This is a genomic window from Vibrio sp. Vb0598 (assembly GCF_033338935.1).
Lineage (GTDB): Bacteria > Pseudomonadota > Gammaproteobacteria > Enterobacterales > Vibrionaceae > Vibrio > Vibrio alginolyticus.
On the sequence record NZ_JAWOTP010000003.1, the window covers coordinates 1 to 57,671 of the forward strand.

The 57,671-nt window shown below is 44.8% G+C and carries 49 protein-coding genes and 1 riboswitch (1 of these 50 running past the window's edge); of the genes, 27 read left to right on the forward strand and 22 right to left on the reverse strand.

Features of this window, described 5'->3' with window-relative positions; translation table 11 throughout:
• Positions 1 to 115: 115 nt before the first annotated feature.
• Both R7Q38_RS04215 and R7Q38_RS04220 read right to left on the reverse strand, forming a co-directional pair.
• Positions 116 to 562 (reverse strand): RDD family protein, encoded by a 447-nt coding sequence (locus R7Q38_RS04215; protein WP_025768614.1) that lies wholly within the window; start codon positions 560 to 562, stop codon positions 116 to 118.
• 180 nt (positions 563 to 742) lie between these two features.
• Entirely contained in the window at positions 743 to 1,507 is a 765-nt protein-coding gene (locus tag R7Q38_RS04220) for a ferredoxin--NADP reductase (protein ID WP_005374935.1), read from the reverse strand.
• 210 nt (positions 1,508 to 1,717) lie between these two features.
• Between R7Q38_RS04220 and R7Q38_RS04225 the strand changes: the two genes are divergently transcribed.
• Complete coding sequence (locus tag R7Q38_RS04225) at positions 1,718 to 2,170, forward strand: acyl-CoA thioesterase (protein ID WP_005374933.1); 453 nt, start codon at positions 1,718 to 1,720, stop codon at positions 2,168 to 2,170.
• A 971-nt stretch (positions 2,171 to 3,141) separates the two neighbouring features.
• Here R7Q38_RS04225 and R7Q38_RS04230 read toward each other — a convergent pair.
• Positions 3,142 to 3,360 carry a VF530 family DNA-binding protein gene (locus tag R7Q38_RS04230; RefSeq protein WP_005396617.1) on the reverse strand — a complete coding sequence of 73 codons (219 nt, stop codon included), beginning with the start codon at positions 3,358 to 3,360 and terminating at the stop codon, positions 3,142 to 3,144.
• A 150-nt stretch (positions 3,361 to 3,510) separates the two neighbouring features.
• On the opposite strand from R7Q38_RS04230, the gene R7Q38_RS04235 reads away from it, so the two are divergent.
• Positions 3,511 to 4,434: a LysR family transcriptional regulator gene (locus R7Q38_RS04235; RefSeq protein ID WP_047102394.1), complete on the forward strand. Its 924-nt coding sequence runs from the start codon at positions 3,511 to 3,513 to the stop codon at positions 4,432 to 4,434.
• On the opposite strand, the gene R7Q38_RS04240 is transcribed toward R7Q38_RS04235, so the two are convergent.
• Both R7Q38_RS04240 and R7Q38_RS04245 read right to left on the reverse strand, forming a co-directional pair.
• Entirely contained in the window at positions 4,431 to 4,721 is a 291-nt protein-coding gene (locus R7Q38_RS04240) for a putative quinol monooxygenase (protein ID WP_005374925.1), read from the reverse strand. The genes R7Q38_RS04235 and R7Q38_RS04240 overlap by 4 nt on opposite strands.
• A gap of 69 nt (positions 4,722 to 4,790) precedes the next feature.
• Complete coding sequence (locus R7Q38_RS04245) at positions 4,791 to 5,444, reverse strand: oxygen-insensitive NAD(P)H-dependent nitroreductase NfsB (protein ID WP_005374924.1); 654 nt, start codon at positions 5,442 to 5,444, stop codon at positions 4,791 to 4,793.
• Positions 5,445 to 5,611: 167 nt separating this feature from the next.
• Between R7Q38_RS04245 and R7Q38_RS04250 the strand changes: the two genes are divergently transcribed.
• Both R7Q38_RS04250 and R7Q38_RS04255 read left to right on the forward strand, forming a co-directional pair.
• A complete protein-coding gene (locus R7Q38_RS04250) occupies positions 5,612 to 7,075 on the forward strand; it encodes a helix-turn-helix transcriptional regulator (RefSeq protein WP_225473736.1) in 1,464 nt (487 codons plus the stop codon).
• Positions 7,076 to 7,204: 129 nt separating this feature from the next.
• Entirely contained in the window at positions 7,205 to 9,862 is a 2,658-nt protein-coding gene (locus tag R7Q38_RS04255; RefSeq protein ID WP_318114101.1) for an alpha-amylase family glycosyl hydrolase, read from the forward strand.
• Between the two features lie 85 nt (positions 9,863 to 9,947).
• On the opposite strand, the gene R7Q38_RS04260 is transcribed toward R7Q38_RS04255, so the two are convergent.
• Positions 9,948 to 11,105 (reverse strand): D-alanyl-D-alanine carboxypeptidase family protein, encoded by a 1,158-nt coding sequence (locus tag R7Q38_RS04260; RefSeq protein WP_318114102.1) that lies wholly within the window; start codon positions 11,103 to 11,105, stop codon positions 9,948 to 9,950.
• A 210-nt stretch (positions 11,106 to 11,315) separates the two neighbouring features.
• Here R7Q38_RS04260 and R7Q38_RS04265 point away from each other — a divergent pair, with 210 nt between their 5' ends.
• Positions 11,316 to 12,611 (forward strand): alpha/beta fold hydrolase, encoded by a 1,296-nt coding sequence (locus R7Q38_RS04265; protein WP_169628757.1) that lies wholly within the window; start codon positions 11,316 to 11,318, stop codon positions 12,609 to 12,611.
• A 58-nt stretch (positions 12,612 to 12,669) separates the two neighbouring features.
• Here the strand turns inward: R7Q38_RS04265 and R7Q38_RS04270 are convergent, their stop codons facing one another.
• Positions 12,670 to 13,161, reverse strand: a complete 492-nt coding sequence (locus R7Q38_RS04270) for a GNAT family N-acetyltransferase (RefSeq protein WP_169628758.1) — start codon at positions 13,159 to 13,161, stop codon at positions 12,670 to 12,672.
• Positions 13,162 to 13,484: 323 nt separating this feature from the next.
• On the opposite strand from R7Q38_RS04270, the gene R7Q38_RS04275 reads away from it, so the two are divergent.
• On the forward strand, positions 13,485 to 14,465 hold the full coding sequence (locus R7Q38_RS04275; protein ID WP_017634441.1) for a rhodanese-related sulfurtransferase: 981 nt from the start codon (positions 13,485 to 13,487) through the stop codon (positions 14,463 to 14,465).
• A gap of 68 nt (positions 14,466 to 14,533) precedes the next feature.
• Here R7Q38_RS04275 and R7Q38_RS04280 read toward each other — a convergent pair whose 3' ends face one another.
• Positions 14,534 to 14,839 (reverse strand): DUF6482 family protein, encoded by a 306-nt coding sequence (locus tag R7Q38_RS04280; RefSeq protein WP_017634442.1) that lies wholly within the window; start codon positions 14,837 to 14,839, stop codon positions 14,534 to 14,536.
• A gap of 108 nt (positions 14,840 to 14,947) precedes the next feature.
• Here R7Q38_RS04280 and R7Q38_RS04285 point away from each other — a divergent pair, with 108 nt between their 5' ends.
• The 3 genes from R7Q38_RS04285 to gbpA all read left to right on the forward strand — a co-directional run bounded on the left by R7Q38_RS04285 (position 14,948) and on the right by gbpA (position 18,945).
• Entirely contained in the window at positions 14,948 to 16,429 is a 1,482-nt protein-coding gene (locus R7Q38_RS04285; RefSeq protein ID WP_062730899.1) for a cryptochrome/deoxyribodipyrimidine photo-lyase family protein, read from the forward strand.
• Positions 16,430 to 16,509: 80 nt separating this feature from the next.
• The gene (locus R7Q38_RS04290; RefSeq protein ID WP_318114104.1) at positions 16,510 to 17,010 is read left to right on the forward strand and encodes a fasciclin domain-containing protein; all 501 of its coding nucleotides are present in this window, start codon (positions 16,510 to 16,512) and stop codon (positions 17,008 to 17,010) included.
• Positions 17,011 to 17,282: 272 nt separating this feature from the next.
• Positions 17,283 to 17,383: riboswitch (cyclic di-GMP riboswitch) on the forward strand.
• A 98-nt stretch (positions 17,384 to 17,481) separates the two neighbouring features.
• On the forward strand, positions 17,482 to 18,945 hold the full coding sequence (gene gbpA, locus R7Q38_RS04295; protein ID WP_104980188.1) for an N-acetylglucosamine-binding protein GbpA: 1,464 nt from the start codon (positions 17,482 to 17,484) through the stop codon (positions 18,943 to 18,945).
• A gap of 53 nt (positions 18,946 to 18,998) precedes the next feature.
• On the opposite strand, the gene R7Q38_RS04300 is transcribed toward gbpA, so the two are convergent.
• Positions 18,999 to 19,871 carry a patatin family protein gene (locus R7Q38_RS04300; protein WP_017634445.1) on the reverse strand — a complete coding sequence of 291 codons (873 nt, stop codon included), beginning with the start codon at positions 19,869 to 19,871 and terminating at the stop codon, positions 18,999 to 19,001.
• A 190-nt stretch (positions 19,872 to 20,061) separates the two neighbouring features.
• Positions 20,062 to 20,703, reverse strand: coding sequence for a MarC family protein (locus R7Q38_RS04305; protein ID WP_005374889.1), 642 nt, complete (start codon positions 20,701 to 20,703; stop codon positions 20,062 to 20,064).
• A 195-nt stretch (positions 20,704 to 20,898) separates the two neighbouring features.
• On the opposite strand from R7Q38_RS04305, the gene nfsA reads away from it, so the two are divergent.
• Positions 20,899 to 21,621, forward strand: coding sequence for an oxygen-insensitive NADPH nitroreductase (gene nfsA / locus R7Q38_RS04310; RefSeq protein WP_318114106.1), 723 nt, complete (start codon positions 20,899 to 20,901; stop codon positions 21,619 to 21,621).
• 69 nt (positions 21,622 to 21,690) lie between these two features.
• On the opposite strand, the gene R7Q38_RS04315 is transcribed toward nfsA, so the two are convergent.
• The gene (locus R7Q38_RS04315) at positions 21,691 to 22,584 is read right to left on the reverse strand and encodes a hypothetical protein (RefSeq protein WP_031780904.1); all 894 of its coding nucleotides are present in this window, start codon (positions 22,582 to 22,584) and stop codon (positions 21,691 to 21,693) included.
• Positions 22,585 to 23,042: 458 nt separating this feature from the next.
• Between R7Q38_RS04315 and R7Q38_RS04320 the strand changes: the two genes are divergently transcribed.
• From R7Q38_RS04320 to R7Q38_RS04330, 3 genes are all read left to right on the forward strand, one after another.
• A complete protein-coding gene (locus tag R7Q38_RS04320; protein WP_017820139.1) occupies positions 23,043 to 24,161 on the forward strand; it encodes a polysaccharide export protein in 1,119 nt (372 codons plus the stop codon).
• A gap of 129 nt (positions 24,162 to 24,290) precedes the next feature.
• Positions 24,291 to 24,731 (forward strand): phosphotyrosine protein phosphatase, encoded by a 441-nt coding sequence (locus R7Q38_RS04325; RefSeq protein ID WP_031780905.1) that lies wholly within the window; start codon positions 24,291 to 24,293, stop codon positions 24,729 to 24,731.
• A gap of 51 nt (positions 24,732 to 24,782) precedes the next feature.
• Positions 24,783 to 26,951 (forward strand): polysaccharide biosynthesis tyrosine autokinase, encoded by a 2,169-nt coding sequence (locus R7Q38_RS04330; protein WP_005374875.1) that lies wholly within the window; start codon positions 24,783 to 24,785, stop codon positions 26,949 to 26,951.
• Positions 26,952 to 27,016: 65 nt separating this feature from the next.
• Here R7Q38_RS04330 and R7Q38_RS04335 read toward each other — a convergent pair whose 3' ends face one another.
• Both R7Q38_RS04335 and R7Q38_RS04340 read right to left on the reverse strand, forming a co-directional pair.
• A complete protein-coding gene (locus tag R7Q38_RS04335; RefSeq protein ID WP_262651719.1) occupies positions 27,017 to 27,388 on the reverse strand; it encodes a hypothetical protein in 372 nt (123 codons plus the stop codon).
• Between the two features lie 7 nt (positions 27,389 to 27,395).
• Entirely contained in the window at positions 27,396 to 27,704 is a 309-nt protein-coding gene (locus tag R7Q38_RS04340; RefSeq protein ID WP_262651676.1) for a monooxygenase, read from the reverse strand.
• A 109-nt stretch (positions 27,705 to 27,813) separates the two neighbouring features.
• Between R7Q38_RS04340 and R7Q38_RS04345 the strand changes: the two genes are divergently transcribed.
• The 5 genes from R7Q38_RS04345 to R7Q38_RS04365 all read left to right on the forward strand — a co-directional run bounded on the left by R7Q38_RS04345 (position 27,814) and on the right by R7Q38_RS04365 (position 34,014).
• Positions 27,814 to 28,704 (forward strand): LysR family transcriptional regulator, encoded by an 891-nt coding sequence (locus tag R7Q38_RS04345; protein WP_318114108.1) that lies wholly within the window; start codon positions 27,814 to 27,816, stop codon positions 28,702 to 28,704.
• Positions 28,705 to 28,984: 280 nt separating this feature from the next.
• On the forward strand, positions 28,985 to 30,250 hold the full coding sequence (locus R7Q38_RS04350) for a DUF1835 domain-containing protein (protein ID WP_239939048.1): 1,266 nt from the start codon (positions 28,985 to 28,987) through the stop codon (positions 30,248 to 30,250).
• A 389-nt stretch (positions 30,251 to 30,639) separates the two neighbouring features.
• A complete protein-coding gene (locus tag R7Q38_RS04355) occupies positions 30,640 to 31,944 on the forward strand; it encodes a dicarboxylate/amino acid:cation symporter (protein ID WP_064354964.1) in 1,305 nt (434 codons plus the stop codon).
• Positions 31,945 to 32,347: 403 nt separating this feature from the next.
• Entirely contained in the window at positions 32,348 to 32,821 is a 474-nt protein-coding gene (locus R7Q38_RS04360; RefSeq protein ID WP_232284613.1) for a DUF6795 domain-containing protein, read from the forward strand.
• On the forward strand, positions 32,821 to 34,014 hold the full coding sequence (locus R7Q38_RS04365) for a lipase family protein (RefSeq protein ID WP_064354965.1): 1,194 nt from the start codon (positions 32,821 to 32,823) through the stop codon (positions 34,012 to 34,014). The genes R7Q38_RS04360 and R7Q38_RS04365 overlap by 1 nt, the downstream gene beginning before the upstream one ends.
• Positions 34,015 to 34,023: 9 nt before the next feature.
• On the opposite strand, the gene R7Q38_RS04370 is transcribed toward R7Q38_RS04365, so the two are convergent.
• The 4 genes from R7Q38_RS04370 to R7Q38_RS04385 all read right to left on the reverse strand — a co-directional run bounded on the left by R7Q38_RS04370 (position 34,024) and on the right by R7Q38_RS04385 (position 36,948).
• Positions 34,024 to 34,398, reverse strand: a complete 375-nt coding sequence (locus R7Q38_RS04370; protein ID WP_064354966.1) for a YkvA family protein — start codon at positions 34,396 to 34,398, stop codon at positions 34,024 to 34,026.
• A 211-nt stretch (positions 34,399 to 34,609) separates the two neighbouring features.
• On the reverse strand, positions 34,610 to 35,734 hold the full coding sequence (locus tag R7Q38_RS04375) for a M20 family metallopeptidase (RefSeq protein WP_024702187.1): 1,125 nt from the start codon (positions 35,732 to 35,734) through the stop codon (positions 34,610 to 34,612).
• A 9-nt stretch (positions 35,735 to 35,743) separates the two neighbouring features.
• The gene (locus tag R7Q38_RS04380) at positions 35,744 to 36,211 is read right to left on the reverse strand and encodes a YjiG family protein (protein ID WP_053303905.1); all 468 of its coding nucleotides are present in this window, start codon (positions 36,209 to 36,211) and stop codon (positions 35,744 to 35,746) included.
• A complete protein-coding gene (locus R7Q38_RS04385) occupies positions 36,211 to 36,948 on the reverse strand; it encodes a nucleoside recognition domain-containing protein (RefSeq protein WP_005374846.1) in 738 nt (245 codons plus the stop codon). Before R7Q38_RS04385 ends, R7Q38_RS04380 begins: the two co-directional genes overlap by 1 nt.
• A gap of 448 nt (positions 36,949 to 37,396) precedes the next feature.
• Between R7Q38_RS04385 and R7Q38_RS04390 the strand changes: the two genes are divergently transcribed.
• Together R7Q38_RS04390 and R7Q38_RS04395 are read left to right on the forward strand one after the other, a co-directional pair.
• Entirely contained in the window at positions 37,397 to 37,684 is a 288-nt protein-coding gene (locus tag R7Q38_RS04390; RefSeq protein ID WP_049872671.1) for a hypothetical protein, read from the forward strand.
• Positions 37,685 to 37,780: 96 nt separating this feature from the next.
• Positions 37,781 to 38,497 (forward strand): DsbA family protein, encoded by a 717-nt coding sequence (locus tag R7Q38_RS04395; protein ID WP_005374842.1) that lies wholly within the window; start codon positions 37,781 to 37,783, stop codon positions 38,495 to 38,497.
• 69 nt (positions 38,498 to 38,566) lie between these two features.
• On the opposite strand, the gene R7Q38_RS04400 is transcribed toward R7Q38_RS04395, so the two are convergent.
• From R7Q38_RS04400 to R7Q38_RS04420, 5 genes are all read right to left on the reverse strand, one after another.
• A complete protein-coding gene (locus R7Q38_RS04400; protein WP_239938913.1) occupies positions 38,567 to 40,627 on the reverse strand; it encodes an alpha-amylase in 2,061 nt (686 codons plus the stop codon).
• A gap of 180 nt (positions 40,628 to 40,807) precedes the next feature.
• A complete protein-coding gene (gene mtgA / locus R7Q38_RS04405) occupies positions 40,808 to 41,485 on the reverse strand; it encodes a monofunctional biosynthetic peptidoglycan transglycosylase (RefSeq protein ID WP_151515271.1) in 678 nt (225 codons plus the stop codon).
• Positions 41,486 to 41,636: 151 nt separating this feature from the next.
• On the reverse strand, positions 41,637 to 43,829 hold the full coding sequence (gene glgB, locus R7Q38_RS04410) for a 1,4-alpha-glucan branching protein GlgB (protein WP_239938915.1): 2,193 nt from the start codon (positions 43,827 to 43,829) through the stop codon (positions 41,637 to 41,639).
• Between the two features lie 283 nt (positions 43,830 to 44,112).
• Positions 44,113 to 46,293, reverse strand: coding sequence for a 4-alpha-glucanotransferase (gene malQ / locus R7Q38_RS04415; protein ID WP_213964044.1), 2,181 nt, complete (start codon positions 46,291 to 46,293; stop codon positions 44,113 to 44,115).
• 117 nt (positions 46,294 to 46,410) lie between these two features.
• Positions 46,411 to 48,864: a glycogen/starch/alpha-glucan phosphorylase gene (locus R7Q38_RS04420; protein WP_005374836.1), complete on the reverse strand. Its 2,454-nt coding sequence runs from the start codon at positions 48,862 to 48,864 to the stop codon at positions 46,411 to 46,413.
• 734 nt (positions 48,865 to 49,598) lie between these two features.
• Here R7Q38_RS04420 and malT point away from each other — a divergent pair.
• From malT to sstT, 7 genes are all read left to right on the forward strand, one after another.
• Complete coding sequence (gene malT / locus R7Q38_RS04425) at positions 49,599 to 52,307, forward strand: HTH-type transcriptional regulator MalT (RefSeq protein WP_005374834.1); 2,709 nt, start codon at positions 49,599 to 49,601, stop codon at positions 52,305 to 52,307.
• A gap of 578 nt (positions 52,308 to 52,885) precedes the next feature.
• Positions 52,886 to 53,803, forward strand: a complete 918-nt coding sequence (locus tag R7Q38_RS04430; RefSeq protein ID WP_239938917.1) for a DUF368 domain-containing protein — start codon at positions 52,886 to 52,888, stop codon at positions 53,801 to 53,803.
• A 244-nt stretch (positions 53,804 to 54,047) separates the two neighbouring features.
• Complete coding sequence (locus R7Q38_RS04435; protein ID WP_025768641.1) at positions 54,048 to 54,473, forward strand: hypothetical protein; 426 nt, start codon at positions 54,048 to 54,050, stop codon at positions 54,471 to 54,473.
• Between the two features lie 9 nt (positions 54,474 to 54,482).
• Positions 54,483 to 55,097 carry an SCO family protein gene (locus tag R7Q38_RS04440; RefSeq protein WP_213907543.1) on the forward strand — a complete coding sequence of 205 codons (615 nt, stop codon included), beginning with the start codon at positions 54,483 to 54,485 and terminating at the stop codon, positions 55,095 to 55,097.
• A complete protein-coding gene (locus tag R7Q38_RS04445; RefSeq protein ID WP_017634466.1) occupies positions 55,087 to 55,395 on the forward strand; it encodes a PTS transporter subunit EIIB in 309 nt (102 codons plus the stop codon). The genes R7Q38_RS04440 and R7Q38_RS04445 overlap by 11 nt, the downstream gene beginning before the upstream one ends.
• Positions 55,396 to 55,671: 276 nt before the next feature.
• On the forward strand, positions 55,672 to 56,748 hold the full coding sequence (gene rsgA, locus R7Q38_RS04450; RefSeq protein WP_130545717.1) for a ribosome small subunit-dependent GTPase A: 1,077 nt from the start codon (positions 55,672 to 55,674) through the stop codon (positions 56,746 to 56,748).
• 356 nt (positions 56,749 to 57,104) lie between these two features.
• On the forward strand, positions 57,105 to 57,671 hold the 5' end (the start) of the coding sequence (gene sstT, locus R7Q38_RS04455; protein WP_005374821.1) for a serine/threonine transporter SstT. Its footprint extends 651 nt past the window's final position; only the first 567 of its 1,218 coding nucleotides appear in the window; the start codon lies at positions 57,105 to 57,107; the stop codon falls past the right edge of the window.

Genomic DNA, 57,671 nt, shown 5'->3' on the forward strand with positions numbered 1-57,671 from the left:
TTAGCATGAGTAGTTTTACAGGCAAAGCCGAAACGGATGATAACCACCTACTGAAGTAGGTGGTTTAGGGCTGAAAATTAAAAAGCCACTTCACGTGGCTTTTTCGATCAAAAAATTAGGAAACTTGGACAACTTTAGTATTGGCGATCAAGTCATGCAACAAACGTCGCTCCGGATGAAAGAACAACAATGCCAAATTTACCAACGGGATCCCCGGAATGAGCATCTCCAGTAAGTAGCTAATAACAAGCCTTAACCCTGCTGTAACTTTCGTTGCCTTACTATCATTTTTCATTACAACTTTAATACCAATCATGCGCATACCAATGGTTTGCCCATGACTCAATGCATTCCAGTTGATCATTAAAACCGTTGGTAAAGAAAGCAAGTAAAACGCCTGAGTTTCACGAACAAGCGTGAGGTTATCTGCTAAAGAGAGCTGAAAGTCGTTAAGAAAAGAGTTAATACTCAATGCAATTATTAACACGACCACCATCGTAAAGAGCAGGTCGATAAAACCAGCAATGATTCTCTGTTGCTTGCTCGCGATAAAAGCATACATGGACTTCAGTCACCTCAATGTAATTGGTTAAGCGAGAATGACTGAGTGTACAGACGCGCAATGGTGAGCGCAGTTTAGGTATTGCCAATATAATATTCAACTAAGAACATACTAAATCGCGGTCGTATCTCAAAAGTAATCATTACATCTTGAGCATAACCGTATCAATTTAACAAAACGCTACCAGTAACGTTCGTAAATGATATTTCCCCCGGTTTGATGGCGATACTTTTCCAAGCCTAGCTCTTGTAAGACGGGCACGGTATCTTTGATCATTTGTGGATTCCCACACATCATGACAAAGCTACGCTGAGCTGAGAATGGCGCATCAGCGGCGTTGGACAGTAAACCCGATTCGATGAGTTCAGGAATTCGGCCTTGTAATTTACCATCAACCACTTCCCTGCTGACTATCGGTATATACTTTAATCTGCCTTCATATCGTTGCTGAAGCTGTTCAATTAGGTATTTATAAACCAGATCTTTTTCGAAACGAACAGCATGAACCAGCACAATGCGCTCATTGTGAGGCGGTAGGTTTATATCATCCAGCAGCGACAAAAACGGTCCAATCCCCGTACCTGTAGATAGCAGCCACAGGTCATGAGCCTGTTTAGGAATAGAGTCATGGATTAAATCGCCATGTGCGGTGGCACCGACATAAATGCTATCACCAGATTTAAGCTTTTGGAGCCGTGGAGAAAGTTGTCCTTGAGGGTCGGCTACTATTAGAAATTCCAACCAATCGAATTGCTCGCTTGGCGCATTAACCACAGAGTAAGCACGGCTGATCGGCTTACCTTCATCATCAAGCAAAGCAAGCTTGGTGAATTGGCCAGCTTTAAAGGAAAGAGGCGCGCCAGATATTCTCAAACTGAACAGCTCACCTGTCCAATCAATGCGTTTCTCAACTCTTGCGAGGTTGAAACCTTTGAGTTCAATCATGAGACACCTCCTATCTGGTTACTCTTAGTTAAACTTACGCCTTCAACTCGATTATGTAAAGTTTCTGGTTTACATAATCAAACCACTATTTCATTTCACATTTTAAAAACAATTTTATTACATATTAAATGATTACATCTAGAATAAATGCTCAAAGTGATAAGTCGCGTCGCAATTTGTGGCAAAGCAGATGAAAAAGGAGCAATAAAAATGGACACACTGTTAAAGGACTTTCCCGTTATCACAGAGATAAAAGTCGCATGGGGTGAAATGGATGCTCTGCAACACGTTAATAACGTGGTCTATTTTCGCTACTTCGAGACCGCACGTTTAGATTACTTCAACAAAATTAACCTGCTGGTCGACCTGCAGACCTCGCAAATTGGGCCAGTACTGAGCGAGACTCAATGCCGCTACAAATTGCCTGTTACTTACCCAGACACGCTATTAGTCGGTTCTCGCGTAATCGACATGCAAGAAGATCGCATCACGATGGAGTACCAAGTGCTGAGTAAGAAGTGGGGTAAAATTGCGACCATCGCGACCGCCACTGGTGTGATGTTTGATTTTAAGAACAACGTTAAAGCTGCGATTCCAGATCACGTTCGCCAGTCGATTTTAGACTTGGAAGGAACCGTGGGTAGTACGCATCATTTGGAGTAGCAAGAAACGAGAGATTAAAGGCGAGGTTCCCGACAGCGCTTCTTCATCGCTATCGGGAATGATGCTGAGGTACCATTCCAACTTACGCAATAAGAAAACTAGAGTCATTCTAGCGAGCCATAGCGAGACTAAGAAACTACTTACCGCTTGCTGCAGACCATAAAGCCATGAATAAACTCAATACAATCTGAGAGTAGATCCTGAATCACGCTCGTTCCTCTCGGTTCAGAATAACAGTTCGAGTTTGGCTCTGAGCTCTACAAAACCATCTAAAAAAGCGATTCCAGAAGAACCTAAGTGAGTCACTCGGAATCTCGCTTTAGACGAATCAGCAGAGCGACTCTTCCAGCCTACGCGATAAGAAAAGCTACGTCATTCTAGCGAGCCATAGCGAGACTAAGAATCTACTTGCCGCTTGCTGCAGACCATAGAACCATGAATAAACTCAATGCAATCTGAGGGTAAATTCTGAATCACGCTCGTTCCTCGCGGTTCAGAATGACGAACCTCGTTTAGGTTCTGAACTCTACAACACTATCTAAGAAAACCATCCCAGACGAGCACAAGCGAGTCATCCGAAATCTCGCTAGACGTAATAGCAGAGCCACTCTTCCAGCCTACACGATAAGAAAAACTGCGTCATTCTAGCAAGCGGTAAGCGAGACTAAGAATCTACTTGCCGCTTGCTGCAGACCATAGAGCCATGAATAAACTCAATACAATCTGAGGATAAATCCTGAATCACGCTCGTTCCTCTCGGTTCAGAATAACAGTTCGAGTTTGGCTCTGACCTCTACAAAACCATCTAAAAAAGCGATTGCAGACGAGCCTATGTGATCATCCGGAATCTCGCTTTAGACGCATCAGCAGAGCGACTCTTCCAGCCTACGCGATAAGAAAAGCTGCGTCATTCTAGCGAGCCAAAGCGAGACTAAGAATCTACTTACCGCTTGCTGCTGACCATAGAGCAGTTAGCAAAACGTCTCGATATACAGCGCTTCGACTTTGTCCCGCGCCCATTGCGTTTTACGCAGGAACTTCAGCGACGATTTGATTGAAGGATCTTTCTTGAAACAGTTCACTCGAACGCGCTCATACAGGCCATTCCAACCAAAGTGTTCAACTAGTCGGGTGACGATTTTTTCTAAACTCAACCCATGCAGAGGGTTATTCGGCTGTTCGTTGCTCATGTTGTTGATCCAGTAACGATGTAAGTGGCGGGCTAATCTAACTCAAAGTGACCACTTAACCTAATGTTTTCACCTTCAAAGGCGTTTAGCTTGAATTACTTTGCTCATCTCCCCTATAGTAGCTCAAACTTCACAAACATCCTTTTCACGATGAAAGCCCTCAACGACCTCAATATTTTTGTCGAAACCGCGCGCCAAGGCAGCTTTTCAAAAGCCGCTAACAGCATGGACATGACACCTGCCGCCATTAGCGCATCGATTAAGCGTCTTGAAGGGCAAATCGGTTTCCCGCTGTTTGTGCGTTCTACCCGAAGCCTGCGTTTAACCTCAGAGGGCGAACTGTTTTTAGACAAAACCACGCAAGCGTTGGCAACATTGCAAGAGGGGTTGGATCAGATCTCAAGTGCGCGTGGCGAGTTATCTGGTCAACTGCACATTACTGCGCCCTCCGATTTTGGTCGCAATATGTTGCTCGATTGGGTGGATGAGTTCATCGATCTCTACCCAAATGTTTCCATTAAACTAGAGCTGTCCGATAGCTTGACGGATATGTACACCAAGCCTGTCGATATTGCGATTCGCTACGGCGAACCGGCCGACTCTAATCTGGTCGTGTTGGCATTGTGTGGGGCAAACGAACGGATATTATGTGCATCGCCAGAGTACGTAGCTACACATCCAGAACTCACCTCTCCTGCCGATTTAACGCAACACAATTGCTTGTGCTACATGGTCGCGGATTCGGTCTACAACAAATGGACGCTCACGCGTGGCAGCGAGAAAGAACAAATCGTGGTCAGCGGTAACTTGTTGAGCAACGATAGTGACTTGCCACACCGGTTAGCGATCAAAGGCAAAGGCATTGCGAATAAATCATTGATGGACATTAGCCGAGACTTAATCGAGGGAAGATTGGTACGAGTGTTACCAGAGTGGGATTGCGGCCCAGTGCCGCTCTACATGGTATGTGCCGATCGTCGGTTATTGACGCCAACGATTCGGACTTTCCGCGACTTTATCCAACAAAAATGCTGCCAGCAACGCGCCAACGTGCTGGCAACCTTCTGTCATTAGGCGATAAATCGAAGAGGACGAATCTGGGTATATTCAACCCAATCGTTCTCTTCCAATGTTTCAAGAAACGTCGCCATATGCGGGCTTTGCAAATGCTTATCCAAGGCCTCTTGCGACGCCCAGATTTCTTGGAACATAAATAGGCCATCAACTTTTTCGTCGAGATACAACTCGTATTGGCAACAGCCTTCTTCTTTACGAGTTGGCTCTAGTAAACCAGCAAGCAAATTCACCACCTGATCCTTACTATCTGGATAGGCTTTCACTTCTGCGACTAAGTGGATCATCGTTTTATCACTCTTTTGCGATTTATATATTGATTACGGGGTGCTACGTCACCTGTAAGTAAGCTCGAATTAGATCTCGGTGAATACGGTTTCTGCGTCCCAGCGAGACTTTGGCGTTTTCGCGTTGAAGTCATCTTCCGCGTGGTAGCCAAGCGGCACGATCACAACACTGGTATAACCTTTTTCACGCAAGCCAAATTCTTCATCCAGCACTTTTGGATCAAACCCTTCAATTGGTACTGCATCGATTTCTAGCGTCGAAGCACCCAACAGCAACGTACCCACGTTGAGGTAAACTTGTTTCTCCATCCAATGGTTTGCATCTTTCAAATCAAAACGGTGCATGTTCACAAAGTAGCTACGGCCACCGCGCACAGCCGCTTTCGCTTCTTCAGTTGGGAATCGACCATCTTTTTCTTCTTGCACCATTAGCGCTTCAATGTAGTCGTTATCAATGCCTGTTTTTGCACAAAACACCAATACGTGAGAAGCGTTGAGAATCTTCGCCGCGTTAAACGCGTAATTCTCTTGCGCCGCTTTAGCGATGCGCTGCTTGCCTTCTTCTGTGCTTGCCAGAATGAAATGCCAAGGTTGAGAGTTCACACTCGATGGACTAAAACGAATCAGCTCTTTAACTGCGTCGATTTTTTCTTGAGGTAGCTTGCGCGTTGGGTCAAACACTTTCGTTGAGTAACGAGATTTTGCAGCTTGTACGATATCCATGAGGTTCTCCAATTAATGAATTTAAGCTGTGTAACAGCATAACCTCATGAGATAAAGGGAAAAACCGATTTCGATTAAAAACATTTTCAAAATAAATTTGAAAATAAAACGATAAGAAAGGCTTTGAGCGTTCTCACTGAACTTCTTCATCTTTTCAGCAATAATGCATGTTTGCTCGCAACCAAACTCAACTCATGCTGCCTCAAGATAACATTATTACATCCTTTCTGTGCAAAAAGCTCGGTCACAATCACCTTCGAATTGCTGGCGAATATTGGCACATTGAGAAGTTGGTGGCCTTGCAATGTATGATGTTGAAAGAAGCGCCTAACCTCCAAGAAGGGCTGCTTTGGTGGAGTAAAAGTGTCTCATTATTCGACCGCCGTTTGTACGTCACATTTCAACATGGTGATGCCCAAATCCATCTGCAAGTAGAATGCAGAACGGGCGATATGCCAAATTGGGCGGAATCGGTGTTTGGCTTGCTCAGAATGCAGTTGGAGATGCTTGAGCTAAGCGAATCAATACAAGTACAAGTTCAAGCCAGCAATCCATTCGCGGCCGATATTTTTCTAGGGGAAACGCGAGATTCTAAAACGAGTTCAAGCGTGTTTGAACTGGTGAAACATGTTTATTTGCTGCTTTCTCACCAGCCAATTGAGCAACCCGAATTGCTGAGTGTTTTGAACGCCTTGTTCATCAAAAACAGCAATTACGCGCTCAAGTTAGAGCAAGCGGCAAGGCAACTGGGCGTCTCCAAACGCACCTTGCAACGTCGACTGCAAGAGAAGCAAATGAGCTACTCTCAATGCGTTGATTTCGCTAAAAGAAAGCAAGCACTCACTTTGCTTGCCGACACCCAACTCACAACGCAGCAAATCGCCTATCAACTTGGTTATGAAGAACCTTCGAACTTTCACCGCACTTTTCGTCGTTGGTATCCGTTTTCACCCATGCAATATCGCCAACAATGTTTGGATAACCGAACTCAACTAAATCAACAACCGATCCGCTTATACTACGCCAAAGCCAATACCTTCGACGATAACCACATCGACCAACCTGTCGGCAAAATCTGGATGGAAGTGGACAATATTGCGTTTGAAAAAGTGGTCTCGGTAGAATGCCGTGACCGTGATGGCACGTGGCGTCGCTACCCAGCCTTCTTCGAGCGCTTTTTAAGTCATGGCATCGAACTCTGGGCAACGACCGAACTTCCGGTAGCGCACCCCCTTACCTTTCGCCTTTGTTATGAAGTCGATGGGGAACGTTACATTGAGAATAACCACCAGCGTGACTATGTGGTTTCTAAGGGGCTTTTAATTGGTGCCACGGAATACATTGTCCCGACTCGGCAGCTTATTAATATTGGGGCGCAATACACGCTCTTTATCGAACTGGCATGCCGACTTGAAAACGTTGCGAGGATTGACTGTTACGTCGATGATGATCCCACACCTCACGCAATGCGCTTAACCAAACACTCGCTACATTATGCTTGTTGGGTGCTGCAATTATCGCTCACTCAAACTGCAAAGCAGTGCCGTTTCCGCCTTTATGATGAATCCGACAACGAGCTCGCGAAAGAGCATTACCCGATACAATATCCTATTGTGCAACCGCTCAATTAAAACTGTCGGTCAGATCAAAACCATCACTTCGTGACATCATTTCACGTCTTTTTTGGCGTGAGATGACACTCTCAATTTCAAACCTTTGCTTTATCGTTTCTGCATTGCTGCATAACGGAGGCAAAAACTGTGTTTGAAACTCTACCTAACCCAATGAATAAAATAAAAATACTTCCTTTAGCGATCGCTCTTGCTCTTTCTGGCTGTGGAAGCGACGAAACCACACCAGTCGATACAGGCAGCCACGTGGCATCTCCTGATTGGCAAGATCAAATCATTTACTTCCTGATGATCGACCGTTTTAACGACGGCGACAGCGCTCTTAATGATCAAGGGCAAAACGAATTCGATCCGACTTCGGATAAAAAATTTAGCGGCGGCGACCTCGTTGGTGTGAGTGATAAGTTAAGCTACATCGAAGATCTCGGTGCCACATCGATCTGGATTACTCCGCCAGTTGCTAACCAATGGTGGGATGCAGAGCAAAACTACGGCGGCTACCACGGGTACTGGGCGCGCGATTTCCAAAAAGTGGATGAGCACTTTGGTGACATGGAAAGCTACCAAGCGTTAGCACGCGAAGTGCATGCGCGTAACATGTTCTTAATTCAGGACATCGTGACCAACCATGTAGGCAACTTCTTCACCTACGATGATCCTTACAGTTATGATCCAAGCCTACCTTGCCAAGGCTTCCGTTTGATTAAAAATGCACTACCCGCCGGGCAAGAACTGCCGTACCCACTCAACATGAACGAGTGTAAAACAGACGGCACAGGCAGCTACCACTGGACGCCAACTATCACCGACCACAACGATCCGGTACAAGAGAAAACCTGGCAGCTCTCTGATTTGGATGACCTCAATACGTCCGATCCTGAAGTACGCGCTTATCTAAAAGAGAGCTACCGAAAATGGATTCGCGAAGTCGGCGTCGACGGATTCCGTATCGATACGGTGAAGTTTGTTGAACACGATTTCTGGAACGACTTCCTACACGCCAACGATGGTGTGATGACGCAAGCGGTTGATACCGGTCGTAACAACTTCCTCACTTTTGGTGAAGTATTCGAAACATCTACGCCATACAACACTGAAGGCGAAAAGAAGATGCTGACTTACATCGGTGAAAGTGGCTCGCCGAAACAGCTAACCTCGGTACTGAACTTCCCATTGCAAGCGACCATGACGCGCGTATTTGCATCAGGGCAACCGACCGATTACTTACGCTTCCGTCTTGAGAAGATGATGGAGATGTTCCCGAATCCATACATCATGCCGAACTTCATTGATAACCACGATATGCCACGTTTTCTATCGCAAGGCAGTGTCAACGATATGAAGCAAGCGCTGATCACAATGATGGCAGTGCCGGGCATCCCTGTAATTTACCAAGGTACTGAACAGGCGATGTCAGCAGCGCGCGATGCGATGTTTGCTGGCGGCTACCGTGAAGACGGCGACTACGTAGACTCATTCGACCAAAACAGCGAGATGTACTTGTTCATCCAAGAGCTTGCTAAGTTACGTACCGAAAACAAAGTCATGACACGCGGCGAAATGAAAGTCATTGGCAGCGATAAAGCTGGTGCAGGTGTGTTCGCCTTTACCCGCACTTTGGATAACGACGAAGTCTTAGTGGTAATGAACACATCTAACTCCCCAATGTTGATGAACCAACTCGATGTAGAGCAAGCGGGCGGCACCGTTTTCCAACAACAAATCATGTCGAACTGGGCAGAAGCTCCAGAACAGTTAATCGCCGATGAAAACGGTCACGTAACCCTTGAGCTACCAGCCAAATCTGCCGTGATTTACTCGAAAACTAACGACATCCAATCGGTAGAGACCCCAGATCTCAACATCCAACTGGCACAGGATTGGGAAGGACAAACCATCACTGATGACATCGTGATTACTGGTACTGCTAACGCAAACGAGAAATTGAACCTTGTCGTGGACGGTAATCTAGAAACCGCACAAGCCATTACCGTAAGTGCTGACGGTCAATTTAGCGTGACTTTATCTACCCGTCACTTTGCAATTGGCGAGCAACAGCACCGCTTCGCGATTTACTCCACTGAGAAAAAAGCGGGCATTGAAGATGTAAACTTTGTGTCGGACTTAAGCTGGTCAAACACGCCAGACGACACTATTGATGACGCAGGCGATGCGCAAGATGGCATGGGCGGTCCTAACGGTAACTACTCGCTACCAACGGATCCAACGTTCGATAAAGATAACAGCCAACTCGCAATCAACAAAGCTGAGGTATTTACCGTTGGCAGTAACGTACGTTTGACCTTCACTATGGACAAAATCACCGACACTTGGTTACCACCAAACGGCTTCGACCACGTGGGTTTCACCATCTTTATGGATTTACCGGAAGAAACGGCAACCAACTTGTCTGAGCTACCGAAGATCAACGCTTCTATGCCAAGCGGAACCTGGAGTCGCAATGCGGTTGTTTTTGGCTGGCAAAGCTCGATTTACAACACCAAAGGAGCAAATGCGACGACATGGGGAGAAGCCGTAACGCCAGCACCAACAGTGACAGTAGACAAAGCCAACAACACCATTTCAATGGACTTTGCTAGCGATGCACTAGGCCGCCCAGATTCGCTCGATGGTATCCGCTTCTATGTCACGACTTGGGACTTAGACGGCCTTTCGGCAACTTACCGTCCGCTAGAGCAAGACAAAGGCCCTTGGAACTTCTCCGGTGGCGCATCGGATGAAAGTAAGATTTGGGACGATTTACCAATCATCACCTTGTCGGAATAAACCGTTAAATAAGACACCGCCCAGCGTTATAGCAGGGCGGCCATCAACAAAAAAATGCAGAAAGACACTTCTGCTCGTTTTTATTCTAGTTAAAGAACGATTTCACCCACAGCACCAGACTGTCCCAAAGCTGAGCGAACCACGAGCCCTCTTCTACCGCTTGGCTGCTGACCAAGGGATAACTCGCCACGGTACTGTCATCGCTTTTCCAAACGACCTTACCAATCTCATCTCCTTGCGCGATCGGCGCAATCAACGGTTCATTTAACACCACACTCTTATCAAGCCCAGCCGTCATTGAACGAGGCAGAGTGAGATAGGCATCTTTAGCAAAGATCGCCTCAACTTTATTGGTATTTCCCTTCCAAACGCGAACTTTAGACTCAACTTGGCCTTGCTTAGCAACTTGCTTGGTGTCATAAAAACGAAAACCATAGCTGAGTAGATTCTTCGATTGGCTGATCCGAGCCTGTTTACTTGGCGTACCCATCACCACCGAGATAAGGCGCATTCTTCCTTCTTTGGCCGAGCTCACCAAGCTGTATCCGGCATTGCTGGTGTAGCCGGTTTTGCCCCCGTCGACATCAATGGAATTGTCCCATAACAACTTATTGCGGTTGTACTGCGTAATGTCGTTCCACTTGAAGACTTTCTCGCTGTATAGCGCATACACATCAGGAACATCGCTGATGATCGACTGCATGAGTTTTGCCATATCGGTTGGTGAGGTTTGGATGCCATCACTATCAAGACCATGGGAGTTCACAAAATAGGTGTCTTGCAGTCCTAATTTCTCCGCCCAACCATTCATCAAGGCGACAAAGCCGCGTTCACTGCCTGCAACGTGCTCAGCCAGTGCAACGCACGCGTCATTTCCTGATTGGATGATCACGCCGCGCATTAAGTTCGCAACACTAATTTCATCTTTCGGTTTGATGAACATTTTAGAAGATCCGGGAAACTTGGCCGACCACGCGTTTTCGCTCACGGTGACAACATCATCCCAATTCAAACGCCCCGCTTTGATTTCTTGCCCAACTACATAAGCGGTCATCAACTTGGTTAAACTCGCCGGAGCAAGGCCTGCTCGCCCGTTATGCTCGGCAATAATGGCACCGGATTGAAAGTCCATTAATACGTAACCTTTCGCCTTTAATTGAGGTGGGTTGGGCGTAACAACGGCAAAAGTAGGTACGCTTATTAAACAAGTCACAATAATCCATCGAGCCAGTGACACTTTCATCCGACTTCCTCCATGCTCTCACTTTGTCCTCACTCTATTGAGCATAGCTCACTCAACCAGTTGCACCAGTCGCTAATCGTTTCATTTTCTTGAACTTACATTGATTTGACCAAGGTATAGAACTGACGAAGCGATTTGGAAATAGCATTGGTTCTTCACGCCATTCGCAGTAAAGTAGCGCTACCCCTCAATAAGGAAATAAAGATAACAATGAACGCTCAATCATTTATCGACGCAGGATTGCATTACACTCCCCACAGTTTTACCGTTCCTCTGGATTACCAAGACGTGAGTAAAGGCACCATTGAAGTCTTCGCTCGTGCGGTTTGCCTAGTTGGCGATGAAGAATCGACCAAACCTTGGTTGGTTTACTTTCAGGGCGGGCCAGGCTTTCCCTCTCCGCGTCAAAACGGCAATAACGGCTGGGTAAAACGCGCGCTGCAAGAGTACCGAGTTTTGCTTCTCGACCAGCGCGGTACGGGCAATAGTTCGGTGATTAATCATCAGACTCTGGCTCATTTCACGCCGCAGAAGCAGGCCGAGTACTTGAGCCACTTCCGAGCGGATAACATCGTGCGCGACGCGGAGTACATTCGTGAGCAATTTGGCGTCGAAAAATGGGCGATCTTAGGTCAAAGCTTTGGGGGTTTTTGCTCCCTCACCTATTTGTCTTTGTTCCCAGACAGCTTGCTGCAAAGCTACATCACGGGTGGCGTGCCATCAGTCTCGCGTCATGCCGACGATGTGTATGACGCTACCTTCAAACGTACCATGGAGAAAAACCAAGCGTTCTTCCAGCAATTCCCAAAAGCGCAACAACTTTGCCAAAACATTGCGAATCACTTGCTGGAAAATGAAGAGTACCTACCAAATGGTCAACGCTTCACGGTGGAGCAATTTCAGCAAATCGGTATCAACTTTGGTGTGAGTGATACTTTCTTGCCAACTTACTATTGGCTAGAAAGTGCATTGATTGAAGTGAACGGCAAACAACAACTTCGTTATGAGTTCTTGAACGATATGTTGGCGCAGCAAAACTTCCAAACCAACCCGATTTACGCCATTTTGCATGAATCGATTTATTGCCAAGGCTTTGCGTCGAATTGGAGTGCGCACCGTGTTCGCCAAACCCGACCAGAGTTTAATTATGAACCTGGCCAGCCCTTTTACTTTACGGGGGAAATGGTCTTCCCGTGGATGTTCGACCAATACGTCAACCTCAAACCACTAAAAGACGCCGCAGAAATATTGGCCGCGAAAGACGATTGGGCTGCGCTGTACGACCAAACACAACTGGCTCAAAACAAAGTGCCTGTCAGTTGCGCCGTTTACGCCGATGATATGTTTGTGGAAATGGATATCAGCCGAGAAACGCTCGCGTTAATCCCAAATTCAAAAGCGTGGATCACTAACGAGTACGAGCACAACGGTTTACGTGCCGACGGTGAGCGCGTTTTAGATAAGTTAATTGCGATGGGGAATCAAACCGCCGCGAATTTGAAATAAATACTATAAAAACGCCTCTTCTAGAGGTAAGAGGCGTTTCATTCCTACAATCTTGTTTTTACGAATCTCTTACGCGCTTGGTCATACGTTTCGTCATCACCCGGTAGCCCATTTTATGATAGAACTCCTCACCTTCATGGTTAAATGACGCCACGGTTAAGCCGATTTCTTCTATTCCTTGAGCACACAAATCACTTTCCATCTTATCCATCAGCGATAAACCTATTCCTAAGTTTCGATGGTTCTCTGCAACAATAAGCTCATTAATAAAACCAACGCGTTTTTCTGGTGAAATCAGCGACTGAACGTTACGAACCGAACCAGAGATAAAACCGACGACTTTTCTTTGCGAACAAGCAATAAAAGCGCTCACGCTCCCATCAAAATACTTTTCGAAGGTGCAATATGATTCTCTTAGTTGTGCCAATTCCTTGGGTGGACGATAGAAGTTCGGTTCAGCTTCATAGTGCGATGTATCGAGTTCAACGAGTAATTGTTTGAGCAAGGGAGCATCTTCTTCCCTCAGCCGCCTGATATAAAACTGCTGCATGTCCTTTCCTTGCCAACTGATCCGATTATTATTTTGTAGCTCTTGCGCACAACTTTAATGAAGAGCCGAAGAAGGAATCACAGTACAAATTTAAACCAAAAGTGTCGAGTTCAACTTACCTTGTTCTCTACAATTTATGCTTATAATTTGAACACATAGCGATTTTACCCGCGTGACGCTTTGCCGCATCAAAACACCGCTACATCCCGCCTAGCCATAATATCCGCATAATTTGTCCGTATTTCCGACTAATTTAGTCAGGTATACTTCGTGCCGCTAAAATTTTAAGGTCGTTGACCACCTGTATTTTTAAAGGAAACCTCATGAGTCAGTATGTAGTTTGTGCGCTGTACAAGTTTGTTGAGCTGAATAACTATCAAGAGCTACGCGAGCCATTACTTGCGTTGATGGAAAAACACCATATTCGCGGAACATTACTACTGGCAAGTGAAGGTATCAACGGCACAGTTGCATCTGATCGTGCAGGTATTGATACGCTACTGGAGTGGCTAAACAACGAACCTCGTTTGACTGGCACCGTATACAAAGAGTCGTATTCTGAGACCCAGCCATTCAATCGCACCAAAGTGAAATTGAAAAAAGAGATCGTAACATTAGGTGTTGAAGGTATAGACCCTCGCCACGTAGTGGGGACTTACGTGAAACCTCAAGAGTGGAACGATCTTATTGCTGATCCTGAAGTGTTTGTTGTCGATACACGTAATGATTACGAAATCGAGATCGGGACATTCAAAGGCGCTGTAAACCCAAATACTGAAACCTTTCGTGAATTCCCAGACTATGTAAAAGAAAACATGGACCCGGCAAAACACAAGAAAGTTGCGATGTTCTGTACCGGTGGTATCCGCTGCGAAAAATCAACGGCTTACATGAAAGAACAGGGCTTTGATGAGGTCTACCACCTAGAAGGCGGCATCCTTAAATATCTTGAAGAAGTTCCTCAAGAAGAGAGCATGTGGGAAGGCGATTGTTACGTATTTGACGGGCGTGTTGCAGTGAACCACCAGCTAGAAAAAGCAGATTACGATTTATGTAACGCTTGTCGTCTACCGATCACTGAAGAAGACAAACAGTCAGAATTGTTCGAGCAAGGCGTGAGCTGTCCAAAATGTCACGGCACACACTCAGAAGAACAAATTGCTCGATTCCGCGAGCGTGAAAAACAAATTGTTCTTGCAGAGCAGCGAGGCGAGCAGCATGTTGGTGGTGAAAGTGCCAAGCAAAGAGAAGCCCGACGTGCCGCTAAGTACGCGCAAAAAGAAGCGCAGCGTAAACAAGACTAAGCCTAACTCTCCTTATATTTAGCGAGCTGCCGTAAGGTGGCTCGCTTTTACTGCGCACCAATACTCTTTCAATACAATTTTGTATCCCTCACCAATACCTCTAGTTGATTGTCTCTTTTGCCTTCGGGTAGCCCCACCATTTCATCATAAGCACTTTGATGCACCAGAACCTGCTTATTTGCTTTGATATTCCTGCACTTCTTTTGCATCTCGATCAGGGAATGAGCCCTCAAAAAGATACCGTTGTCATCAGTGATAAATTGCGCTTCTCCATCAATCACGACAGATGCCTGGTACAATGCGAGATCAAGCGAATGAATGACCAATTTGTCTACATAGAAGTATTTTTGTAACTTACTCAATGCTATTGCCATGTGTCACCTCCCTAAAAGTTACCTCTACGTTTTGTGGAATAAAACCGATCATTGGATGAGATTTCTTCGGTTTACTTGCGTACAACATCGGAAACAAAGAGGATTCCGATGCAAACAATCAATGTCGTGTGGTTAAAGCGAGATTTAAGGCTGACTGACCATCAACCACTAACTCAAGCATTATCAACAAAGCACCCAACTGTGCTTTTGTATATTGTTGAACCATTGCTATTGAACAACCCACACTATTCTGAGCGCCACTGGCGATTTGTTTGGCAATCACTGCAAGACATGGATGAGACGCTCAAAGCGTATGGGCATCGAATCACGGTGCTGTTTGACGATGCCTTAGCATGTTTCCAATCAATTCAAGCGCAATATCAAATCAACGCTGTTTTTTCTCACCAAGAAATAGGACTCAACTGCACCTTTGAACGAGACCGACAAGTTGCCGCTTGGCTGTATGAGCAGAACATCGACTGGTTTGAATTCGAACACGGTGCTGTAATCAGAGGTGCAATAAACCGGCAAGGTTGGGACAAACATTGGGACTCTGTCATGAGAGCCTCAATAAGCCCTATTGAGCTCCAAACCGACTTATTGCATTCATTGGATGCAGAAGCTCTCGGCTGTTCGTTTTCGCCACCATCATCCTGGCTATCAAAATGCAAAGGAATGCAAACGGGAGGAAGCCGGCTCGCTTGGAAAACACTAGAGGACTTTTTCCATCGTCGAGGTCGTGATTACTATCGAAGCATTTCTAGTCCCACAGCCTCACGCACAGCCTGTACTCGACTTTCTCCATATCTCGCTTGGGGTAACATATCCTTGCGTGAAGTTTATCAATACCTTTTGAAACACTGGCAAGTCGCTGGGTTTCGTCGCAGCTTAATTGCATTGTCTTCACGGCTTCATTGGCACTGTCACTTCATCCAAAAATTCGAATCGGAATACGACATGGAGTTTTACTGCGTTAATCGGGCTTACGAACCATTGATTAAACAAAGTAGTACTTTCGATGAAGAAAAGTTAGCAGCATGGAAATCCGGGCATACTGGCGTACCTTTGATTGATGCCTGCATGCGCTGTTTGCACCACACTGGTTACATTAACTTTCGCATGCGTGCCATGCTGGTTAGCTTTCTTACTCACCACATGAACATGAATTGGCGAGTAGGTGTAACGCATTTAGCGCAACTGTTTCTCGACTTTGAGCCCGGAATTCATTACCCACAATTCCAAATGCAAGCAGGAGTAACCGGGACTAACACAATCCGTATTTATAATCCGATCAAGCAAGCCCAAGAACATGATCCTGACGGCACGTTCATCTACAAGTGGGTACCTGAATTGCAAATGGTTCCTCCCCCTCTTTTATTCGAGCCTTGGACAATGACCCAGATGGAAGCTGTCATGTATCAGTTGCAGCCAGATAGCCGTTACCTTGCACCTATTATCACACCAGACAGCGCAGCTAAGGCAGCAAGAGAGCGCTTATGGACGTGGCGGAAACGAGCCGATGTGAAACAAGAAGGCAGACGAATTCTTGCGCGACATGTTAGACCCTCAAAAGAAAGTAGGACGCGATGATCATCTCTCAATCACAATGCGTACAAATGCAAACACACTCCAGGGAACCCGTTGTACCCTCAACTAGTAAGGAACACATTATGTTCAAACGTATCTTAGTTATCGCGGCGACACTGATGGCGACGTTATTTTTTATGCTTCCCGTCAAGGCTCATGAGCATGGCATGATGAAAGCCGATATTGTCGACGTTGCCGCTGAAAACGGCTCTTTCAATACGCTTGTTGCTGCGGTAAAAGCAGCGGGCTTGGTTGACACTCTCAAAGGGGAAGGCCCATTTACTGTTTTTGCACCAACGGAAGACGCTTTTGCAAAACTGCCAGACGGCACAGTCGACATGCTCTTAATGCCGGAAAACAAAGACAAGTTAGTATCTGTTTTGACTTATCACGTCGTCCCAGGGAAAGTGATGGCTGCCGATGTTGTTAAGCTAGACAAAGCGACTACGGTTCAGGGGCAAGATGTGATGATTAAAACCATGGGCGATAAAGTCATGGTTAACGATGCAAATGTCATTGCAACCGATGTGAAAGCTAAAAACGGTGTCATTCACGTGATTGATACTGTCATCATGCCGAAATAACACCATTCAAAGGGCGGGACACTCCGTCCTTTAGACAGAACTTCTTCCACCCTTAGCACGATTCCTCTCCACTTATCCCCAACAAACCTCCATTCATTCACCGTGGCTATAAAAAGGATAAAAACAAAATTAAAATCAATATCTTGCAAGACGACACTGCACAATATTGACGAGGTTAAGATATCGTTATCTTTCAATTTGAGAACAGGATTCCATGTCAGTGACGTTTACTTTTCCACATGTAAATTCTTAAGCTAAATTTTGGCTGCTCAATCACATTTCGGCAAACCATTCGAAAGGGTGGGACGCAAAGCTTCCGGTCTGTCAGCATTTAAAAATCTAAAAGAATGCTCATGATAGCGGGGTTACCATGACGCAGTGTTACAGAAGTCCAATTTCTGTAGCGTTGCTTTATGCTCAGCATGCGCCGGGGTGTGACACTAGTTTGTCAGCCATAACAGAGGACATGTGATGAAATCATTTCCAACCAAATCCGTACTCGCGTTAGCACTTGCAAGCATTAGCTCAGGTGCTGCGGCTCACGGTTATGTATCAGAAACCAATGGTGGTGTCGCTGCAAGTCGCTCGGCACTATGTAAGTATCCAACGCCAGATACTAACGAAAAAAATAATAACTGCGGTGCGATTCAATATGAACCGCAAAGCGTTGAAGGCCCTGATGGCTTTCCCGAAACAGGGCCTCGCGATGGTAAAATAGCGAGTGCCGAAACCGCTTTAGCAGCAGCCCTTGATGAGCAAACTGCCGACCGTTGGGTAAAACGCCCTATTCAAGCAGGTACACAAACTTTTGAATGGACATTTACCGCTAACCACGTGACGCGCGACTGGAAATATTACATCACCAAGCCTGATTGGAACCCAAACGCTTCACTATCACGAGACTCTTTTGATCTAACTCCTTTCTGTGTCGTCGACGGCAATATGGTTCAACCCCCGAAACAGGTAAGCCATCAATGTAATGTGCCTACTCGCGAGGGATACCATGTCATCCTGGCAGTATGGGATGTTGGCGACACTGCAGCCTCATTTTATAACGTGATCGATGTGAAATTTGATGGTGACAGTCCCGTTATTCCAGATTGGAAGCAAGGCGGTCAAATTATTCCTACAATGGATTTAAATATTGGGGATTCGGTTTATACACGCGTATTTGATCAAGCAGGTGAAAACGTGGCGTATAGAACTGAACTAGAAATTACCGATGCAGCAATGGGCCAAGCGAAAAACTGGTCTTACGCACTCGCGACTAAGCTAAACCAAGAACAAGCAAAACTGCAAGCCGGGCAGTATGCAGAGGATAAATTCACTCCTGTTTATGGTACTAATCCGGTGTATCTGCAAGCAAATAGCGGCCTTGAGCGAGTAGAGATCGGCTATAACATTGAAACTCCTGTCCCAGAATACTCACTCACAGTAGATGGCTTAGCAGACGAGTATATCATTGAGTCAACACCGACAACGTTGGATCTGACACTAACTGCTGAAGGCGATTTAAATGCAGAACTCACCGTTTACAATCACCATCGCGAACCACTTGCAAGTTGGGCAAACGAAATGAAAGACGGCTCGGTAGAGGCGATATCGCTCGCTTTAAGTAAATCAGAGCCGGGTCACCATATGCTCGTGACACGTATTAAGGACAAAGATGGCAACTTGGTGGATCAGCAAACACTCGACTTTCACTTAAAAGAAGAGTCAGTTATTCCACCACCATCTGGTGAGTACGATTTTGTCTTCCCTGAAGGACTATCTAGCTACACTGCGGGCACAAAAGTGCTTGCCAGCGACGGGGGCATTTATCAATGTAAACCTTTCCCATACTCTGGTTACTGTATGCAGTGGAAAGAAAGCGCAAACCATTACGAGCCTGGAATAGGTTCACACTGGGAGATGGCTTGGGATAAAGTCAACTAAATCACCCTTCGAACGTTAAGTAAAAAGAGCCTCACTATGAGGCTCTTTTATAATCAAACGCAAAAATGACAATTTTCCCGGTCTAAACCATGAACACCAGATAAACTAGTGAGATGCGCTCGCCCCTCAATCAGCCCCATTTCATACCCTTCTAGTAAAACGGATTGTCGCATTGATAAGCGCTGAACATGAAAATTATCTGGTGGGGCAATCACCCTAACATGTGTTCCTGGTGGAGGGTTACGAATAAACTCTAATGATTGATTATAGTTATCTGCACGTCTTAACATCGCATCCGCCATTTTGGGGTGCTCCGCAAAAAGTTTCTTCATCAGCCATGTGGTCTTAACTGGCTTTTTGGCATAATTCAGTGGGTGAGAGAGTACTACGGTTATGTCGCGAGCCCCTCGACGATAAGCCTCACGCACTGGGATAGAATCAGCGACCCCACCATCGGTATAACAACCGCCAGAAAAACAAGGGGTATGCTTGTAGGCAATCGGTAATGCTGTTGTCGCTTCAATCGCATGGTGAAAATTATCACGTGTCACGCGGTAATAATCTGCCTGCCCTGTATCTACATTTGTTGTCGCTGCGAGAAAAGGAACGCCATTAAACAGTTTATTTTCATCGACGGGATACAAGCGATTAGATTCTTCAAACAGCCACTTCACATCGATGAGGTCCCCACCTTTAACGAAGCGAGTTGGGTCAAAAAAGCGTTTGCTTGTGGCCAGCTTAGTAATGACGTTAATACTGCGATGCGGGTAGTCGGTCAAATACCCAATCAAATTTGATGCACCAGCAGATACACCGATTGCAAAATCAAACGGTTTATAACTCTGCTCTAAAAACGCATCTAACACTCCGCTTGCGAAGACGCCTCGCATCGCGCCACCTTCTACTACAATTGCTTTTGTTGCCATATTTCCCCCATTCTCCTTGCCAAAAGAGTAATGAAATTCGTGCAATCACAACAATTGAATATTCTTATTATTGAAATAGGTGAAGTCTATTTATTTCTCTCTTAGAAAATGAAAACTAAAGTTCAAAAAATCCGTACCCGTTAGAAATGTAATTGCGGGCTTAACCAAGGTGGCAAGGTCTAAGAGAAATCTAGGAGAAAACCGTTTTATAGGCTTCGCCCGCGCCATCAATGAACATTTGAGTACCAATAACCGCTAGAATTAAGCCCATCATTTTAGTCACAACATTTAGAGCACTTGGTCCAACCGCTTTGACCAATTTGTCTCCAAATAAAAACAGTACATAGGTGATCACACAAAGGACAGCGAAAGAAACGATAGTAATAATGGTTTGATCGAAACCACCCGCTGTCGCAAAGTTCATCGCGGTAGCAATCGTTCCAGGCCCAGCTAATATTGGCATCGCCAGTGGAGACACTGCAATACTCAATGCCGCCCGTTGCTGAGCTGGTGAATACGCCTTCTCTTTGGTTTTCTGATGCGTCGAATCACCTTGAAGCATGTTAAAACCTATCAAAAACACCAAAATACCGCCTGTTATTCGCAATGCATAAAGCGTGATACCAAACAAATCAAAAATTAACTTACCGGCAATAGAAAATATCGCGATGATAATAAATGCAATAAAAACCGAGCGAAGCGCAATGGAACGGATGGTTTCTTTATCTTCATCAGCAGTTAAACTCAAAAAGATGGGAATATTGGCGATAGGGTTCATGATGGCAAAGAAGCCCATAAACACCGTAACTGTATGAACAATGAGTTCTTTCATATTTTCCACTGCATTTAAATTATTGATTCTAAAAACAGTATATACGCTCTCAAACAGAACGAGTGGTGTATTCTCGATTCGCCTTCACACTTATGCGCCAAGCATTGTTTTTCTTTTGAGATAGTTTACCGACTCATCAAATGTCGCTAAGGTGAGTCTTCAGCCTTTACACGTAACAGGGGATGTTAAGTCACCATGAACAGCACGATTCAAACAATTCTCAATCACCGCTCAATTCGAAAATTCACCTCACAACCGATTGAGAGCGAACAATTAGATGCCATTCTTCAAGCCGGCCTTGCGGCGTCCTCATCAAGCATGTTGCAAGTCGTTTCAATTATCCGCGTGACCGACAAAGAAAAACGTACGCTATTAGCTCAATATGCCGGAAATCAAGGGTACGTTGAAAGCGCGGCTGAGTTTTTGGTGTTTTGTATTGATTACCAGCGCCACGCCAGTATCAACCCAGATGTTCAAGCTGATTTTACCGAGTTAACGCTAATAGGCGCTGTAGACTCGGGCATCATGGCACAAAATTGCTTGCTTGCGGCGGAGTCGATGGGACTAGGAGGTGTGTATATTGGTGGTTTACGAAACAATGCCCAAAAAGTAGACGAATTATTAGGTTTACCTAAAAATACCGCCATTTTATTTGGTATGTGTCTTGGTCATCCAGATCAAGCCCCTGAAGTAAAACCTCGCCTACCTAAGCATGTCGTGGTGCATGAAAATCAGTATCAAGACCTAAACTTGGATGATATTCAGACGTATGACCAAACTATGCAAAACTACTATGCAAACCGTTCGAGCAATCAAAAACAGAGTACTTGGTCGCAAGAAGTCACCAGTAAACTGGCTGACGAATCACGTCCGCATATCCTGCCTTACTTAAACAGAAAAGGGCTCACTAAAAGGTGATGACTACAATACGATAGGATCAAAAAAGGCCTCTGAAGAGGCCTTTAGAATTTATCAGCAAAAACTTGCTTAGTTACCGCCTGTCGCGCCAGTGCCTGGACCCGGTGGATCTTCAGGTTCAATTGGCTCACCGACTTCCGCATCTGGAATTTGTGGTACGTCAGGTTCGATATCTTCTAATGGAATGTCGTTATCGATAGCCTCTTGTACATCTGCAACAACTTTCTGAGTATCTTCAGCTGGAATCGTTACGTAGATAACATCTCCTGAATCATTCTCAGGATAATTTGGGTTCGCCGCGATTACATCTTCTGTGATTGCTTTTGCAGCAACAGCTACAGCTTCAGGCGAAGCTGTTGGGTTCGCTTTGATGATATCTGATACAACGTTTGCTGTTGCAACTAGCTGAGTAGCAAGTGCGCTGTTACCACCCTCACTGCCAAGTCCTGCTACTACAGATTCTGTATCACGAAGGATTTCGTCAACTGTTTTACCACTTGCATTGATATCTATACCCAAATTCTCGAATACTTTTTCAGCGATATCAGAAGAGTATACTTCACCATCTTTTAAAGAGTTAGCAACCAAAGTCGTAAATGGAGAGCCTGTTACCAATGAATCCGCCTGGGCTAGGCCTTGAGGGATTTTGTAGTCAGATGTAATAGGTTTGCCATTTGACGCGTCTTTACTATCTTCTGTGTGCGTTAATACGAAAGCACAATCACCTGGCGCATTTACAACGTTGATATTTTCAAAACGCGCTTTACCAACCATACCTTCATAGTTTGTTGTATTTTCAATCGCGTCGTATGTCTCACCACCACATACTGCTTGAACTTTCATGCCGATAACAGCTGGGTCATAAGCCTGAACTGAGTATCTTTTTACCTCAGGGTCGCTGTCACTACCACAACCTGCTAGTAGGACTGCTGCCACACTTGCCGTTAAAAGTTTGATTTTCAAAATTAGCTCCAATATTTGTTGTTATATCCGACCGCAACAGGAAGCATAACGGCAGTTGCATATAGTGTAAATAGGATGCATACAACTTTGGCATGAGTTTTTTCACATTCTTGCCTGTTTGCTTGTGCAAAATCATGCATTCATCTCAATAACGTTAAATAGACACAATTTTGTCATGTATTCGTCAGTATTTTTTCAAGTAACTTGTTGCCTTTATTGCAACCAGATGGATAATAGTTGACTATTTTTTGTGGGTCGGATTTTCACACCTTCATTAATGAAACTAAGAGCTCTAAGTCGCTAGCAGCCATTTGGAGTGTTTATTACACAAATAATTCTGAATGGACTCGCTTTCTAAAGGCTTAAAACTGCAGTAAATCATCAATATTGATGAAATGCAGTTCAATTAGAATGAATCAATTTCAGTCGGCAAACTTTCTTTCGGTAGTTATAAACCAATGAACACATTTAATAAATTTTTGGGGATATCAGTACTTCCTATCCTTCTTACAGGGTGTACTTTGCCTGGTAGCCACCTTTCGGTCAGTGACAAAACAGTCATGAGCACTGAATCGAGTGATATAGAGTCTCAGGTTACCGTTTATCCCTTAACTTTGGAGCGCGTAACGTCTTTAAATTCAGTGGACCCTTTTTCAAAACCAAACCCAGAGTTAGATATTGAAATCGCAAAATATGAATACGAAGTAGGACCTGGCGATATCCTAAATATCACTATTTGGGATCACCCAGAGCTAACGATCCCAGCGGGCTCATACCGAAGCTCAGCCGAAGCGGGTAACTGGGTGCATTCGGATGGCACGATCTTCTACCCTTACATAGGTGTCGTACATGTTGAAGGCAAAAACGTACGTCAGATTCGTGCAGACATTGCAAGCCGCCTTGCAAAATACATTGAGAGCCCACAGGTCGATGTAAGCGTTGCGGCATTTCGCTCTAAAAAGACTTATGTAACTGGCGAAGTTAACAAGCCAGGACAACAACCAATTACAAACATCCCCCTTACACTTCTAGATGCTGTGAATAGAGCTGGCGGACTGGCTGCCGAGGCTGATTGGCGTAATGCGACACTGACACGCAATGGCGTTGTTGAAAACGTTTCTTTGTATGCTCTGATGCAACAAGGCGATTTAACTCAAAACCGCCTTCTAAAGCCTGGCGATATTGTTCATATTCCTCGAAACGATGCGCAAAAAGTATTTGTTATGGGCGAGGTTAACGATCCGAAATTACTCAAAATTGATCGTAGCGGCATGAGCCTTACTGAGGCTCTTAGCAGCGTTGGTGGTATCAGTGAAATCTCCGCAGATGCTACCGGTGTGTTTGTCATCAGACGTTCAAAAGAAGAAGCTAAAATGGCGGACATTTATCAGCTAGATGTTTCTGACGCTTCTGCTTTGGTGATTGGTACTGAGTTTGATCTCAACCCTTACGACATAGTCTATGTGACGGCTGCACCTGTTAGTCGTTGGAATCGTGTGATTGCTCAGCTCGTTCCAACCATTTCCGGCTTTAATGAACTAACTGAAGGTGTACTACGAGTACGCACTTGGCCGTAAAACAACGTGCCGCAAGAAAATTATCTCTTGCGGCACGTAATCGATAGCTACTCAGCTCAATTGCGCAATATAAAGAAGCCAGCAATTTAGTTGAGATCATAAGCATACAACTTAAAGTAGGGTAAGCATTTGTTTTCTAATATTCTTGTCGTCTGTGTTGGTAATATTTGCCGCTCTCCAACAGGAGAGCGGCTTTTGCAGTCTTTACTACCAAACAAACATGTCGCATCAGCAGGAATCGCAGTAGATAAGAGCCATCTAACGGGAAAAGCTGCTGACGAGATGGCAACCACTATCGCGAACGAACATAGCGTAAGCTTAGATGGACACGAAGCACGACAATTAACACCTGAGCTTTGCGCTCAATACGATCTGATATTGGTTATGGAAAAAGGTCATTTAGAAGCCTTAACCAAAATCGCTCCTGAGGCACGAGGTAAAACGATGCTGTTTGGACAGTGGATAAATGAACAAAACATCCCTGATCCATACAGACAAAGTAGAGAAGCTTTCGAACATGCATATACGCTTATAGAAAAAGCAGCAAAAGCGTGGTCTCAAAAACTATAAGCCGTAAGGCTAAATAAACGCCAATGGCAAGGTATTTAAGAAGTTAAAGTAATGACAACACAAACTATTAAGCAATCACGTCAAGCCGACGATGAGATCGATTTGGGAAAGTTATTTGGGATCATTCTCGATGCCAAATGGCTCATTCTATGTACCGTAGTCCTATTTTCGATTATAGGCGTCGGCGTTGCCATTCTATCAACACCTATCTATAAAGCTGACGCTCTTATCCAAATCGAAAGTAAGAGTTCAGGTGGTATTTCAGCGATGGTTGGTGATATGGGAGAGCTGTTTTCAGCAGAATCATCAGCGACAACAGAAATAGAGATCATCAAATCTCGTATGATCTTGGGCGGTACTGTTGATAAGTTCAACTTAACGACTGTCGTTTCTCCAAACTACATGCCAATTATTGGTAAAGGCCTAGCTCGACTACAAGGTGAGCAAATCAGTCTGAGCGTTTCACGATTTAATGCTCCTTCTTACGCAGTTGGCGTTCCTTTAACTCTTGAAGTTATTGATTCTGAAAAACAGACGTTCAGGCTCTTAGAAGATGACAATAACGTCATTCTAGAAGGTAAAGTTGGTGAACTGCTTGAGAAGAATGGATACCAGTTTTTGGCGACTGAGCTTGTGGCTCAAACTGGTGACTCATTCACGGTCAGCAAAATCAGTAAATTAGATGCAATTAATAAACTTCAAGAAAACTTATCGATTAGCGAACGTGGTAAGCAAACCGGGATTATATCTTTAAGCTTCTCTGGTGAAGACCGCGCTAAGATTCAAGATATCTTGAACGACATTAGCCAAAACTACTTCTTACAAAACGTTCAAAGAAATTCTGCAGAGGCAGAGCAAAGCCTCGAGTTCTTGAAAGGTCACCTCCCAGACATCAAAACAAAACTGACCGCTTCTGAAGACGTTTTAAATCGGTTCCGTCAAGAAAATGAATCTATCGACTTAGGCCTTGAAGCTCAGTCAACGCTGAAAGTAATGGTTGAGTTAGAAGCACAGCTAAATGAGCTTACATTCAAAGAAAGTGAGATCAGCCAACGCTTCACACAGGATCACCCAGCTTATAAGTCGCTACTTGATAAACGTGAAACACTATTAAAAGAGAAAGAACGTCTTAATAAACAAGTTCAAAAGTTACCGAAAACACAGCGTGAAGTTCTACGTATGACACGCGATGTAGAAGTAAACCAACAAATCTACATCCAACTATTGAACAAGGTTCAAGAGCTCAACATTATTAAAGCCGGAACAGTTGGCAACGTTCGAATCTTAGATAACGCTCAATCTTTCTCTAAGCCAATTAAGCCGAAAAAAGCGCTTATCGTTGTGCTAGCAACACTGCTTGGCGGTATGGCAGGCGTTGCTTTCGTATTAATTCGTGCAGCATTCCACCGTGGTGTGGAAACACCAGATCAAATTGAACAGATTGGCATGCCAGTTTACGCAAGCGTTCCAAAATCTATTCAACAACTGGAATTTGCAAACAAGCTTAAGCGCAACAAAGGCAGCAACAATGAGCTAGTCCTTCTAGCGGAAGCTAACCCAGCCGATCTTTCCATTGAGGCTCTACGTAGTCTTCGCACTAGCTTGCACTTTGCAATGATGGAAGCGAAGAATAACGTTCTTATGATTTCAGGTCCTGCACCATCTATCGGCAAAACATTTGTATCGACCAACTTTGCGGCCGTCGCTGCGAAAACCGGTCAGAAAGTGCTGCTTATTGATGCGGATATGCGTAAAGGTTATTTGCAGCAATGCTTCGGTCTACGTTGGGACAACGGTCTTTCTGATTACTTGAGCGGTAAGACATCCCTTAGCAACATCATTAAATCTACATCCATTGATAATTTAGATGTTGTGACTCGCGGCCAAGTACCACCAAATCCGTCAGAACTTCTTATGCACCCTCGCTTCAAGAGCTTTGTTGACGAGATGTCTGCACAATACGATCTAGTCATCATCGATACACCGCCTGTACTCGCAGTTACCGACCCAAGCATTGTTGGCGCGCTTGCAGGAACAACTCTGATGGTCGCTCGTTTTGATCAAACGACTTTGAAGGAGATTGAAGTCGCGCAAGGTCGCTTCGAGCAATCAGGCGTTGAAGTTAAAGGTGTGATTCTCAATGCAGTTGAGAAAAAGGCATCTAACTCATACGGCTATGGATACGGCTACTATAACTACGCGTACAAAAGCGAATCATAAGTTGAATTTAGATCGCTAATTAAACCAAATATGACAAAGCCCTGCTAGAAACAGCAGGGCTTTTTCTATTGCACTCTTAATTGCTTGTACGTAATCAAACTAAGCAAGACAAAGAATATTGGGTCACTCCAACCAAAACCGACAAATACTCCGATAATGCCGGCATAGGTAGTAATCACTGCCCCTAAGCCATTAGTAATCAATAATGCTTTAAACAGATGTTTCGCAGTATGCCCTGATTCCACATTACGTAACATCAAACTCACCGCTGCGATTCCACCTAAAAAGATCGAAGTATGCTGCGATAAAAACAGCGCGTACTGGTCGTTAATTTGTACTCCATACATCGGCCACATTATGGTTGGTACAAAAAACAACGCAAAAGCGAATACCGTATATACGACACCATGAACGGTTAGAAAAGTGCGGTTGGTCATCATCTCCTTATCCTCTAATAGGCCCTTGATTGAGCGTCGTTAACGGCACATTGATATCGAAAATTTGACCTCGTACTTCGACTACGCCCATTTTTCGTAAGCGTGCGGCATGCATTTCGAGATAAGCTTGCGCCGTGGCTTCATCTTCAAAAAGATAGATACCACCACCGAGTTTGTCTTTTTCGCTTTCCGTCCAGATTTTCCAAATCATGCCCGGCTCTTGGTTAATCGACTTAGCTAAGTCGACCAGATCATTCGACATCTCGTCACCAAACGGACCATGAAATTCAAAATCAACTTGCAATAATTTCGCCATCTTGAGTCTCCTCTTCTTATTGACTCGTTTTCGATGACAAGATTATTACCTTTATAAAACTGACAGAAAAGTTCATAATTTTGCCATTAACTGTCTAAAAAATTGACTCATGAGACTAAAAACGACCTTAGAACAATGGCAAACGCTACAAGCGATTAATCAAGAAGGCAGCATTCAATCCGCAGCTTTACTGCTCAACAAGAGCCATACCACATTGATCTACTCGGTGAGGAAGTTAGAAGACCAACTTGGTATTCAACTTATCGAAGTACGAGGGCGCAAAGCGGGTTTGACAGAGCACGGCAAAACCATACTGCGTCGTGCACAATCCATGCTTGAACAAGCGCGGGAACTAGAAGTCATCAGCGAGCAGTTAAAAAGTGGGGTGGAATCTCAAATCACGATCGCAGTAGATCATCTTTGTGACCCTTGTTGGCTTTATGCACCACTCAGTCAATTTTTGGAGGACAACAACACGACCTCCGTTCAAGTGGTTGAAACGTCACTGAGCAAAACAACCGAAATGGTCGTAAATGAGCTCGCTGACATCGCAATCATCAACTTACCGATAACCAACTACCCTGCCGAAGCATTTGGCGTAACAACCATGCTGCCTGTAATCGCAGCACACCATCCACTCGCTAAAAAGCCGCATGTTTCCATCGACGATTTTGCAACCACCAGCCAAATTGTCATCCGTGACTTAGGTGATTCAGACAAAACGAAAAGAGATGTGGGTTGGTTACGCGCACGTCAGCGTATTACCGTCGATAACTTCGACCACGCTTTTCACGCCGTAGAGCAAGGCGTTGGGTTTTGTCGGCTACCAGCGCACTTAGTCTCAGCCCGAAAGAGCGATAAAATTAAAGTATTGGAGCTCGAACACTCCCATCAATATCAAGTTGCGCTGCACCTCACTTTGCCCAAAGGAGCCAAAAGTGGTCCTGCGACTCAAGCGCTTTATCGTATTTTACTCAAAAGTGTAGAAACTCGAGTCTAGCAACAGTGGTATTGAGTTGAATCGCTAGTGTTATCGCCTATTGATTCTCCCTAAACATAGAGAAACGGCCATTTTGTGACGCTACACTCTCACAAAAGGTTGCACGAAGGATAGCGACCACCTACTATCACTCTGCTCATGCCTAAAGCACCCAACACTCGCGGAAAGAACTCGGTTCACGGCAATATCCTCACCTGCTTGGTTTAGCAGGCACAATCTGTTTTTACCTTCTTTTTAGCTTCTATTTAGGCGAGTGTGGAAGAAATAAGAAAGGTGAAATATGAACTCTACAAATAGCTTCTCGATCAATATCAATCAGCAAAAATCCATTGCTAAAAAAAGGCTCAAAGCTATCCGCCTATACGATGACGCCACGTTGGAGTTAGTTAAGCGATTTCACTCCAAACCAGAATCTTTGGCTCCCAATACAATTCAATTGGCTGACGTTCAACATGCACTCGCAAGAGAACTGGGCTTATCCAGTTGGAGTAAACTAAAAGCTCATGTCGAAGAGCTAGAAGCGCACAAACTAGCCATCAAAGAACAAAAACCGCCCCTAGATGCAAAAGTAAAAACGCTACACGTTCGTTGTGGCCACGACATTCAACAACAACTTAAAGCCAGCGGATTTGAAGGGACATTTTTAGCCCTGATCGATCCGCTTTGTATTGGCCCCATACCAGCAACACCGCAGAACTTCCTTGCCATTCGTGCCCAATATGTCGTAGAGACTCTGCTGCCCGTGATGAAGCGTGAAGACTCGGTTCAAGATATAGTCACATTGGAACAATCAAACCTCGATCTGTTGCAAAATGATGTATTTGAACGAATCGTCTTTTGGGTCGAACATGACAGTTATGATCAATTGATGCTAATTCGTGCTCTAACACAGTTAGAGAATGTAGAGAATAAAGTGATAGAGATCATTGAGTTGAACCAGTTCCCGGGCACTGAACGATTCATCGGCTTTGGGCAGTTGCCTGAAGAAGCTATTCGTTCTTGTTGGCGATATCGTAAACCCGTATCTGCTAAGTTATTGAGCCAAGCAAAGCAGTGTTGGCAAGCAGTGTCATGTTCCTCACCAAAAGCTATCGTCAGTTTGATAGAGCAACATCAACTGGATTGCTTACCCAATATACTCGACGTGCTTAAACGCCATTTGCAAGAGTTACCTAATTCACAAACTGGATTGAGCTTGACACAACACCTCGCACTAAAGGTTTTGAGCTCGCAAAATCGTTCAATTCCCATCAAAGATTGGTTTGAGCAATATCAACAACTAGAACCTCTTCCTTACCTAGGAGACGTGATGTTTTACGCGTTACTCCTCCCTCTAGCACAGTGTCAAACACCTTTGATCACGATTGAGTCACGTGAAAGGCACTGGTGGGAACAAAGCGTCCGTATCACTGAGGCTGGCAAGCAGTGTTTGGAAGGCTTAATACGAGCGAAACAATGCTATTGGGTTGGAGGGATTAAAAATACCAGTCAAAGTTATTGGAGCTGGGATCACCTCCAACTAACTACACTTGCCAACCATCATTGAGTTGACAAATATGAAAGCATAAAGGGTTCGTTGGCTCTGATGAACACTCAATACTAAATTATCCCTAAAGAAGCGACCGCTAGTCTGAATACAACTTAAATAGTTATGCAGAAATGCATCCACTCAAAGAGAGTATGCACTCTATCTCTTATTAGAATTTATTGTAAATCCTCTTTGTTATCGGTTGTATATTCGATAAAAGTGTTAAAATACAAACTTTTTATCCAGGCAATTCGTTAATATTTGGTTAAAATCCCATTTTTATTAGTGATAAAGTTCACATCTATTAACCATTTAGAGGATTATTCTTTCGTATTTTCTCACTCCGCTGCTAATCTGCTCGCCGCTTTGAAGTGAACTCAAGGTGCATAACTATAAGGAGTGTTCTCATGAATACCAAGAAACCGATGTCGCTTACCAGCCGCGTAATTTTAGGTATGGTTGCGGGTATCTTGACAGGATTTGCAATTCGCACACTTTTTGCCGACAACGGATTTGTCGACGCATACATTGTTAATGGATTATTCGAAGTTGGTGGACAGATCTTCGTTGCCAGCTTAAAAATGCTTGTTGTACCGCTAGTATTTGTTTCGTTAGTTTGTGGTACTAGCTCTCTCAAAGACCTCTCTACACTGGGTCGCATGGGCGGTAAAACCCTCGCTTTCTACGTTACGACAACGGCTATCGCGATTACGCTTGCTCTAACTATGGGTACTCTATTCCAGCCAGGGGCAGGGGCAGATCTAACGGCAGCAAGTTCATTCAAATCAGCCGAAGCGCCATCTTTAGGTCAGGTGATCATCGATATGTTCCCGACCAACCCAATCAGCGCAATGGCAGAAGGTAAAACTCTGCAAGTTATCGTGTTCGCCGTGCTATTCGGTATCGCGATCAGTGCAGCGGGTAAACCAGGCGAACGCATCGCAGCATTCTTCTCTGATCTGAATGAAGTGATCATGAAACTGGTCGCGATTTTGATGAACTTGGCGCCTTATGGGGTGTTCTTCTTAATGGCGAAGCTATTTACTGGTCTTGGTCTGGGCGCGATCGTCAATCTGGCAGAGTACTTCTTAGTACTGGCTGGTACGCTTGTCCTACACGGTCTAGTTACTTACAGCTTAATGTTAAAAGGTTTCACAGGTCTAAACCCAATTACGTTCCTACGCAAGATGGAAGACGCGATCATGTTTGCTTTTTCTACAGCATCATCGAACGCGACGATTCCAGTGACAATGGAAACAGCAAAGCACCGCATGGGTGTTGAGAACCGTGTATCATCGTTCACAGTACCACTTGGTGCAACCGTGAACATGGACGGTACGGCGATCATGCAAGGCGTAGCAACTGCGTTTATTGCTCAAGCTTTCAATATTGATTTAACTATGGGCGATTACCTAATGGTTATCATGACGGCAACTCTGGCGTCTATCGGTACCGCAGGTGTTCCTGGTGTGGGTCTTGTCATGCTTGCTATGGTATTGAACCAAGTTGGTCTGCCGCTTGAAGGTATCGCGCTCATCATGGGTGTTGACCGTCTTCTTGATATGATTCGTACCGCGGTAAATATCACTGGTGACAGTGCAGTAACCGTCATCGTTGCGAAATCAGAAGGCGCATTGGATCAAGCTCGCTTCAACGACCCAATGGCAGGCGTTGCCGAAGAAGAAGTGCACCTGAAGCGCACGGAAGCATAAACCCTTCCAAGTTAAATTATCCTGTCTAAGCAAAAACCACCTTACTCTAAGGTGGTTTTTTGTTTCCAATTAACCCGAAATCAAAAAGGTTTAGATAAAACTCTCGTCCCCCGAGGTTGTTTCAATTACTAATCGGTAAGTAGTTAGATTCTATATTAGTTCATCTACAGGGTTAAGATAACTCGCCTATGTTTATCACTTTGAAAATGATATAAGGGACATTTTCATCATATAGAGATACAAATTCCATTATCAAATTAAAGTTCAAAACCAAATCGCGATAGATAGTAGTCTGATAATTAAGTTGGTACTAAGATACATACATCATAATTTCATGTTTAAAAATAGTCTTTTTTTATTCATATTCTCATTTCCAATACTTGCATTAGGTTTCAACGAAAGTATGTTCGATTTTTTTAAGAAATTTAAATATACATTAAGCCCAGAGATAAAAGGTACTTTAGTTCTTGACCAAAGACCTCTAAAAAATTTAACCGTTTACTTAGAAGCTAATTTTTTAAAGAATGCTTACAAAAGGAGTTCAATTACTAATGAGTTAGGTGAATTTCACTTTAAGCCAGTCATACATTCTCAAAGGTTTAAAGAATCAGCTTTGAATCAAACATATTCATATATCGGAATATATACCTATATAAATGAAGAAAAGAAGTACATTTGGGAGTCTCAGTTAAGCTACGTTTCACCGCCTATATTTATAAAAGATAACTTAAATAACCTTTACTGTGAGCTTAAAAATAAAGAATTCCGATATTTTTTCAAAAATATCAATCTAGAAAGTGCTCGAGATCTAATGGTTATTAGCAACTGCAATTTAAATGGATTTTTATATAAAACAGAGTTTACGGAGGATACATAATGCCGTCTTTAACACCAAAACTTGCATCAGAGATCGCGAACATACCGTATGGAGTATACCAGGGACAAGGGAGACTAGCGTTTAGGGGACAAGGAGGTTTTGAAAAACACTTTGCATTTTCGCAGCAAGATGTTTTTAGTGGCCGAACTGGAGGCATCACAGGATTAGATCGTATACCATTGTTTAGAAAAGTGGTACCTGGTGTAATGAGAACATCTGAAGCATTTGCGGTAATTGGTATTGGGAAAGGAAAATATAAGGGAGATTTAGTAATTTCCATTAGAGGGACGCAAAACGCCAATGATTGGGTAACCAACCTAAATGTCGGCCTTAAAGGCTCTCCAAATGGCTCTATCGCTCATGCTGGATTTATTAATTCATTTTCAAGTATCAAACCAAGCATAAAACAATATTTACAGCAATGCCAAAATTTACCTAACCGTATTCATTGTGTTGGGCATAGCTTAGGAGGAGCTCTGGCTTCATTATGTTCTGATTGGCTGAGAGAAGAATATTCATTAAGAGTGAATTTATATACTTTTGGCGCACCTAGAGTTGGTTTAGAACAATATTCCCGTAAATCTAGTAAAAGCAACGACAAAGTATACCGCTGTACTCACGGCGCAGATCCTGTGCCTAAAGTACCTGTCTGGCCATTTATTCATGCTCCACATAATGGCGATGAGTACCGCTTAGACGCTAGTACTGGCTTTAATTTAAATGCTCATAGTATGTCTAGCGAAACAAGCTTAGGGTATTTAGATAATGCTAACTCCGAAACGTGGGGAGCAATAAAAGTCAGATCTAACAAGTACTTGTATACACCTACTAGATTTAAGTTTGAGCACAGAAACCAAGCATCATTTACAGAATATTGGTCAGAAAGAATTCAAGCAGCATTAATAACCTTATTAAAAGATACTGGCTTGTTTGCAGCAATAGCAGCCCAAGCCACAGTATCTACTGGAATGACATTTTATGATATACTCGCCAGAAATATAGAAAAAGTAGCTAAAGCTTCTAAAGTAAGAGAATCACAAGTCAAAGGGCTGTTAGGCCATATGCTGGTGTTTATTGGAAAACCAGTAACAGCAATTGAAGATATGTCTGCAAAGTTTATTAGAAACGTTTTTCTTATGGTATTTGGAAAACTTTATCGAGCAGCACAAATGGCTATTAGTGCTGTAAAATAAACTTTCAACTTAATCAGACATCGAATTCAGTTTTTCTCTGGCTTGTGCTTCGTGTTCTTTAGTGATGGCATTACCGACTGAGTTCGCGGCTAAGGTAAGTGCCGCCATATCATCGGTAAAACCGACGCCAGCTAGTACGTCTGGCACCATATCTGTTGGTAGGACGAAGTAAGCCAGCGCGCCACCTAGTATAGCCTTGTGGCGAACGGCGGTGTTGGAATCTGTCATCGCGAGCCATGATTTAATGCCCATTACGGCAATTTCTTCACCCGCTTTCTTAACCGACCCTTTCATTTTTCGCCAGAATGTTTTCTCATCTGGCGCTTGCATCGTTTGATCTTTGGCGTCTTTCGGCGCCGATTTTACAGACATTGTTGTGGTCATCGTTGCCTCCGAAATTTATGACTATGTCCAACATATTAATAAATCGAACCTGAACGCAAGATTAATAACAAGAAATGATAGTAAAGTGAAACACAGATAGAAAAATCCCCAAACCGAAGTCCGGGGATTATTGCCTTGGAAACAAAAAGTTTTGCAAACCAAAAGGTTGAAGCCAAAAGCTTTGGGAACCAAGCTTTAAAAGCAGAATGCCCTATTGAGCAATCTTCTCCAATACACGCATCAGCATTTTGATACGTGGTTCGATAGACTCAAGCAACAAGTACTCTTGGTCACTGTGGAAACCTGCACCGATAGGTCCTAGACCATCCAAAGTTGGAACGCCAAGAATTGCCGTATTGTTTGCATCAGAGCCGCCACCCACTTCTTTCCAGTTGATGTCAATAGACAGTTCACTTGCTGCTTCTTCAACTAATGCCATCAAGCTTTCAGTTTGCGTGCTTGGCACCATAGAGGGTTTGTAAGCTTCACGAACCAACTCGATGCTAACGCCATCAACGAATGGTGTTTCCAGCATGCCGTTTAGCTTGCTATCGACATCATCGTATTCTTCATTACTCCAGAAACGCACATCCACGATCGCTTCAGCGTGCTCAGGGACGATGTTTGCGCCGTTACCGCCAGACACAATACCCACGTTTAATGTGGTGCCAGATTCGAAGTTCGTCATGGCATTGATTGCGAGAATCCAGTTCGCCATCTCGGTAATTGCACTGCGGCCATTTTCTGGCTCGTTGCCAGCGTGGGCTGCAATGCCATTAAACGTGATTTTGTAACGCGCCATGCCTTTGCGCGCTTTGACTAAACCTCCGTCTGCGCGTGCTGCTTCTGCCACCAATACGTTTTTCGCGTTTTTTGCAACAGATTGAATCCAGTCGACCGAATCTAACGATCCAGTTTCTTCGTCTGGGTTCATGCAGATACAAATCGACAGTTTATCCAACACCGCTTGGTCGAGGTTACGCATCGCGTACACAATATTCAGCAAGCCAGATTTCATATCCGAGACACCCGGACCGTACGCTTTGTCAGCGTCTTGAGACATAGGACGTAATCCAGCGGTGCCGACAGGGAACACTGTATCCATGTGACCAATCAGCATCACGTCAACTTGCTCAGCCTCAGGCTTGTTTCGAACTTCAAGACCGATGCCCGCTCTGCCACAGTCGATGCGTTTTACGCTCCAACCTGACATCGCTTGGTACTTCTCTTCAAATTGAGAAGCGATAAACTCAATGCCATCAGTCGTGTACGTGCCACAATCGACATTGATGAGAGGACGAAGTTCTTCGAGATATTCATTGAGAGAAAACTGCATGATTGCCCCCTAAACAAACAAGTTCATGACTAGCATTGCGCCAAATGCGTTCAATACGGAAATCGCAATCATAATTGGGATATAACGACCTTCAGTACCGATAGGTCCCATAATTCGACCCATGTACTGAACCTGAGAGCCCATTAGATAAATTGCAGGCGCAAGAATCGCAATGTGCGTGCCGTTCAGGATACCTTGGTCAAACAGTGTAATCACTACGCCAACCGCGCCGCCCATCGACATCCAAGCCCCGATCAATACCGCTGCTGCTTCACCCGGAAGACCAAACACTGCCATGATTGGAGAAAACACAGTGCCCATCAGATCCAGCGCACCAGTGATTTGCAGCGCTTTGATGATAACGAACGCCATTAATACGTTAGGAACCGTAGAGGTAGTCGCAATTACCCAACCTTTCTTAGCACCTTCAACGAAAATATCCGTCACCATTGGTTTTTTCGCTTTAACGTCACCCATTATGCCGTCTCCTCTTTTAGGTTCTCTGATTTGTTTTGGTCTTGCTTGTCTTCTTTACCTTCCGTCATGTTTAGGTAGATACGGAACAGGTTCGCACCAATGATCTTAAACGCGAACATCACCACAACCGCCAAACCAATAGAAGAAGTTACTGCTAGAGAGCCGTCAGCCATCGTCAACGTGAACAATACCGCACCCGATGAGAAGAAGTTCACGATGGTTGCACCCGCAGTGAACTGGAACATGGTAAATACGTCCGTTTCACGCTTAGTTAGGTGACCTTCATCTTTTAGTTGACGCGTCATAGCCGCACCTGCATCGGTACTTTGTAGAGAAGCAATTAAAGCCAGACCAGAGTTACCAGGGATGCCCATTAGAGGACGTAGTAGAGGAGTAAGAAGCTTACGAGCGGCTTCAAGTGCACCGTAGTGCTCAAGTACGTTGATCATACCTAAGGCGAACATAACAGTTGGAATCAAAGTAAGTGCGAAAATGAAACCGTCGCGAGCACCGCTACCACCAGTACCGCGAAGCGACGTTGTTGCAACTTGCACACCGTCAGCCGTTTCGGTGACACCATACGCCACCTTGCCGAAAGAGCCATTGAGCGTTGTAAAATCGAATACACCGTACCATTCGCTAGATTGCATCAGGCCAGAAAAGAACACAACCGCAAACGCCAGAGCAACGTAGCACCCCAGTGTAACTTTACGCTCAGTTTGAACAGGAATTTTCATAACATTACTTACACATGTGGAACTTAACACATATGTTCACCTGAATAATGTGCTAGAGAGATGATCAAAATCAATCCGCCTGCCGAACATTATCGCGACTCAGTTATGAAGTTTTGTTTTATGATTTCAATCACAATTGAAAGATAATAAAAATTTGTGCTAACAATTAGGTATATTAATCTATGTCGATAGCTCACGACTTCTTCATCAACTCAAAAAATGATTCTGACGAATATTGCTTTCTACAACATTCATGACGTACTTCATACTTTGGCATTGAGGCAATATCGATTAACTCGAAAGTAACATTCAGCCACGAAATTTAGGTTAGGATGGCCCGGTCATATGTAAACGGCATAAACCAGAATTAACAGGACTATACGACCCATTGTTACGCTCACAATATAAAATAGCCAAATGGACACTCGCCCTCGTGCTTTGGGTGGTGATGATATGCTTAAGCCAAAATTCTGGTTTCTCGAAAAGCTGCCCGAAGGCTCACCAAATACAGAGTCAGCAAGATGAAAGCGTGAATTTATCACCATCTTGCGACCTTTCAGAAAAGCTGGTTCAAGCTTACCAACATCAGTTTGATCATATTCTTATTCCATTTTTTCTGTTTGCTTTGATTGTGGCGCTGCCGATGACAACCACAGCAATTCGCTATCTGGAATACACAGAACCGATACCGGAAAAGTATCGGGTTCACCTAAAACTTTGCGTGTTTAGAGAATAAAGCCAGCAAGGCGAGAGACCTTTCTGCTTGACTTTTGTACATATTTTATTCACTTCACATAACAAACAACGAAATTTAAAAGTTTTAGGAAATATTATGACATTCACTCGTACACTTTTGGCGTTAACGATGGCTATCGTACCTGCCGTATCTTTCGCATCAGAAAAGACCGCAGAACAAAAGCTAGAGGAAGTTACTCAGATACTAAAAGAAAACCCTCAAATTCTTGATTCATTGCACCAAAACCTTCAAGAGTACATTGCGTATCAACAGTCATTTGGCGACACCTTGAAGGAGGTTCGTCAATATCTAAGTGATGGCAAACATTCCTCTTTTGGTGCTGAAAACCCTGAGTTAACCATTATTAACGTAACAGACTACAGCTGCCCTTTTTGTAAACGTTTAGAAGGAGAGCTGGTCAAAGTTGGTAAGGAATATCCGCAGGTAAAAGTGCTTAACCTCAATGTCTCTTTTAAAGAACAATACGAGAAAAACGGCTACAACTCGGCAAGTTACGCATTAAATGTTTGGCAAAACCAGCGAGATAAGTACGAACAAGTGCATGAGTTATTGGTGAAAAAACCGGGCGCACATGACGCACGTTCCTTAAATCAAATCGCGAAAAAAACGGGGACAGAAGCGCAGCTTGTCGACGACAAAGAGACCAAGGCGTTGCTTGATAAAAACTATCAGTATTTCACGCAACTTGGTTTACGCGGCACGCCTGCGTTGATCATTAATGATCAAGTCATTCCTGGCTATGTGCCGTTTGACGAGCTAGAAAAAGTCATCGACCAAGAACTGGCGAACTAAAACAACAAAGCCCTTCCCTGATAACTCAAGGAAGGGCTTTTTCTATCTAGGCTTAAAACGAAGTTCTAACTACTTTTCGCGACCCACAAACGCCACAATGACTTTGTCATTGCCAAGCGAGCGAGAGAACACGTACGCGCCTTCTTGTTCAATTACTTGATGCTGACCCGCACCAATCGCTGGGTGCGCTTTACGGAACTGACCAAGAGTTTGCCAGTGTTTGAGCAGCGCTTGCTTCTCATCCGATAGCTTCCACACCATGTCAGAACGTGTGCCTTGGTGGAAATCATCCGCGTAAGGACCAATGTTACGGCCAACTTCATCACCATAATAAACCTGAACAGCACCAGGACTCAGAAGCAGTGCATTCGCGGCGTTACGCTGCATACCGTAATCTTTGAAGCGAGAGAAGAACAGCTCGGTATCGTGAGAAGACATGTAACTGACTGGGTTGAAGTCTTTCTCGTTCGCGATAGTGTCCGCATAGCTTTGGTAAGTGTCTGCCATTTGGCTAAAGCAAGCCGCGCCTTTGTCTAGCTTCTTCTGCATATCGAAGTTGATCAACGCGTCAAAACCATCATCGAAATAAGGGCTGCGATACGCGGTGTGTCCCCAGACTTCGCCCATCATCCAGAACGGCTGACCTGACTTATCGTTCTCTTTACGCCACTGCTCAAGGCTGCTTGATGCCTCTTCTTTCAAGCGTTTCCACACATCGCCTTCAACGTGCTTCACCGTGTCGACACGGTACCCATCAATACCAAAGCGTTTCACCCAATCAGTTTGCCACTCAATTAGGTAGTCCGAGACGGTGTAATTATCACGCGCCTCAACGCGAGTGCCAGGGTTATCCAATAGCCATTGAGCTGGCTTCACGGCTTTGTCTGATTCAGTGATAAAGTCAGGCAAACCCGCCAATGACATGGTGATATCACTGCTGCCCGGAGCTGGGTATCCCGGTAGACCTGTTCTTACCCAATCGCCGCCCCACCATTTCGCCCAGTTTGGACTCTGGTAATCAATATTCTGGTGGTAGCTATGCCAGTTTTCGCCCGCTTTTGGTTGCCAATCCCCCCACTTCTTAGGTAGTTCAGCGTTTGGTTTTAACACCTCAATACCATCAAATTGCAAATCGGCTAACGTTGAGTAACCGGTGTGGTTGATTACTGCGTCCATCAATACTTTAAGGTCACGTTTGTGTGCCTCTTCCACCAGCTTTTTCAGGTCATCTTCGTTACCGAAGTTCTCATCAATCTTGGTGAAATCGCGCGTCCAGTAACCGTGGTAAGCGTAAAATGGGAATGAGCCACTATCGCCGCCGCCCACAAAACCACGCACTTGCTCAACGATTGGCGACAACCAAATTGCATCGGTACCTAGGCTCTTGATGTAATCTAGCTTTTCGATCACGCCTTTTAGGTCACCGCCGTGGAAGGTACCAATCTCTTCTTTACCGTCTTTCTTACGCCCATAGCTGTTGTCATTGCTCGTATCAGCATTCTTGAAACGGTCGACCATCACGAAGTAAATGTTGGCATTGCGGTAATCAAACGGTACTGCTTCTTTGGTTTTCTTCACTGGCTCTAGTAGCACCAAACCGCCGGAATCTTTGCTCGGCGTCAGCGATACTTGCTGATCTTTGACTTCGACCATCTGCCCAGAGTAAGCATCACGCAACTTGGTGCCATCGGGGAAACTGTCACCCAGCGCAATGGTGACTTCGCCGCCTTGATAAACCTCACATTGCACTTGTGGGATTGGGCGTTTGAATTCTGTCTTCGCGGCTTTCTTAGGTTCACGCTTGAAGCGCAATGTTTTCGCTTCCGCATCAAAAGCAAAAGAGTAATCGCCAGTAAAGCGGATTTTTAATGGCAGTTCTGTTGGCTTTCCACAGTTCAGCGCGATAGGTTTGTTGAATTTGACCTTTTGACCGTCAGGCGCGACACAGTCGCCTTCAACACCCGTGATTTTGAGCGTATAGCCATCTTTGGTTAATGGCACAACCAAAGGCTGCTCTGCACTTAACGGAAAGTCACGGCTGTTGGTCGTGGTAGAAATGGTGATGTTTGGCTCGGCGATGGCACTTGCCGATGCAAGCAATAAGGTAGTCGTAATCAGATTCAGTTTCATCGTTCAGTCCATTGGTTTCGCATAGGCGCAGTATTCGTGTTGTATTTTTATTCACACTAATAGTAAATGGATGAAAAACTGAGCACATCATTCTGAAAGGCTACGCCCTAAAGCTTGTGACGCTTCACATTTTATTGATATAGGGGCGTAGTTCTATTTAAGTGCAATAGATTGAGGGAGTTAAAGTTGCACGCTGCCAAGATTGCTCATTTGATTCATCGCCCATCTTGTGCGGCGAGCAGTGTACTCACTTTGTGGGTAGACTTTGATTCGATATGGGTTTGGCAACACCACGGCTAAACGCGCTGCTTGCCACTTCGAGAGTTGCTTTGCACTGACACCAAAATAATTCTGCGCCGCCGCTTCGGCTCCGTAAATACCGGGACCAAATTCAACCACATTTAGATACACTTCTAGAATACGCTCTTTACTCCACATCAGCTCCATCAGTAAGGCAAAGTAAAGCTCGTAAGCCTTGCGAACGTAGGAGTGAGAAGGAAACAAAAACACATTTTTCGCAGCCTGTTGGGTAATAGTGCTCGCGCCTCTCGACGGACCATTATCACCAGCCTCGGAAATCACGTCGAATAGCGATTCGAAATCGACACCATAATGATGAGGGAATTTTTGATCTTCGGTCGCAATCACCGCTAACTGCATATTTTTTGAAATGCGCGACAAGGATACCCATTCGTGTTGACTATTGTCTGGATAGTTCTTTGGTGGCGCAACAATGCGGCTTAACTTCCATCCCCATATTGGTGGATCGACATATTTCACCAAACCAACCAAAACGACTGGGGCGATCAGCAATATCAACACCATTTTAAATAGAAATGACTTAAGCCTTTTCAACATGTGTAGTTCCCCAATGCATTAGCGATTGATGATAAACAAACCCGTGAGCTTGCCTGATTCAATCAAGAACAACAAGTTTTAGAGGTAAAAAATAGGTCAAAAAAAGCCCGATTTACAATGTAAAACGGGCTTAGAATTTGATTAGACTAAATTATTTGTGCAGCTTGTAGAACACGGTTGAAAGTGGAGGCAAACGAAGCTCAAGTGATTGAGGCAGTGATTCACTTTCAACTTTTTCCGTTTTCACACTGGTCAGCACTTTAAAATCGCTGCCGCCGTATTTGCTATCGTCTGTATTCAGTAGCAGTTCGTATTGACCTGCATTTGGAACGCCTAAACGAAAGCGCTCGTGTGGTACGGGCGTAAAGTTGGTGATGATCAGAATACGCTCACCTTCTTTACTAATACGCTCGTGCGCTAGGATGCTCGCATCCGCTTCGTCTTGTAGACGCCACTCAAAACCAGCAGGAACACAATCTTGATCGTGCATCGCCGCTTCATTGCGGTACAAGTGGTTCAAATCGCGCATCAGCTTTTGAACGCCTTGATGACGTTCGTATTCCAGCAAGAACCATTGCAACTGATCATCGTGGTTCCACTCCGCCGTTTGGCCGATTTCCGCACCCATGAAGTTCAGCTTTTTGCCCGGTTGACCATACATATAACCGTAGTATGCACGTAGGTTTGCGGTTTGCTGCCATTCATCGCCCGGCATCTTGTTGTGAATAGAGCCTTTGCCGTATACCACCTCATCGTGAGAGAGAGACAAGACGTAGTTCTCGCTGTGCGCATAAACCAGCGGGAATGTGATGGTATTGTGGTGGTATTTGCGGTGAACAGGATCTTCTTTGATGTATGAAAGACTGTCGTGCATCCACCCCATATTCCACTTGAAGCCAAAGCCTAAACCACCCATAAAGGTTGGCGCAGACACACCCGGAAACGCCGTTGACTCTTCCGCAATCGTCATCGCATTCGGGAAGTGCTTGTACACTTCTTCGTTCATCCATTTTAAGGTTGCGATTGCGTCGTAGTTTTCGTTGCCACCATCAACGTTCGGGACCCACTGATCGTGGCTACGTGAATAATCGAGATAGAGCATCGACGCGACGGCGTCCACGCGAATGCCATCAATATGGAATTGTTCAAACCAGTACAGCGCATTCGAGACAAGGAAGCGACGTACATGTTCACGGCCTAAATCGTAAATGTAGGAGTTCCAATCTTGGTGCCAACCGCGACGAGGATCTGGATCATGGAACAGAGGCGTACCATCAAAGTTCGCTAAACCATGATCATCCGATGGGAAGTGCGCAGGAACCCAATCCAGCACTACACCGATACCAGCTTGGTGACACGTATCCACGAAGAATTTGAAATCATCAGGTGAGCCAAAACGGCTAGTTGGTGCAAACAAGCCAACAGGTTGATAGCCCCATGAACCATAGAATGGATGCTCAGACACAGGCATCAGCTCAACGTGGGTGTAGCCCATATCCACAAGGTATGGCACCAACTGCTCCGCGAGTTCGCGGTAGTTCAGGAAATCACCTTTCTCGTCGCGCTTCCATGATCCAGCATGCAGCTCGTAAAACGATAACGCTTCATCACGCTTTTGTGTCACTGCGCGATTTTGCCATTTCGCATCTTGCCATTGGTAACGCTTGTGATCGTAAGTAATGGATGCGAACGATGGGTATTGCTCAGAGTAGAAACCCCAAGGGTCTTGTTTGTGTGGCAGCCCTTCCCCATTTGGCCCTTTGAGCTCAAATTTGTACTGAACGCCTTCTTCTAAGCCAGGAATGAATAGGCCCCAGATACCGTAGTCTAGGCGTTGCATTGGATGACGACGGCCATCCCATTGGTTGAAGCAACCCACAAGGCTAACAGCAGATGCATGTGGTGCATAAACAAGGAAACGCACACCAGAGATGTTTTCACCGCCACGTTCTAGCGTGACAAAGTGCGCGCCCATGTAGTGATACATATCTTTTGGCGTATGCAGATGCTCGTATTCTTGGTAAATATTGTGGTACTGATACGGATCATCAATAATTTGTTCAACACCATTCCAATCAACTGCCAAACGGTAGTGAGTCAGGTGTAAATCGCGTTGCTCTTTTAAGATGAAGCCGCTGTCGCCATCACGCTCAAGCGCCACGCGAGGCTCACCATTAACAAGCAGTTCAACCTTGTTTGCGCCCGGCATCCAAACTCTCAGCGAAGCTTCGTCGTCAATGAATGGACCCAGCGCCGCAAATGGATCTGAGTAAGCCGCCTCAGCAAGCAGTTCGTATGCGCGTTCGTGTTGTTTCTTTATTTTCTTGGTTTTGGTGGTTTTCAAATCTTTCTCCCTAGAGCCAACATCCTTTTCAAGACCAGAGATCTGAATCAAACATCGGTTTCTCCACAGCCAACGTTGTGAACTCACAAAAAGACTCCGCTTCTCACGTTCGTTGCGTAAACGGCGTCAAAATACAAAAATGCCCGCTATTGTCGCGGGCATAATAACGGTACTTCATCCTAACGGATTGTGTTTTAGGAATGAGTGACCTAGACGGAACTTTCGTACCTCTGAGCTAACAAAATTGGTAATCAGCTCGTCCATCTACACCACTCTAGGCATCTTACTTACTCGCCTGTGCACGAACTTCAGTAAGGCGTTTAGAAATACGATTCACATCTTCACGGCTGAAGATTTCATCTAGGTTCATCGACAATTTACGACGCCAGTTTGGATACTCATCCACCGTACCAGGAATATTGACCGGTTGATCCATTTCTAGCCAGTCTTCAAGCTGAACACTAAGCAGTGCAGAGTCACCCGCGGCTACGTGCAGTTGCAGCGCTTCGCTTAGGTATGAATCCATTGGCACGTACTGAGCATCATGACCAATGCCTTCTGGCAAATAGCCATGCCAGCGAACGCTGTCTAGAATGCCTTGTTTGCACTTCAAGCGATCAGCGAATAGGCCTTCCAACTGCTGTTCATCAGGGTACAGACCAATCTCACGCCCCATCTTCAAGTCATCACAGTGCCAGAAACCGCGTAGTGTTGGCATATCGTGCGTACACAGTGCAGCCATAGACTGCTCAGCGTAGTGCTTCGGAGAAATAAAGCCACCGTCGTCTTTTGATGTTTCGAAGAAGAAGACTTTGTACGAATGCACACCCGCATCACGAAGGATATCAACGATTTCATCAGGTACAGTACCCAAGTCTTCACCGATTACAGAACACTGATGACGGTGAGATTCCAACGCTAGGATTGCTAGCATGTCTTCCACTGGGTAGTACAGGTATGCACCTTCTGTCGCTTTCTCGCCTTTTGGAATCCACCAAAGGCGAAGCAGGCCAAGTACGTGGTCGATACGCAATGCACCACAATGCTTCATATTAGCACGTAGCAATTTGATGTAAGCGTCGTAGCCAGTCGCTTCTAAAACCTGAGGGTTAAGCGGAGGCAGACCCCAGTTTTGGCCTAGTGGACCAAGTACATCTGGTGGCGCACCGATGCTTGCATCCAATACTAGCGCGCCTTCGTCAGCCCATGTTTCGCTGCCTGAATCTGCAACACCAACCGCAAGGTCGCGGTACAAACCCACAGCCATGCCTTTTTCTTCGGCTAGCGCTTGCGCTTCTTTGATTTGATCGTCTGCGATCCATTGCAGGTACATGTACAAGTGAACACGATCTTGGTTGTCCTTAATGTACTTCTGAGTACCAGCTGCGTCGAATGTGCGGTATTTCTCAGGGAATACTGGCCAGCCCCATATGTTTGCATCTTCTGAATGTAAATCAGCATGAAGTGCATCGAATGCAGCTTGGTGTAGCAAGCTGTCGCCGCCTTTTTCAACAAAGTCCAAGAAGGCACGAGCGCGATCGGTGTTTTTGTCTAAATGGCGAGCTTTAAACTCACTGAATAGCAGCGGAAGAACGCTCATTTTTAGTTGCGAAACTTCGGTGTAATTCACCCAATGAGAGTCTCGCGCTTTTTGTAAACGTTGTTGGAACTCTGCACTACCCACTCGCTGTTGTGCTTCTGCACTTAGCGCGAATTCAGGTACAGAGCTTACGTCGATGTACATAATGTTCAACCAACGACGAGAAGACGGGCTGTATGGGCTTGCCCCTTCTGGATTCGCAGGGAAAAGCGAGTGAATAGGGTTCAAGCCAATGAAGTCACCGCCACGAGAGGCAATATCACTCACCAGTTGTTTTAGGTCGCCAAAATCACCGATGCCCCAGTTATGCTGAGTACGCAGTGTGTAAAGCTGGATACTAGGACCCCATAGCTTTTTGTGTTGGTTTAGATCGTCTTGTTTGAAACACGCTTTCGGCGTAATGATCAATGACATCTCGTAAGGTGTTTTACGACGCTTACGACTGATGATCAGTTTGTGATAACCCCAAGCCAAGTTCTTTGGCAATGCAAACACTAGAGGGCCACCCTCAGCACGCTCATCACGAACAATTTGGGACTGAAGATAGCCTTCAAGTACCTCTCCTTGTTCTGTTTCTAAACGCCAGCTGAATTCACTCTCACGAGCACTCGTACCTAGGTTTAGTTCCACTTCGACTGGTTCGCCGTCGCGTAAAACAAGAACAGGGGCTAGTACGTCTTTTTTATGTTTCTTTTCAGCAGAAGCCAGTAGTTTTTCATCACTGCTAGTATCGTAGCCAAGCGAAGCGAGCAAGCGGCGTAGCGTCTCCTCAGACACTTTAGCCTCATCTCCCCAAGCACTGACATAGCTATCAGCCAATCTCGCCATTTCCGCGACTTTCTTTAATGCTGTTTGTTCTTTCATCGCTTTCTCCGAAGGTAATACCAACACCTTCCATGTAGGGTTTTATTGTTATCAATAACTTCTTTTGGAAAATGACCAAAGGTAGCGCTTGGCTACCTTGGTCTTAACTAGGTTCTATTAGCGTTTCACCGCTTCAAGTTTCCAGATATTGTTCACGTAGTCGCGGATTGAGCGGTCTGACGTGAACTTGCCAACAAGGGCGGTATTAAGAATGGCCTTCTTCGCCCAGCCAGCTTGATCTTTATATTGTTCGCTCATGTCTTCGTGCGCTTTCACGTAAGATGCAAAGTCCGCAAGACATAAGTACGGGTCACCGCCGTCTAGTAGGCTGTCATACGTTGCACGCAGTAAGCCTGGTTGACCTGGTGTGAACTCTTCACCCAATAGCAAGTCCATTGACGCTTTGAGTAAGTGATCCGCATTGTAGTAATCAAATGGGTTGTAACCTTGAGCTTTCAGCGCTTTCACACCTTCAACATCTAGACCGAAGATATAGATGTTCTCATCGCCTACTTCCTCACGAATCTCAACGTTTGCACCATCCATTGTACCGATAGTTAGCGCACCGTTTAGCGCCATCTTCATGTTACCTGTACCTGATGCTTCTTTACCCGCTAGCGAGATTTGTTGAGAAACGTCAGCCGCAGGGATAATGATTTCAGCCATGCTCACACGGTAGTCAGGGATGAATACCACTTTCAGCTTGTTACCGATGCGAGGATCGTTGTTCACCTTGTCTGCAATCTTGTTGATTGCGAAGATGATTTCTTTCGCTAGGTGGTAACCCGGTGCTGCTTTTGCTGCGAAGAACACAACGCGTGGCGTACACTCAAAACCTGGTTCATTAAGAATACGGTGGTACAGAGACAGTACGTGTAGCAAGTCTAGATGCTGACGTTTGTACTCGTGTAGACGCTTGATTTGAACATCGAAGATTGCATTAGTATCGAGCTCGATACCCATGTTCTCTTTCACCCAAGTTGCTAGGCGTTCTTTGTTCTCTTTCTTCACTGCCATGAATTCTTTTTGGAATGTCGCGTCAGTGGCGTACTTCGCAATACCTTCAAGTTGCTCTAGTTTCGCTGGCCATTCTGGGCCGACTTTCTCAGTGATAAGCTGAGACAGACCTGGGTTACAGAACTTCAACCAGCGACGTGGCGTAATACCGTTCGTTACGTTGTGTAGACGTGTCGGGTACATTTCGTGGAACTCTGGGAATAGGTCTTTCTTAACCAATTCAGAATGAAGTGCTGCTACACCGTTTACTGCGTAAGAGCCGATTACACATAGGTTTGCCATGCGAACCATGCGGTGGAAACCTTCTTCGATGATAGAAAGCTTCTGTTGCTTCGCGACATCACCCGGCCACATTGCACGTACGTCTTGTAGGAAGCGGTGGTTGATCTCGTAAATGATCTCCATATGACGTGGTAGCAGGTGCTGGATTAGCGACTCTGGCCATGTCTCTAGTGCTTCTGGAAGTAGCGTGTGGTTGGTGTACGCAAATGTCTTAGAGCTGATTTCCCAAGCCGCTTCCCAAGCTAAACCTTTTTCATCCATCAGGATGCGCATTAGTTCAGGAATCGCAATCGTTGGGTGCGTATCGTTAAGCTGGATAGTCTCTTGCTTAGGTAGATCCGCTAGCGAGTAGCCCGCAGCTTCGTGGCGACGTAGGATGTCACGTACAGACGCTGCTGAGTGGAAGTACTGCTGCATTAGACGCAGTGTTTTACCTTTCTCGTGGTTGTCGTTCGGGTAAAGCACTTTAGTGATGTTACCTGCGTCGATCAGTGCGTGCTGAGCTTCGAAGTAATCACCATTGTTAAAGCTTGCTAGTGAGAATGGTGCAATCGCCTGACATTCCCAAAGACGTAGCGGGTAAACCGTGTCTGATTCGTAACCCACAATTGGAAGATCCCAAGGCATTGCTCTTACTGTCATGCCTGGTACCCATTTGCGAACTTCTTTACCGTTCTCGTTAATCACTTCAACGTGACCGTAGAAACCGATCTCTTGCGCAAGTTCTGGACGCGCAATTTCCCAAGGGTAGCCTTCTACACCGCGCCAAGCGTCAGGTGCTTCTTGCTGGCGACCATCTTTGAATGACTGTTTAAATAGACCGTATTCGTAATGTAAACCATAGCCGACAGTTGGGAATTCTTGTGCCGCACATGAATCCATGAAACACGCAGCCAGACGACCAAGGCCACCATTACCCAATGATGGGTCGCGCTCTTCTTCTAGCAGATCAGTTAGGTTGTAACCCAGTTCAGCCATTGCTTCTGTTACTTGTTCATACAGACCCATGCTGATTAGGTTGTTACCAGTCAAACGACCGATAAGGAATTCTAGCGAAAGGTAGTTAACGCTCTTCGCACTTTTAATGCGTGGATCTTCTTCTGTCGCAAGCAAATCTAGAGTAGTAAATTCAGCCAGAGCATGCCCCATTGCTAGGTACCATGCGCGGCTGTCTGCGTTTTCAATCGTATGAGCGTAAGTTACAGATAGGTGTTTCTTTACGCTTTCTTGGAACGACTTCTTGTCAAATTGTTTTTGTTGAGTAGGTTTCATTACGAAATTCTCACGTCTTTTGGTAATTCATCTGCCATACATCGTGCATTTACCTCTGTGAATAAACATCCTCCTAATTCTCATCCTTTGAAGGAGGAGGGCTGAGGGCGTAGAGGGGGTACCATTGCTAGGTTAGTGATCCAAATCTCAACAAAGTGAACTTTGCACCAGTTCTTAGTGATTTTGATCACAATGGAATGTGAGAAAGGTTAAAACCCGTTCATGACGCTTTTTATAGTCCACTCATCTGATGATGTGAAAATTGTAATATCGGTCACATTAACTCGGTCAGCGTAGAAGAACTTTTCGTAATCTATGTGCAACGCGATCTTAACGCTAACGAAACAAACGATATTTAAGTGACGACAATCACAAATAAAGGGCGTAGTTGATGGTAAATCCATCAACCCTTGAGAATTAGGAAGTGGATCAAAGTAACGAACATTTCTGATGTCGTAACATCCCACTCAGCTCACAGGATTGTACGCTTTTTATACAAACTAGAATTAGGCGATGTGAGTTATTTCTAGTTTTCGCTAGCTTTTATATCTAAGTGACCGTATGGAATGGTTTTTCAGACGGACGCAAGCCCCAACAGTAGCGACATTATCCGGCATTCAAACAGTGTTTTTGATGCTGATGACATCATTCAGTAAGACGGCTTTCAAGGGGGCTTTACTAGAATGATCACGTTGCAGTCATTTGGGTATACATAAATAAGGACATAACTACTAATGTGGATTCCATCTAAGCTTACTCGACCAGGACGCCTGCACAATGCCATCGTGCGCCCACGAGTGTTGGACTTACTACAGCAAGCGCCTTACTACAAATTGGTTTTATTCCGATCCCCAGCAGGTTACGGAAAAACGACAATGGCAGCGCAGTGGCTATCCGATAAGCCAAACGTCGGTTGGTACAGCATTGATGACAGCGATAACGACGGCTTTCGCTTTGTAAACTATCTGCTTCAAGCATTAAACAAAGCCACCAACTTCAGTTGCGCTAACGCACAAAAACTGGCGGAAAAACGTCAGATCTCGTCTTTACGCTCCCTATTTAGCGAAGTGTTCGCTGAAATGGCTGACTTTCATCAAGAGTGCTACGTGGTGCTTGATGACTACCATTTAATCACGAATGATGAAATCCATGAATCCATGCGTTTCTTTTTAAAGCACATGCCAGACAACCTCACCGTTGTGGTAACCAGTCGTGCAGCGCCGCCTCTGGGCACTGCAAACTTACGTGTTCGTGATTTAATGATCGAAATCGGCAACGAGATGTTGGCGTTTGATACCGAAGAAACCACTCGCTTCTTTAACCAGCGTATCGCCGATGGTATCGATGAAGACATGGCGAACAGCCTAAGAACCTATGTTGAAGGTTGGCCATCGGCGATGCAGTTGATCGCATTACAAGCCCAACATCAAAACCGCACATTGGCACAAACTGTAGAGTCGGTATCGCAGTTCAATCACGCGCACTTGTGGGATTACTTGGTCGAAGAAGTGTTTGACTTACTCGATCACGAAACTCGTCACTTTTTAATGCAAGTATCCGTGCTTGACCACTTCAATGATGAGTTAGTGTTTGCCCTTACCCAACGCGAAGATGCACTGGGAATGATTGAATCGCTTAACCGTTACGGCTTATTCATTTACCCGCTCGAAGGGGAACAGAACTGGTTCCGGTTCCATAACTTATTTGGCGAGTTTTTATCTCATGAGCGCCAAGCTCGTATTCCTCAGCAAGAAAAAGATCTCCACCGCAATGCTGCTATCGCTTGGTTACAACAAAAAGCACCACACCAAGCGATTCATCATGCACAAAAATCGAATGATAAGGACTTAGTGGTAGAGATCCTAAACGAATTCGGCTGGAAGATGTTTAACCAAGGCGAACTCAGCACACTGGAAAGCTCAATTAACAAGTTGGACGATGATCTGTTGTTCAGCCACCCAAAACTTACGATGCTCCGAGCATGGTTGGCTCAAAGTCAGCATCGTTATAACCAAGTGGGCCACCTGCTTGAAGAAGCGGAAGAGGAACACAAAAAGCGTAACATTGCGTTAGATATTCATTATCAAGGTCAAGCAAACGCGTTGCTTGCTCAAGTGGCTATCAACAGTAACCAACCAGAAAAAGCTCTCGAATTAGCGGAGCTAGCGCTTAGCCAACTTGATAACACTATTTACCGTAGCCGAATTGTGGCGACTTCGGTTGTTGGTGAAGTTAACCACGTGCTAGGTAAACTAGACCGTGCTTTGCCGATGATGCAACAAACTGAAAAGCTAGCTCGTCAGTATCAGGTATATCACCAAGCGTTATGGGCAATATTGCAGCAAAGCGAGATTTTAATTGCACAAGGTTACGTGCAAGCTGCCTTTGAACTACAAGATTCCGCATTTCGTCTGATTGAAGATCAGCAGCTTCAGCATGTTCCTCTTCATGAATTTTTGCTGCGTATTCGCGCGCAAGTACTTTGGTGCTGGAACCGACTTGATGAAGCGGAAGAATGCGCGTACAAAGGTCTGCAAATTCTCGAAAACCATTCACCAAGCAAGCACTTACATAGCTATTCGATGTTGGCGCGTATTGCGATTGGACGCGGTGAATTAGACAAAGCCGGTAAATTCATTGAGCACATCCAACACTTGATGAAACAGTCGACTTACCACGTAGATTGGACTGCAAACGCTTCACTATCGTTGATTCTATTTTGGCAAGCGCGCGGGAATACCGATGCAATGCAAGAATGGCTCAACACTGCGGTTCGTCCTGAATCGGCATGCAACCACTTTTCTCAATTGCAATGGCGTAACATTGCTCGCGCCCACATTAACTTAGGCCAATATACCGACGCTCGTGCTGCGTTAGATTTTCTCCAAGGTGAAGCTCGTCGCACTAACCTAATCACAGATACTAATCGCAACTTAGTGGTTGAAGCGGTCCTTTCTGCTCGCCAAAAAGATGAGGAGCAAGCCAAGGCACTGTTAAAAGAAGCATTAGTAATGACGAACCAAACTGGCATGGTCGGAAACTTCCTGATTGATGGTGCAACCATTGGCGGTCTGCTGGAGAAGTTGAGCCTCCGCCATGAACTGGGCGATCTTGAGCGTCACCGTGCTCAACAGTTAATGAAGGACATTTCATCGAATCAACGTAGCCGGTCAATTCACTTTGATGAAGACTTTATTGAAAAGTTGGTGAATCACCCTAATGTGCCAGAGCTAGTACGTACCAGCCCATTAACACAACGCGAATGGCAGGTTCTGGGACTGATTTATTCAGGCTTTAGTAACGAGCAAATCGCACAAGAGCTGGATGTGGCAGGTACGACAATTAAAACCCACATTCGCAACCTGTACCAAAAGCTTAATATTGCTAATCGTAAAGAAGCCATTGTGACAGCTGAAAATTTGCTGCAGTTGATGGGATACTGAACTGCTCGATAAACGGGTTAAAACGTAAAGTAAAACACAAGGGTTGGCGTAACACGTCAGCCCTTTTTTATGACTGACAGTAAGAGAAGTGCAATTTGCAAAGCACGTAAGTAACGTTGTTCATATAAAAAAATAGCCAACCGCAATAATCGCGATTGGCTTATATTTAGTGTGAACAAATTGTATTCACTAACAACGTCAGTTGGCTAGGTGACCCTCGGCTTAAGAAGGGTCGAGCAGTATTATGCATTAATCATGCCAAAATGCAAAGACTTATTTTTGGGCACAAGATCTCATATAAGCTGGATTTATTCACGCGCAAATTATCAAAATGCAATTTGACAATGCAAATTGCAATTGCACAATGCAACCAAGATTGATAATTGATAGTAGAGTTAATCATCTCAAAAATGTAAACCAAGCATTAAAAGCTCGTTACGGCGGCATTGTCTCTTGGCGGGTAATAAAGATAGGCAATAGATTGGATATAAAACCAAGTAGTTACAGCACTATTTCATACTTTTTTCATCGCAATGTTTGTATACTCTCTGCCATCGAAACGACTTAGCATTAGAGCAATGAACTACTTAATTACTTTCTTCAAGGGAATCGCCATGGGTGCAGCAGATGTTGTACCTGGTGTATCTGGCGGCACCATCGCGTTTATCACTGGTATTTACGATACGCTGCTTGAAAGCATTCGACGCATTAACCCCTCACTTTTCTCTATCTGGCGAAAAGAAGGGTTTAAAGCCGCGTTTCATCACATCAACGGATTCTTCCTAATCGCTCTGTTTGCCGGCATTTTCACCAGTATTGCAACGCTAGCAAAGTTGATTACTTGGCTTCTTGACACACACCCGATCCCACTTTGGTCATTTTTCTTTGGTCTAATTTTGGTCTCTGTGTATCACATTATTCGTCAGGTTGAGCAACGCGATCTTGTCCGCTTTGTCATTCTGCTCGTTGGTGTCGGGTTTGCTTATAGTATTACTGTGCTCAAACCTTTACACATGGAACCAACGGCCATTAACACCTTATTCGCTGGAGCTATCGCGATTTGTGCGATGATCTTGCCGGGTATCTCTGGCAGTTTTATTTTGCTGCTGATTGGCATGTATGCTCCTGTATTAGCCGCAGTGAAAGGTTTTCAAGTCGATACATTAGCGCTATTTTTGTCTGGCTGCGTGATCGGTTTACTGTCCTTCTCTCACTTATTGTCGTGGTTACTACGCAAGTTCCGTGATTTCACCCTGATGTTTTTGACTGGATTAATGATTGGTACGTTGCCAAAGATTTGGCCATGGAAAGAAACCATCACTTGGCGCACCAATTCGAAGGGCGAACAAGTGCCATTGCTACAGCACAACCTATCACCATTTGAATTTGAACACGTGACATCACAACCTTCTCAGTTAGTACTTGCTGTCGTAATGATGCTTGCAGCCATTGCTCTGGTTTTGGGTCTAGAGAAATTCGCAGATTCAGATAAATAACTTTGGTATCAAACACATACTGAACCAAATAAAAACGGAGCCAATTGGCTCCGTTTTTATCTATTGGCTAAGGGCAAAAACATCTCAATTGAAAACTCTGCTGTATTTGATGCAATAAAGTCCGTCGCGTTACTAAGAAGCTGGTCACCGAGGTATAACGCACAATTTACCGAGGTCACGAGTTGGCGAGCGGCGCATCTGTGCTACGATGCTCGTAATGTTAAGTGATAAATGCTGAACCTTAATGAAACTGTTACAAATCGCCGCTGTTTCAGCCGCATTAGTTGCGGGATTTTATGCCCCGACTCTAATAAAAAGCTTTTCTTCTTCCACTCAAAGCAAGTCAATAGATGAATACTGCTTTCTCTCTACAACCTCTTGCGTCCAAGAAAATGTTACGATGACGCTAAACTCAGAAACTGCTCAACCCTTGGTTCCTACCACTCTAAATGTTGAGTGGCATACAAGCGATGCTAAGCAACTCATCCTAAGTCTTTCAGGAAGAGAAATGGAGATGGGTGAGCCTAAGTTTTTGCTGAAGCAAATCGCTCCTGGCCAATATCAAGGTGACATCATTCTCCCGGTTTGCACGGAGGATGCAATGACTTGGGTTGGTGAACTCAGTGATGGAGAGAATACCGTTTACCCTGCTATAAAAATGCAAAGATAAGGAATCGTTATGAGCCACAATTGGTCCCTATTTCTCGTAGCTGCTTTCGCACTCGGGTTTGGCGTAAAGAGCTATTTAGATAATCAGAAAACGAAGCCAGAGCAAGTGGACAGTTCCACCTCTCAACAAACGGTATTGTTTGGGGAAAATAACCAAGCCGTCAATATCTTCGATGTGAATGACCCTCGCATCCGAGTCGTCTATTTTGGCTTTACTCGCTGCCCAGACGTTTGCCCAACTTCTCTTGCAATGCTGGCAGGAGCACTGAATCAAATTGACGACGCGCAAAAAGCGCAACTACGCCCGATGTTCATTTCTTTGGACCCAGAGCGTGATGAGGCCGATGCATCAGCAAAATATGCCCATTACTTCCATCCAATGATTGAAGGCCTATCGGCACCACTTGATGTAACGACACCTTTGGCACACAACTATGGTGTCATTTTCCGCAAGACAGAATTGGAAGGCTCGGAACTAAAGTACACGCTGGATCATAGCTCTTACTTCTACTTCTTGAAGCCGGATGGCACGTTAATCACTAAAGTACCGCATACGCTCTCGCCGGCACCGATTGTTGAAGCCATTTCAAAACTAACGACCGAAGGCTCTTCAAATGACGGTTAAGTCAGCGCTGAAGCAATTTTTCAATTTCCTAACTCATACCAACCCCAATGTCGAACAAGACGTCGATACGATCATTGACGCCATTGGGGGCATAGAGAACCTGCTAGAAACTGGTGCATGTGCGACTCGGCTGCGTCTTACCCTCAGAGCGACGTCCGTCATCGATAAGAACGCACTCAAAAATCATGGCGCGCATGGAGTCGTGATATTGGATGATCGTCATGTCCAAATCATATACGGCTTAAAAGCCAACACGTATTCGCAGATTATGGAAGAGCGTATCACAAAACAAAGTTAATATTTTTGCAGTATAGCTACCCTCTTTAAAAAAGGGCGGCTATACTCTTTTGGCTTAATTAACTCACTTATTTATTAACCAACGAAGAGGACACAAGATGATTGTATTGAATAACACTAACTGGGCATCGCAAGGGTAACCCTAACAGCACCAACTCTGTGGCATAACCACAACTTCCCCTTCTCTGCCCGGTCTTCACCGGGGTCAACTCTATCCGAATTAGACCCTAATGCGATTTGTATTAAGGCGCTTTGTTGCGTCTGGGATAATTCAATAATGAATCAAACACATACTTTTTGTGACACATTAGTTTCAACTTCAAACCCTCTAAAACAATTGGGTTGGAAACCATTTTTTCAGCAACAACTGACACTAGACGATTACGACAACACTATCTTTACTCGTGTGATTGCGCACCACCGAAGTGGTTACTTATTGGCGACAGAAACTGGGCAAGTTCATCTTAATGCCCACCATTCTTTACCCAATATGACCGTCGGAGACTGGGTAATCTTAAATGAAGATCAGCAATTTGTTCGCTTACTGGATCGCTTGAGCCTCTTTAGCCGCAAAGCCGCTGGCAGCAAAGTGGCAGAGCAACTTATCGCAGCCAATGTGGATACAGTGTTTATCGTCTGTTCCCTTAACGACGACTTCAATTTAAGTCGTATTGAACGCTATCTTGCCTTGGCTCATGAAGCCGAAGTCGAACCCGTCATCGTGCTTTCCAAAGCCGATTTGTGTGACAATACTGATGAACTAAAAAGCCAAGTACAGAAGCTCGACCCTCTATTAGCTATAGAGACAGTCAACGGCTTAGAAATAGAGAGTGCTTCTAAACTCATGACCTGGTGCAAAGAAGGACAAACCCTCGCTTTTATCGGTTCTTCAGGCGTTGGCAAATCAACTCTTGTTAATGCATTACTCGGGCAACAAGAACAGGCAACTGGGCATATTCGTGAAGACGATAGCAAAGGGCGACATACAACTACATCGCGCTCTATCCATCTATTACCTGATGGCGGCATCTTGATTGATACTCCGGGAATGCGCGAGCTTCAACTAGCAGATTGTGAATCGGGGGTCAGTGAGGCATTTTCTGACATTGAGGCGCTCGCTCAGCGTTGTCGCTTTGGTGATTGCCAGCATCAAACTGAGCCGGGTTGCGCAATTCAAACTGCGATTGAAAATGGCAAACTGGAAGTTCGTCGTTTCAATAACTATCAAAAACTATTGCGAGAACAAGCCTTTAACGGTGCGACTTTGGCAGAGCAACGAGCTCAAAGTCGACAGTTCGGGAAACTCACTCGAAATGCCATGAGTGATAAGCGCAGGCGCCAACAAAGTTATTAATTTGTTGCGTTTGAGTTGTCAATAAAATCAAAGGAGACGAAAGTCTCCTTTTTAACAACTTTATTAAAAACCATTACTCATAACTAATGATAATTTTCAACATAAAAATCTTATTTAAATAACATTGAGCAAACATTTAATCCAAAAACAAACTAAAACTAGACACAAAATATTACCAAGCTAAGATATGTGATATTCAGCAAGAAAATGGCTGAATTTATAACAACAGGATAATTGATAATCATGTGTCTTAGTGACCAGAAGCAATGCTCACCCCTTGCAATACAAGGGCATTATCGCCGTGTAATGATGGACTATTGCCCTGCCACTCTGGCATAAAATTGCAGGAATGATGTATGCAACACAACAGCCTCGTTGCCCGATATGCTCGTGGTAACCTCGTCGTCCAGATCCTTGTCGGTATCGTCTTTGGTATTTTGCTCGCGACAATTTCTCCAAGCCATGCCGAAAGCGCGGGATTAATTGGTAGCCTTTTTGTCGGTGCGCTTAAAGCGATCGCGCCAATTCTTGTGTTTATTTTGGTTGCCGCTTCAATTGCAAACCAAAAGAAAAACCAACACACTTACATGCGCCCAATCGTTGTACTGTACCTGATGGGTACATTCTTCGCGGCGCTATCAGCAGTGGTTCTAAGCTTCCTTTTCCCGACCAATTTAACGCTTGTCACCGGCGCTGAAGGTGCAACGCCTCCTCAAGGTATTGCTGAAATTCTACGCACATTGTTGTTTAAACTGGTCGACAACCCAGTAAATGCACTAGTAGAAGCAAACTACATCGGCATTCTTGCTTGGGGTGTGGGTCTGGGTCTTGCACTACACCACGCATCGGCAACAACGAAGGCCGTATTTGAAGATCTAAGCCACAGCGTGTCTCACATTGTGCGCTTTATCATTCGTCTTGCA

What these genes read in the sequence shown, in the direction of transcription:
- R7Q38_RS04215 (WP_025768614.1), bottom strand. Translation starts at nt 562, where the DNA reads ATGTATGCTTTTATCGCGAGCAAGCAACAGAGAATCATTGCTGGTTTT.
- R7Q38_RS04220 (WP_005374935.1), bottom strand. Translation starts at nt 1,507, where the DNA reads ATGATTGAACTCAAAGGTTTCAACCTCGCAAGAGTTGAGAAACGCATT.
- R7Q38_RS04225 (WP_005374933.1), top strand. Translation starts at nt 1,718, where the DNA reads ATGGACACACTGTTAAAGGACTTTCCCGTTATCACAGAGATAAAAGTC.
- R7Q38_RS04230 (WP_005396617.1), bottom strand. Translation starts at nt 3,360, where the DNA reads ATGAGCAACGAACAGCCGAATAACCCTCTGCATGGGTTGAGTTTAGAA.
- R7Q38_RS04235 (WP_047102394.1), top strand. Translation starts at nt 3,511, where the DNA reads ATGAAAGCCCTCAACGACCTCAATATTTTTGTCGAAACCGCGCGCCAA.
- R7Q38_RS04240 (WP_005374925.1), bottom strand. Translation starts at nt 4,721, where the DNA reads ATGATCCACTTAGTCGCAGAAGTGAAAGCCTATCCAGATAGTAAGGAT.
- R7Q38_RS04245 (WP_005374924.1), bottom strand. Translation starts at nt 5,444, where the DNA reads ATGGATATCGTACAAGCTGCAAAATCTCGTTACTCAACGAAAGTGTTT.
- R7Q38_RS04250 (WP_225473736.1), top strand. Translation starts at nt 5,612, where the DNA reads ATGTTTGCTCGCAACCAAACTCAACTCATGCTGCCTCAAGATAACATT.
- R7Q38_RS04260 (WP_318114102.1), bottom strand. Translation starts at nt 11,105, where the DNA reads ATGAAAGTGTCACTGGCTCGATGGATTATTGTGACTTGTTTAATAAGC.
- R7Q38_RS04265 (WP_169628757.1), top strand. Translation starts at nt 11,316, where the DNA reads ATGAACGCTCAATCATTTATCGACGCAGGATTGCATTACACTCCCCAC.
- R7Q38_RS04270 (WP_169628758.1), bottom strand. Translation starts at nt 13,161, where the DNA reads ATGCAGCAGTTTTATATCAGGCGGCTGAGGGAAGAAGATGCTCCCTTG.
- R7Q38_RS04275 (WP_017634441.1), top strand. Translation starts at nt 13,485, where the DNA reads ATGAGTCAGTATGTAGTTTGTGCGCTGTACAAGTTTGTTGAGCTGAAT.
- R7Q38_RS04280 (WP_017634442.1), bottom strand. Translation starts at nt 14,839, where the DNA reads ATGGCAATAGCATTGAGTAAGTTACAAAAATACTTCTATGTAGACAAA.
- R7Q38_RS04285 (WP_062730899.1), top strand. Translation starts at nt 14,948, where the DNA reads ATGCAAACAATCAATGTCGTGTGGTTAAAGCGAGATTTAAGGCTGACT.
- R7Q38_RS04290 (WP_318114104.1), top strand. Translation starts at nt 16,510, where the DNA reads ATGTTCAAACGTATCTTAGTTATCGCGGCGACACTGATGGCGACGTTA.
- gbpA (WP_104980188.1), top strand. Translation starts at nt 17,482, where the DNA reads ATGAAATCATTTCCAACCAAATCCGTACTCGCGTTAGCACTTGCAAGC.
- R7Q38_RS04300 (WP_017634445.1), bottom strand. Translation starts at nt 19,871, where the DNA reads ATGGCAACAAAAGCAATTGTAGTAGAAGGTGGCGCGATGCGAGGCGTC.
- R7Q38_RS04305 (WP_005374889.1), bottom strand. Translation starts at nt 20,703, where the DNA reads ATGAAAGAACTCATTGTTCATACAGTTACGGTGTTTATGGGCTTCTTT.
- nfsA (WP_318114106.1), top strand. Translation starts at nt 20,899, where the DNA reads ATGAACAGCACGATTCAAACAATTCTCAATCACCGCTCAATTCGAAAA.
- R7Q38_RS04320 (WP_017820139.1), top strand. Translation starts at nt 23,043, where the DNA reads ATGAACACATTTAATAAATTTTTGGGGATATCAGTACTTCCTATCCTT.
- R7Q38_RS04330 (WP_005374875.1), top strand. Translation starts at nt 24,783, where the DNA reads ATGACAACACAAACTATTAAGCAATCACGTCAAGCCGACGATGAGATC.
- R7Q38_RS04335 (WP_262651719.1), bottom strand. Translation starts at nt 27,388, where the DNA reads ATGACCAACCGCACTTTTCTAACCGTTCATGGTGTCGTATATACGGTA.
- R7Q38_RS04340 (WP_262651676.1), bottom strand. Translation starts at nt 27,704, where the DNA reads ATGGCGAAATTATTGCAAGTTGATTTTGAATTTCATGGTCCGTTTGGT.
- R7Q38_RS04345 (WP_318114108.1), top strand. Translation starts at nt 27,814, where the DNA reads ATGAGACTAAAAACGACCTTAGAACAATGGCAAACGCTACAAGCGATT.
- R7Q38_RS04350 (WP_239939048.1), top strand. Translation starts at nt 28,985, where the DNA reads ATGAACTCTACAAATAGCTTCTCGATCAATATCAATCAGCAAAAATCC.
- R7Q38_RS04355 (WP_064354964.1), top strand. Translation starts at nt 30,640, where the DNA reads ATGAATACCAAGAAACCGATGTCGCTTACCAGCCGCGTAATTTTAGGT.
- R7Q38_RS04360 (WP_232284613.1), top strand. Translation starts at nt 32,348, where the DNA reads ATGTTCGATTTTTTTAAGAAATTTAAATATACATTAAGCCCAGAGATA.
- R7Q38_RS04365 (WP_064354965.1), top strand. Translation starts at nt 32,821, where the DNA reads ATGCCGTCTTTAACACCAAAACTTGCATCAGAGATCGCGAACATACCG.
- R7Q38_RS04370 (WP_064354966.1), bottom strand. Translation starts at nt 34,398, where the DNA reads ATGACCACAACAATGTCTGTAAAATCGGCGCCGAAAGACGCCAAAGAT.
- R7Q38_RS04375 (WP_024702187.1), bottom strand. Translation starts at nt 35,734, where the DNA reads ATGCAGTTTTCTCTCAATGAATATCTCGAAGAACTTCGTCCTCTCATC.
- R7Q38_RS04380 (WP_053303905.1), bottom strand. Translation starts at nt 36,211, where the DNA reads ATGGGTGACGTTAAAGCGAAAAAACCAATGGTGACGGATATTTTCGTT.
- R7Q38_RS04385 (WP_005374846.1), bottom strand. Translation starts at nt 36,948, where the DNA reads ATGAAAATTCCTGTTCAAACTGAGCGTAAAGTTACACTGGGGTGCTAC.
- R7Q38_RS04390 (WP_049872671.1), top strand. Translation starts at nt 37,397, where the DNA reads ATGATATGCTTAAGCCAAAATTCTGGTTTCTCGAAAAGCTGCCCGAAG.
- R7Q38_RS04395 (WP_005374842.1), top strand. Translation starts at nt 37,781, where the DNA reads ATGACATTCACTCGTACACTTTTGGCGTTAACGATGGCTATCGTACCT.
- R7Q38_RS04400 (WP_239938913.1), bottom strand. Translation starts at nt 40,627, where the DNA reads ATGAAACTGAATCTGATTACGACTACCTTATTGCTTGCATCGGCAAGT.
- mtgA (WP_151515271.1), bottom strand. Translation starts at nt 41,485, where the DNA reads ATGTTGAAAAGGCTTAAGTCATTTCTATTTAAAATGGTGTTGATATTG.
- malQ (WP_213964044.1), bottom strand. Translation starts at nt 46,293, where the DNA reads ATGAAAGAACAAACAGCATTAAAGAAAGTCGCGGAAATGGCGAGATTG.
- R7Q38_RS04420 (WP_005374836.1), bottom strand. Translation starts at nt 48,864, where the DNA reads ATGAAACCTACTCAACAAAAACAATTTGACAAGAAGTCGTTCCAAGAA.
- malT (WP_005374834.1), top strand. Translation starts at nt 49,599, where the DNA reads ATGTGGATTCCATCTAAGCTTACTCGACCAGGACGCCTGCACAATGCC.
- R7Q38_RS04430 (WP_239938917.1), top strand. Translation starts at nt 52,886, where the DNA reads ATGAACTACTTAATTACTTTCTTCAAGGGAATCGCCATGGGTGCAGCA.
- R7Q38_RS04435 (WP_025768641.1), top strand. Translation starts at nt 54,048, where the DNA reads ATGAAACTGTTACAAATCGCCGCTGTTTCAGCCGCATTAGTTGCGGGA.
- R7Q38_RS04440 (WP_213907543.1), top strand. Translation starts at nt 54,483, where the DNA reads ATGAGCCACAATTGGTCCCTATTTCTCGTAGCTGCTTTCGCACTCGGG.
- R7Q38_RS04445 (WP_017634466.1), top strand. Translation starts at nt 55,087, where the DNA reads ATGACGGTTAAGTCAGCGCTGAAGCAATTTTTCAATTTCCTAACTCAT.
- rsgA (WP_130545717.1), top strand. Translation starts at nt 55,672, where the DNA reads ATGAATCAAACACATACTTTTTGTGACACATTAGTTTCAACTTCAAAC.